This window comes from Ancylobacter sp. G4_0304 (assembly GCF_047501495.1).
Classification (GTDB): domain Bacteria; phylum Pseudomonadota; class Alphaproteobacteria; order Rhizobiales; family Xanthobacteraceae; genus Ancylobacter.
The window spans coordinates 55,843-108,588 of sequence record NZ_JAZDRM010000014.1; the positions used below are offsets into that span (position 1 = coordinate 55,843).

Sequence of the window (52,746 nt, forward strand, 5' to 3'; positions counted from 1 at the left end):
CAGGCCGGGCACGGCTCGCAACCCGGCTCGATCGCCGATGTGTGGGCTGAGGAGATCCGCCACCTGATGCCGATGCCGCGGCCGTTCGACGGCTTCGTCGAACACGCCAAGCGCGTTTCCCCGACCTGCCTCGTCCACCTCGAGCGCAATCGCTACAGCGTGCCGGCCTCCTTCGCCAACCGCCCGGTGAGCTTGCGTGTCTATCCCGACCGGATCGTTGTGGTCGCTGAGGGACAGGCCATCTGTGAGCATGGTCGGGTGTTCGCTCGCTCCCATGATCGCCAGAGCCGGACCGTCTATGACTGGCGGCATTATCTGGCCGTGGTCCAGCGCAAGCCCGGCGCATTGCGCAACGGCGCACCGTTCGCCGAGATGCCGCCGGCGTTCCGATCCTTGCAGCAGCATCTGCTCAAGCGGCCGGGCGGTGACCGCGAGATGGTGGAGATCCTGTCCCTGGTCCTCCAGCATGACGAGCAGGTCGTGCTCACGGCCGTCGAACTCGCGCTGCAAGCAGGCGTGCCGACCAAGACCCACATCCTCAATCTGCTGCACCGCCTGATCGACGGTACACCGCTGAGCACGCCGACGATCCCAGCTCCTGGCGCCCTTACGCTGACCACCGAGCCTCAAGCCAATGTCGAACGCTATGACGCCCTCCGCAGGGCCAGGGAGGCGCGCCATGCGTCATGATCCGGCCAGCGGAGCCCTCGTCATTATGCTGAGAAGCCTCAAGATGCACGGCATGGCGCAAGCCGCTGCCGAACTCATCGAACAGGGGTCTCCCGCCTTCGAGACCGCCATGCCGATCCTCTCACAGCTCCTGAAGGCAGAGACCGCCGAGCGGGAGGTGCGCTCGACCGCCTATCAGCTCAAGGCCGCCCGCTTCCCGGCCTATCGCGACCTCGCCGGCTTCGACTTCACCAGCAGCGAGGTCAATGAGGCGCTCGTGCGCCAACTCCATCGCTGCGAGTTCCTCGACGACGCGCACAACGTCGTCCTGATCGGTGGTCCCGGTACCGGCAAGACCCACATCGCCACGGCTCTCGGCGTCCACGCCGTCGAGCATCATCACAGGCGGGTCCGCTTCTTCTCTACCGTCGAGCTCGTCAACGCTCTCGAACAGGAGAAGGCCCAAGGCAAAGCGGGTCAGATCGCCGGTCGGCTCCTCCATGCCGACCTCGTCATCCTCGACGAGCTCGGCTACCTGCCGTTCAGCACCTCGGGCGGCGCCTTGCTGTTCCACCTGCTGAGCAAGCTCTATGAGCGCACCAGCGTGATCATCACCACCAATCTCAGCTTCTCCGAATGGGCTGCCGTCTTCGGCGATGCCAAGATGACCACGGCCCTGCTCGACCGGCTCACCCATCACTGCCATATCCTCGAGACCGGCAATGACAGCTTCCGCTTCAAGAGCAGCTCGGCAAAGCCACCCAAACCCACCAGGGAGAAGCCGCGAAACTTGACCGCAACCTAACCCCAAGACCACCATCAGCCCGGGTCACTTCTCACTGGAAATCCAGGGTCACTTCTCAACGGAAATCAACACAGCGACTGACAGAGGCCCTCGGCGACTTGCCGCCGGTTCAGCGAACCGCCGTCGATCTCCTCAAGCTCAAGGAAATGTCCCTGAAGGAAGCTTCCGATGTGACGGGGCTGTCGATCGCCTCGCTGAAAATGGCAACCCATCGGGCGCTCCGAACCCTTCGGACGTTGCTTTCGGATCGGAGGCATCAGTGATGGATACGGCTGATCTAATCCGCTCGCTCGCGACCAACGCTCTGCCGGTTCGGCGTCTTCGCCCACCGCTTGTCCGTGCCGTCGGCTGGCTTTTGCTCGCCGGCACGATCATGGGCCTCATGACGATCAGCCATGGAGTCCGTCCGCAGTTTGCCGAGCGCATGCAGGATGCGGTGTTCGCGATCAACATGATCTCGTCGCTCATAACCGGCGCCCTTGCGACCATCGCGACCTTTTTCGCCAGCCTGCCGGACCGGTCTCGGCGGTGGCTTCTGTTGCCCGTTCCAGCACTCGTCGTCTGGCTGTCGACCATCGGCTACCAGTGTTTTGCGGGCTGGGTTCCTGTGCCGCCCGGAGCGATCACTGTTGAGGCGGCATCTGGTTGCCTTGCAACGCTTATACTGACTAGCCTGCCTCTGTCGCTGCTGATGCTCGCAATGCTGCGTTATACGGCAGCGCTTCGGCCGATCTCCGTGATCCTGATGGGAAGTCTCGCGGTATCGGCCATCACCGCGACGGCTCTTTCGATGTTCCATCCTCTCGATGCGACCGCGATGATTCTGGGATGGAACCTCGGTACGGCCGTGCTGTTCCTGGCAGGCGCCGCAGTGTTTAGTCGAACTATATCGAGCAGAACTGGCGCGCAGAGAGAGTAATGTCACTGCCTTGCCCTTAGAGATGGTCAAACCGTTGCCGATGTTACGGGTGAGGAAATCATGCATTTTCCTACCAGAACCCGCTATGGCCCCCGTTGACCCCCAAAACACCACGGAAACCCGCCTATAGCCGCATAACGCGAAGTATAGGCATGACTATCAGAGCGCTATGACGATTTCATAGCGCTCATCTTCATCGGGCGCTGCCTGTCAAACGGCGCGGAATATTGGCTCTGACTCACTCGTGATGGAGTTGATCGTCTGGCTGGCATTGTTTCACTTGGAGAATCAATGCGGTGGGTCAGCATTTACGGGTCTCGGAGTTGGTGCCGCGCGGGTTTGTCGTCGATGAAGTGGTCGACACGGATTCCGGCATACGGATCTGCCTCCGTGCGTCCGGCGCGGGGAGTTGCTGCCCGGGATGTCGGGCGACCTCAACGCGCGCTCATAGCCGCTATGCTCGGCAGTTAGCGGATCTGCCGCTTTCCGGCAGGCCAGTTCGGCTTGTTGTTCTGGCGCGGCGCTTTCATTGCGATGCAGTACTGTGCCCTCGCCGCATCTTCACGGAGCGCTTCGATAACGGTGCTCTACTCATGGTCCCGGCGTACATCCCGGCTCGATCAGATTATCCATCATCTCAGGCTTGCTTTGGGCGGCCGGCCTGCAGCACGCTTTGCGCGAAGGCTGATGCTGCCGGCGAGCAACGACACGCTGCTCCGGGTGATCCGAAGACAAGGCCGCCCGCCTTTCATTCCGCCCGCCGTGATCGGGATCGGCGACTGGGCCTGGCGACGCAATCAGCGCTATGGAACATTGATCTGCGATCTGGAGAAACGCCAGACCATCGCCCTCTTGCCCGACCGGGAGCCGGCAACCGCTCAAGCCTGGCTGTCGCAGCAACCGCAGATCACCATTGTCGCCCGGGACCGGGGCGGCAGCTATGCCCTGGCCGCAGCCAGGGCCCTTCCAACGGCGACACAGGTCGCTGATTGGGGTGGACGGCCCCCGAACGGCATCGCTGTGCCAAGCTGAGGTCGTTGCAGATCTCAACCGAGGAGACCGTCCGTGAACGAGATTAGCCGCATTGGTATGGATACGTCCAAGCACATCTTTCCGCTCCACGGTGTTGATGCTGGCGAACGGCCAGTTCTGCTCCGGAAGCTGCGTCGCCGGGACATGATCGCGTTCTTCGAGAGGCTACCGTCGACCCGTATTGCCATCGAAGCGTGCGGCGCGTCCCATCACTGGGCTCGCCTGCTGGGCGGGTTCGGCCACGACGTCCAACTCATTGCCCCTCAGCTTGTGAAGCCCTACGTCAAGCGCGGCAAGAACGATGCGGCCGCCGCCGAAGCTCTCTGCAAGGCGATGAGCCGGCCCACCATGCGCTTCGTGCCGGTCAAGACAGCCGAGCAGCAGGCGGCGCTGATGCTGGTGGGTCTTCGCGATCGGCTGGTCCGCAACCGCACACAGATCGTCAACGCGATCCGCGGCTATGCCGCCGAGTTCGGCATCGCGGGTGCCAGCGGCATCGCACACGTGGCAGCGCTACTCGCGCGCATCGAGGCCGACGCGACGCTGCCTCCGCTCGCGCGCGAACTGTTCGCCATGCAGGCAGGCGAGTACGCGCAGGTCCAGGCGAAGGTCGCGATTATTGAGGTCAAGCTCCTGGCTTGGCACCGTGCCGACGAGCGCAGCCGGGGCTTGGCAGGGATCCCCAGCATCGGACCGATCGGGGCTACGCTGCTGACTATGGAGACGCCGGCACCGGAGGCGTTTCGGTCGGGCCGGCAGTTCGCCGCTTGGATCGGCCTCACGCCGAAGGATCACTCGACCGCGGGAAAGGCATGACCCGGCGTAATCACACGGGCAGGCGACGAGGCGTTGCGCAGCGTGCTGGTCGTCGGGCGACAGCGCTGATCCGGCGTAGGCGCGAGGGCCAGTCCCGCGACGGGCATCGGTTCGCGGCATGGTCCAGGAGCTCCTACGTCGTAAGCCGCCGAAGCTGGTGGCGGTGGCACTGGCCAACAAGCTTGCGCGCATTGCCTGGAAGCTGATGATGAAGGGCGAGAGCTACGCCGTGAGGCCTCCTCGCGTCGCGGCAGAGGTCGTTTAGAGATCGGTCCGGGCGCAGAGCGCAACAAGCGCGGCCGCCAGGGCTATCCAGGCGCTGATACTCAGAAGCCGGCCGGAGCCTTATGTCGGCATCCATGCGATGCTCCATTTCGACGAGGCAGCGGGCGCGCGCAACCTCCTTGGCCGGCTCGCGCCGCATATCGCCTCGGCCGACAACTGGAGCGAGGATCTCGATTTCTGGATCGGCGCCGCGCTCAGCTTCGAGGGGCTGAAGGCGCTTGGCGTTCCCGAGGCCCAGCTCAAGACCTTCCCGCTGCCTTTCCAGCAGGGCATGTCCAGGCGCGCAGAGCAGCTTCGCGACTTCGGACCCAACGCACCGGAAAACTGGGAGGAGGCGTTCAAGCCGGGCAACTGCCACCTCGCGCTGACCATCTATGCCGTGGATGATGCGGCGCTCGACAAGGCGCTGGCGACCGCGCGCACGGAACTCAACCGGAGCAGCGGCGTGACCTTGCTCGGCGAGCATCGCTTCGGCGCGCCGGACGGCGCGAAAAATCCGTTCGGCTTCCGGGATTCGATCTCCCAGCCCGCCGTCGAAGGCAGCGGCGTCGACCCGCGGCCCGGCGAGGAACGTGCGATCAAGGCGGGGGAGTTCATCCTTGGATACGAGTGCAAGTTCAACAGCGGCGTCGGTTGATTCAACGCCTTCCTCAGGGATGACCGCGACACGGCCGAGATCGTCGCCTGAAGCGCGCAGACGCCGTCGTCCCGCGGCAGCAAGGTATGCAGCCGGAAGGCGACCACGATGGCCTCCTCTTCCGGTGGCAGAACCGTCGACTTCGGCTCCTGCGGGCTAGTCGAGCAGATCGGCGACCGATATGCGTTTCTTCCACTTCGCAACGGTCTTAGCGTTGATCTCATAGTGCCAGGCGAGGTGCCTCGGACTCTCTTGACTATGCTGTATCGATCGACAGACCCCCCCTGTCATCGACGCGCTCCCGTGGTGAACCTGGTCCATAGCGCATCCCTCTGCTAGGGCGGTCACGATGGGTCATCACACCATGGAACCAAACTGTGCCCGATCCGCACGGCCGCTGCCCCAGGACCGGTCAGCTCGTCGCCTGCGCCCGAGACGACCGGTCCTAAGGCAGCGTTGAGCGCCCCTGGGAGCCTACTCGTCAAACAGGCCGGCAAGCTTCAGCGCGACGCCCTGGGACCCCTGAACCTTCAGGCGGCCCGTCGAGAAGGCCACGATCGGGCTCAGCTTGCCGTTGATGAGCTTGAGCAAATTGTCGGAACTCATCTTCAGCACGGTGTCGGCCTCAGCACTTCCGACCGAAACCGTGACCTTGCCCCCAGTTGCGTCGAGCAGAATCGAGTCGCCCTCGGCGAGATCGAACCTCACCTTGTAGCCAAGGGACCTGAGCGCATCGGCCTTTTCCTCGATCGCGTCGACCAGTGTCTCGGTATCCGTCATATGTTCGACTCCAGGGAGAACGGCCCGCCTCAGAAGGCGGATTCAGGAAGGTCCATCATGGCCGCCTTACCCGAGCGGATCGCGGCGAGCAATCCGGCGACCTGTGGCAGAATACGCTCGATGTAGAAACGCGCCGTGACGAGCTTCGCTTCGTAGAAGTCGCGGTCAGCGGTATCCTCGCCCGCCAGCGCTTCCGTCGAGACCGTGGCCATGCGCAGCCACATATAGCCAAGAGCCACCAGGCCGAACAGCCGCAGATAGTCGGTGGCGGCAGCGCCAGCCTCCTCCGGGTCCTTCAGCCCCTGCTGGGCGATATGCGCCGTGGCCAGTTGTAGGGCCCCGAACGCCTTGGACAGCGGCTGGGCAAGGCTGGCGAGTTCGTCGCTCTCTAGTGCCTCGTCGATGAAGGCCAGCACGGGATGGAAGAAGGAGCGCAGATAGCGGCCGGTATGCGCCGGCAATTTGCGGCCAACGAGATCGAGCGCCTGAATGCCGTTGGTGCCCTCGTAGATCATCGAGATACGGCTGTCGCGAACATATTGCTCGACGCCATGGTCGCGGATGAAGCCGTGCCCACCATAGACCTGCATGCCGATATTGGTGGCCTCGAAGCCGAGATCGGTGAACAGCGCCTTGACCACCGGCGTCATCAGCGCGGCGAAATCCTCCGCCTGCTGGCGCACCGCGGCATCAGGATGGTGGTGCATCACGTCGAGGCTGCGCGCCACCCAGCCGCCGAGCGCGCGCGCGCCCTCGTTGTAGGCCCGCATTGTCATCAGCATGCGCCGCACGTCGGGATGGACAATGATCGGGTCGGCCGCCTTTTCGGGATGCTTGGCGCCGCTGAGCGCGCGACCCTGGACGCGATCGCGGGCATAGGCGACGGCGGCCTGATAGGCGGCCTCGCCCGCGCCGAGCCCCTGGATGCCGACCGAGAGGCGCTCGCTGTTCATCATGGTGAACATGGCGCGCATGCCCTTATGGGGCTCGCCAACCAGCCAGCCAATGGCGTCGTCGAAGGAGAGCTGGCAGGTCGCCGACGCCTTGATGCCCATCTTGTGCTCGAGCGCGCTGCACACGACGCCGTTGCGCTTGCCGGGCCGGCCGTCCTCGGTCGGCAGAAATTTCGGCACCAGGAACAGACTGATGCCCTTCACGCCAGCGGGCGCGTCCGGCAGGCGGGCGAGCACGAGATGAATGATGTTCTCGGTCAGGTCATGGTCGCCGGCCGAGATGAAGATCTTGGAACCGGTGATGGCGTAGGAGTCGTCGCCCTGCGGCACGGCGCGGGTGCGCAGCAGGCCGAGATCGGTGCCGCAATGCGGCTCGGTAAGGCACATGGTCCCGGACCAGGTGCCGTCCACCAGCTTCGGCAGATAGCGCTCCTTCAGCTCCTCCGAGGCGTGGCCGATGATCGCCTTATAGGCGCCGTGGCTGAGGCCCGGATAAAGCCCGAAGGAGAGATTGGTCGAGCAGATCATCTCCTCGACCAGCTTGTTCACGCTCTCCGGCAGGCCCTGCCCGCCAAAGGCGGGATCGGCACCCATCGCGGTCCAGCCGCCTTCGCGGAAGGCGGCGTAGGCCTCGCGAAAGCCCTTCGGCGTGCGCACCACGCCGTTTTCCAGCACGCAGCCTTCCTCATCGCCGGAGGCGTTGAGCGGCATCAGGCGCTCGGTGACGAATTTCGACGCCTCTTCCAGGATCGCGTCGACGAGGTCGGGAGTGAACTCCTCGAAACCGGGGAGATTGGCATGTTCGGCGCTGTCGTGCAGCTCGTGCATGACGAAGCGCATGTCGCGAAGCGGGGCGGAATAGGTCTGCATATCCTTAATTCCTCACCGGCCGGCCGGTTTCAAGCACGCTCTCAAAACGCTCCAGCGTTGCCGTGGTGCGGACCAGCCGCATGAAACTTTCCTGCTCGAGTTCGAGGATGCGATCCTCGCCGAGCGCATCGAGGAGATCGGTCGACCCGCCGGACAATACGGTCGCGAGTTCGCCGGCGACGACGAGATCGTGCCGCGTGGCGATGCCACGGCGGGCGAAGCCTTCCGCCGCCATGGTCATCGCGCAGCGGCCCGACGGACCGGGCAGGACGACCTCGACCGGCTTCGGCGGCGCATAGCCCTCGACCAGCGCGAGTGCCTTCGCCTTGGCGTCGGCGAGCAGGCGGTAGCGGTTCATAGTGATCCCGTCGGTCGGTCGCAGGAACATGAGCTCCTTCGCCTCCTGGGCGGATTTGGCGACAGTGGCCGTCGAGACCGTTTCGAATACCTTGGCAGGCGCCGGCATCGGCCCCTTGGGCAGCTCGCCCGAACTCTGCCAGCGGCCGAGCATCTCTTTGCAGCCCCCCCAGGCGGGGATGAGCCCGACGCCGCATTCCACCAAGCCTATATAGCTCTCGGCATGCGCCTGCACCGCGTCCGAGTGCAGCAGAATCTCGCAGCCGCCGCCAAGCGCCATGCCCGACGGTGCGCTGACCACCGGGAACGGCGCATATTTGAGCTGCTGGTAAGTCTGCTGTCCGGCGTTCACCAGCTTCTCGATCTCGCCCCAGGCGGCGATGTTCGCGGCGAACAAAGCAAGGCCGAGATTGGCGCCGACCGAGAAGTTCGACCCCTCATTGTAGATCACGAGCGCCTTGTGGCGATCCTTGACCAGCTTGATGGTCTTGCCGAGCAGGATCATGATCTGCTCGTCCATGGAGTTGCCCTTGGAGGTGAACTCGAAGCACAGCACGCCGTCGCCGATGTCCCACACCGACGCGGAGCCGTTCTTGAGCAGCGGCATGTCGGCGAGCTTGACGTCCTCCAGCAGCAGCACCCCGTCCGGCCGCGCAATGTCGCGATAGACGCCGTCCGTGCCGAGCGCCTGGCGCTTGCCGTTCTCGATGCGGTAGAAGCTGCGCCCGCCGAGACTTTCGAGCAGCGCCGGCATGGGCCGTCCTTCCGCCCGCAGGCGATCGACGACATAAGTACCGCCGATGCGATCGACCAGTTCGAAGGGGCCCCACTTCCAGTTGTAGCCGAGCCGCATCGCCTCATCGATGGCGAGGATATCGTCGCTGGCTTCGCCGACGAGGCCCGCGGCATAGACCAGCGTCGCGCTCATCACCTGCCAGGCGTAATCGCCGAGACGTCCTTCGAGATCGAACACCGCGCGCGGGCTACATGCCGCGGCGAGCTCGGGGAGTTCGGCCTTGCTCGACGCACGATAGGCGCCGGTCGCGAGATCGATGGCTTCCTTCCGTTTACCGCCGCCGTCGCGGTTCAGCCGGTAGAAGCCGCCCTTGCCCTTACGACCAGTATAGCCCTCGGCGATCATGCGATCGACCAGCGGCAACTCGCGGTTGACGGCGTGGAAGGCGTCGGTTTCCGGCAACGCCGCCTTCAGGCTGGCGCTGACATGCGGCATCAGGTCGAGGCCGACGAGGTCGACGAGCCCGAAAACGCCGGTCTTGGGAATGCCGAACGGCTTGCCCATCACCGCGTCGGCCTCTTCTACGGTGAGCCCACCGTCGATCGCCGTCACAATGGCTTTCTGGATCCAGGTTACGCCGAGACGGTTGGCGATAAAGCCGGGACGATCCTTGCAACGCACGACGCTCTTGCCTAGCCGACGGTCGGCGAAGTTGGCGACCGTCGAGGCCAGCGCGGGATCGGTCGAGGTGCTGGTCACTAGCTCCATCAGCCGCATGTAGCGCGGCGGATTGAAGAAATGCGTGATCAGGAAATCGCGCGCAAACGCCTCGCCGAGTCCGTCCACTAGCGAGCCGAGGGGGATGGTCGAGGTGTTCGACGACACCGCCGTGCCCGGACGGCGCACCGTCTCGATGCGGCGATAGAGCGCCTGCTTGACGTCGAGCCGCTCGACTACCACTTCGATGATCCAGTCCGCCTCGGCGAGCCGGCCGAGATCGTCCTCGATATTGCCGGTTTCGACCAGCTTGGCGGCCTGCACGGACATGAAGGGCGCGGGATCGGTCTTGAGCATGCGCGCGACGGCGCTCTCGGCGACCACGCTCCGGTTCTTCGCGCCCTCCGGCACGATGTCCAGCAGCAGAACCGGGACACCTGCATTAGCGACCTGGGCGGCGATGCCCGAGCCCATCACGCCGGCGCCGATAACGGCGACTTTCCGGATTTCACTCATCACACGCGCTCCAGCAGGGTGGCGATGCCCTGGCCGCCGCCGATACACTGAGTGGCGAGCGCATAGCGGCCGCCCTCGCGCTCAAGCAGCGAAGCCGCCTTGCCGACGATGCGCGCGCCGGTCGCCCCGAGCGGATGGCCGAGGGCGATCGCGCCGCCATCGATGTTCAGCGTCTCGTCGCGGATGCCGAGTTCGCGCGCGCAGGCCAGCGCCTGGCTGGCAAACGCCTCGTTGAGCTCGACCACGTCGACCGCCTCGATGCCGATGCCCGCGCGGTCAAGCGCCTTGCGGGTGGCGGCAACCGGACCGATGCCCATGATCTGCGGATCGCACCCCGACACGCCGACCGCGGCGATGCGCGCCAGCGGCTTCAGCCCGTTGCGCTCGGCATAGCTCTCGCTGCACACCAGCACGGCGGCGGCACCGTCGGTGAGCGGGGACGAGGTGCCCGCCGTCACCGTTCCGTCCTGCTGGAAGGCAGGCTTCAGCCCGGCGAGGGTCTCGCCAGTGGTGTCGGCGCGGATGCAGCCATCGGCGTCGACGCTGGAACCCTTCACCTTGATCGGCACGATTTCGCCGGCGAGACGGCCGGCGGCCTGCGCGTCCGCCGCTCGGCGTTGGCTACGCACGGCGAACATCTCCTGCTCGGCGCGCGTGATCTGCCAGCGCCGTGCGACATTCTCCGCCGTGTCGCCCATTCCCATATAGGCGCCGGCGTTCCGCTCATGCAGCGCCGGGTTGGGGAGCGGGTTGAAGCCCATCATCGGCACCCGGCTCATGCTCTCGACACCGGCGCAGATGAAGACCTCGCCGGCGCCGAGCTGGATCTGCCCGGCGGCGATGTGTACCGACTGCATGGAGGAGCCGCAGAAGCGGTTGACCGTCAGGCCGCCGACGCCCAACGGCAGATCGGCGAGCAGGCCGATGAGCCGCGCGACGTTGAAGCCCTGCTCGCCCTCGGGAAAGGCGCAGCCGACGATCAGATCCTCGATGTCGTCGGCCTTGACGCCGGTTCGCGTGATGAGGGCGCGGACCACCTCCGCGGCGAGATCGTCTGGACGGACGCGGGCAAGTCCGCCCTTTTTGGCAAGCGTAAACGGCGAGCGCGCGTAGCCCGCGATGACCACATTCGTCATAATGTCCTCTCGAGAAGATCGATGAAAGACGCGCGCAGACGCGCGTTGCCGGTCGATCGCCGGCTGCTGATTATCCGGCCTGGACTTTGGGTCCCGATTCGTGGGCCGCCAGTGCAATTCCGGTCTGCCGCTCGATATCCTTCAGCTCTGCCAGCGTCTGGCTGAGAGCAACACTCTGCTCTTCGAGCTGAGCAACGCGCGAACGCACCCGCTTGAGAAGAGCGCGTAACTGCTCCTTCTGCGAGGGATCGACGTCGTAGAGATCGAGATATTCCCTGATTTCCTGCAGCGAGAAACCCAGGCGCTTGCCCCGCAGGATCAAAATCAGACGCGCGCGGTCGCGTTGCGTATAGACACGCGTGTTCCCGGCCCGGCGCGGCGCGATCAGGCCTTTGTCCTCGTAGAACCGCAAAGCCCGCGCCGTAACACCCAGGTTCTCGGCGAGCTGGGTTACGGTGTAGAACTTGTCCGTCACGAGCGACCTTCTGAGAGTGAGGTTGCGCATAATATGTGCTCCTCCAGCCAAGCGTCAACATTGGGCACCCCGCTCTACCGAAACGCTGGCTGCGGCCTTGGCGCGCAGGAGCTCCTCGGCGACCAGTTCCTTGCGCGACAGTTTGCCGATCAGGGTCTTGGGCAGCTTTTCGCGGATTTCGATGGCTCTGGGTATTTCAATCTTGGAAATCCGTTCGGCCACAAAGGCGAGCAGTTCCTCCGGCGTCGTTGCAAAACCCGGCTTGAGCGTGACGAACGCTTTCGGGCTTTCTCCGCGATAGGGGTCGGGAACGCCGATCGCGATGACCTCGGCCACCGCTTCATGCGCATGGAGCGCTTCCTCGATCACGCGCGGATAGACGTTGTAGCCGCTGCAGATGATCAGGTCCTTGATCCGGTCGACGAGGAAAAGAAAACCGTCCTCGTCGACATAGCCGATATCCCCGGTACGCAGGGCGCCATCGATCATCACGGCCCTGGTATCCTCGGGGCGCCCCCAATATCCCAGCATGACCTGCGGTCCCCGGACGCAGACTTCGCCTCTCTCGCCGGGCCCGAGCAGCACGCCCGGATTGTCGGGGTCGCGAATCTCGATGATGGTCCCCGGCAGCGCGAGGCCGGCGGAGCCGGCCCGGCCCGGGCGCCCGTCGAGCGGATTTACCGTGACAACCGGCGAGCATTCGGAGAGCCCATAGCCCTCGGACAGCCGGCAACCCGTGAGGCTTTCGAACCGCATCCGCACTTCAAGCGGCAGCGGCGCGCCGCCGGAGATGCACAGCCGAACCGAGGTGATATCGAGCTTGCGCGTGTCCGCCGCAGCGTTCAGGGCACCATAAAGGGTAGGCACCGCCGGAAACACGGTCGGCTTGCAGCGTTCCATCGTGCGCAGCAAATCATCGAGCTTGAACTGCGGCAGCAGGATCATCTGCGCGCCGATGCCGATCGCCACGTTCATCGATACCGTCATCGCGAAGACGTGGAACAGCGGCAGCACGCACAGAACCTTCTCCACGCCGGGGCGCAGCGTGCCCGGCCCGGCGAAGACGACAAGCTGGCGCGCATTGGCGATCAGACTGGCATGGGTGAGCATCGCCCCCTTGGGCACGCCCGTGGTGCCCCCGGTATATTGCAGCACCGCCAGATCGTTGAGACCGACCTGCGTTCGGGGGGCCGGCTTCCCGCGCCCGAGCGCCACAAGGGCGTCGAAGGTCATGTGACGGCCGCCGCGCCCGATGCGGGCGATTTCCCGGCGGTGAAGCAGCCGGAAGAACGCCGATTTCATTTTGGGCAGCGCCGCCGCGAGCGAACATACGATGATGCGCGACAGCCCGCTTTCTTGCGCGATGGACGCGATCGGCCGGTACATGCGCTCCAGATCCAAGGTGACCATCACTTCGGTTCTGGAATCGCGCACCTGCGTGGAAATCTCGTGGGCGGTGTAGAGCGGGTTGAAATTCACCACCACCGCGCCGAGCCGGAGCGCTGCGAAATAGAACGCCACGTAATAGGGCACATTCGGCAGGCAAAGCCCGATACGGGTCTCCCGCTTCACGCCGATCTGTTGCAGCCCGGCGGCAACCTGGTCGACCATGCGCCCAAGCTGGCGATAGGTCCACACGCGCCCGATGAAATCGAGGGCCGGGCGGTTCGCATGCTGCTCCACCGCCCAGTCCAGCAATTCGGGCAGGGTCTGTGGCCAAGCCCCTGCGATGCCCGTGGCACCCTCGGGCATCGCACCCGAGATTCCATGCGGCGCATAAAATTGTTTTCGATCCACCGCACTGGCCTGCGGCATCTCGCGGAAATCTCCCGGCACGTCGCTTCCCCATTTGGTTGTCGATTCGCCTTCTTGCGAGGCGTTCGGTCGGGTATTGATTACATGACCTTTTGGTTATCTAATATACGTATACGTCACTTTCACGCAAGATGGGTCGCTCGGATATCTCCGGCGAAAGGGAGACGAGAATGGGTACGTGGCTGCGCCTCGGGCGCACCGTCGTTTCGGCGCTGCTGGCGCCGAGGCTCGCGGTTCCCGATGGCACGTCGGTTCTGACTATGCGTGTCTGGCCGAACGATCTCGACTTCAACGCCCATATGAACAATGGCCGGTACCTCACTCTCATGGACCTCGGCCGTGTCGACCTACTGCTACGCGCGGGGCTTGGCCGCACGATTCTCGCGAAACGCTGGACCGCCGTGCTGACCGGCGCGACGATCCGCTATCGCCGCTCCCTGAAGCCGTTCCAGCGTTTTCGGCTGGAAACCTCCATCGCCGGCTGGACCGAGCATGCCGTCTTCATCGAGCAGCGTTTCATCATTGCCTCCGGTGCCCAGGCGGGCGAGGTGGCGGCGAGCGCGGCGGTTCGCGCCAGCCTGCTTCACCCCGGCTCGCCGGCCCGCAAAGTAAGGATCACGGAACTGTTCGCTGCGCTCGGCCTCGCGCCGCGCAGCCCGCCGCTGCCGGAGATCTTCGTTCAGCTTGGCGCCGGCACCGCGTCTATTCCGCCTCTGAAGGAAGACGCCATCTAAGTCCGCCAGACCGCACGACATAAAAATAGGGCGCATCAGACCGCGCCGAAGAGAGGAAACGAAATCATGCCGACGCCCCTTCTGCTGCGAGAACATCTCTCGCTGCCCGCTATCGTAGCGCCGATGTTCCTGGCATCGGGTCCCGATCTCGTCGTCGAGACCTGCCGGAACGGGTTGCTCGGTACGTTTCCCGCCCTCAATCTGCGGACAACCGAGCACTTCGCCGGCTGGATGGAGGAGATAGAAGAGAGGCTCACGCCCCATCGGCACGCTGCGCCTTTCGGCGTCAACCTTATCGTCCATCGTTCTAACACCCGGCTCGCCGCCGACCTCCGGCAAATCGAAGCTCACCACGTGCCCGTGGTGATCACCTCACTTGGTGCGGTGCGTGAAGTAGTCGAGACTGTGCACGGTTATGGTGGGCTGGTGCTACACGACGTGATTTCGCGCCGGCATGCTGAAAAAGCGGTATCGGCCGGGGTCGATGGCATCGTCGCTGTCTGCGCTGGGGCGGGCGGTCATGCCGGCCTGCTGAGCCCATTCGCACTGGTTCCCGAAATTCGACAGGTGTTCGACGGCATGATCGCCCTTGCCGGGGCTCTCTCGACGGGCGCGCACATTGCCGCCGCGCAGTTGATCGGCGCGGACCTCGCCTATATCGGCACCCGCTTCCTGGCGACGCAGGAGACGATGATCGCGGCAGGGCACAAGGCGATGATCCTGGACAGCCGCGCCGAGCACATCGTGCACACTGCCGCCGTTTCCGGCGTGCCGGCGAATTTTCTCGGCCCCAGCCTTTCCGCCGCCGGCATCGACCCGGCCCACCCGCCCTCGCCCGGAGGGCTCGATGTCGGCAGCGAGGCGAAGGCGTGGCGCGATGTCTGGTCGGCCGGTCAAGGCGTCGGCTCGATCGGTGATCTGCCGACGGCCGGCGATCTGTGTCGTCGACTGCATGCCGAATATGTCGCCGCACGGGCGAGCCTCGGTGCGACCGAAGCCATCATGTCAGGGCCGGAGTGTCCCGATAGAGCGTCCGCCGCTTATTTGCCGGCAATGTAGGCGCTCCATTTTGCAGAAGGTGTTGACTATGAAGATCCTGGTGCCCGTGAAGCGGGTGGTCGACTACAACGTCAAGATCCGCGTCAAGGCGGATGGCTCGGGCGTCGAGCTCGCCAATGTGAAGATGTCGATGAACCCCTTCGACGAGATCGCCGTCGAGGAGGCGCTCCGTCTGAAAGAGGCCGGCAAGGCGAGCGAAGTGATCGCCGTCTCCATCGGCCCGGTGAAGACCGACGAGACCATCCGCACCGCGCTGGCCATGGGCGCCGATCGCGGCATCTGGGTGAAGACCGAGGAGGCCGGTGTCGAGCCGCTCGCTGTGGCCAAGCTGCTGAAGAAGGTGATCGAGCAGGAAGGCCCGGCCCTCGTCATCCTCGGCAAGCAGGCGATCGACGACGACTGCAACCAGACCGGCCAGATGCTCGCCGCCTTGCTCGGCTGGCCGCAGGGCACCTTCGCGTCCAAGGTCGCACCCGCCGACGGCACGGTCGACGTCACCCGCGAGATCGATGGCGGCCTGCAGACGGTCAGCCTCAACCTGCCGGCGGTGGTGACCACGGATCTGCGCCTCAACGAGCCGCGCTATGCCAGCCTGCCGAACATCATGAAGGCGAAGAAGAAGCCGATCGCGGAGACCTCGCCTTCCGAGCTCGGCGTCGACGTCGCGCCGCGCCTCACCATCGTCTCGACCGCCGAGCCGACCGGCCGCAGCGCCGGCATCAAGGTGGCCTCGGCCGCCGAACTCGTGGCCAATCTCAAGAAGGCGGGAGTGCTCTGATTATGGCGACCTTGCTGCTTGCCGAGCATGACGACGCTCATCTCAACCCGGTCACCGCCCGCGCGCTGACCGCGGCCCTCGCACTTGGCGCTCCCGTGCATGTGCTGGTCGCCAGCGGCAATGCCCGCGCCGCTGCCGAAGCCGCTGCCAGGCTCGACGGCGTGGCCGAGGTGCTGCTCGCCGATTCGCCGCTCTACGCCCACCGCCTCGCCGAGCCGCTGGCGGCGCTGATCGTGGCGCTTTCAGGCGGTTACGACGCGATTCTCGCGCCTTCCACCGCGGTCGGCAAGAACGTGCTGCCGCGCGTGGCCGCCCTGCTCGACGTGATGCAGGTCTCCGACATCGTCAAGGTGCTGGCGCCCGACACATTCGAGCGGCCGATCTATGCCGGCAACGCGATCCAGACCGTGCGCTCCGGCGAGGCAAAGAAGGTCATCACCGTGCGCACCGCTTCCTTCGCCGCGACGGGCGAGGGCGGATCGGCGCCGATCCGCGGCGTCGATGCGGCCGGTGATCCCGGTTTGTCGCGCTTCGTCGGCGAGGAAATCGCGCAGAGCGACCGGCCGGAACTGGCCAGCGCCCGCCTGATCGTCTCGGGCGGCCGTGCGCTCGGCTCCTCCGAGAATTTCCACGCCGTGATCGAGCCGCTGGCCGATGCGCTGGGCGCCGCCGTTGGCGCGTCCCGCGCCGCGGTCGATGCCGGCTACGCGCCGAATGACTGGCAGGTCGGCCAGACCGGCAAGGTGGTCGCGCCCGATCTCTATGTCGCGGTCGGTATCTCCGGCGCGATCCAGCATCTGGCAGGCATGAAGGATTCCAAGGTCATCGTCGCGGTGAACAAGGATGACGAAGCGCCGATCTTCCAGGTCGCCGATTTCGGCCTCGTCGGGGATCTGTTCCAGATCGTCCCCGAACTGACGGGGATGCTCAAAACATGACGATGCCCGAACGCGAGGCGATGGATTATGACGTCGTCATCGTCGGCGCGGGCCCGGCGGGGCTTGCCGCGGCGATCCGGCTGAAGCAACTCGGGGAAGAGATTTCCGTCGTCGTTGTGGAGAAGGGCTCCGAGGTCGGCGCCCACATCCTCTCCGGCGCGGTGATCGATCCGATCGGGCTCGACTGGCTGTTCCCCGACTGGCGGGACGATGCCGATGCGCCGCTGAAGACGCCGGTTACCGACGACCGGTTCTATCTGCTCGGCCCGGCGGGTTCGCTGCGCCTGCCCAATGGGTTGATGCCGCCGCTGATGAACAATCACGGCAACTATATCGGCTCGCTTGGTAATGTCGCGCGCTGGCTGGCCGCGCAGGCCGAGGCGCTAGGCGTCGAGATCTATCCGGGCTTTGCCGCCAATGAGGTGCTGTTCGAGGACGGCGCGGTGGTAGGTGTCGCGACCGGCGATATGGGCATCGGCCGCGATGGCGAGATGACCGACCGCTACACGCGCGGCATGGAGTTGCGCGGCAAGTACACGCTGTTCGCCGAAGGCGCGCGCGGCCAACTCTCCAAGCAGCTCATCGCCCGCTACAAGCTCGACGAGGGCCGCGAGCCGCAGAAATACGGCATCGGGCTGAAGGAGCTGTGGAAGGTGGCGCCGGACAAGCACCACCCCGGCCTTGTGCAGCATTCCTTCGGCTGGCCGCTGGGCAATGCCGCGGGTGGCGGCTCGTTCCTCTACCACATGGAGGACGGGCAGGTGATGGTGGGCTTCGTGGTCCACCTCAACTACTCGAACCCTTATCTGGCGCCGTTCGAGGAGTTCCAGCGCTTCAAGACGCATCCTGCGATCCGCGGGACGTTCGAGGGCGGCAAGCGCCTCGCCTATGGCGCGCGGGCGATCACCGAGGGCGGCTGGCAGTCCGTGCCGAAGCTGGTGTTCCCCGGTGGGGCGCTGGTGGGCTGCGCGGCGGGCTTCATCAACGTGCCGCGCATCAAGGGCAGCCACAACGCCGTGCTCTCCGGCATGCAGGCGGCGGAAGAGGCGTTCAAGGCGCTGGGCGACGGCCGCCAGCACGATGTGCTGGAAGGCTATGAGGCCGGCTGGCGCTCGTCCGAGATCGGCGATGACCTCAAGAAGGTCCGCAATGTGAAGCCGCTCTGGTCGAAGCTCGGTACCTATCTCGGTATCGGGCTGGGCGGGCTCGACATGTGGGCGAACACGCTGTTCGGCGTCTCGCCCTTCGGCACGCTGAAGCACGGCAAGCCGGACTATGCCTCGCTGAAGCCGGCGGCGTCGTCCAAGAAGATCGACTACCCCAAGCCCGATGGCGTGGTGTCGTTCGACAAGCTGTCCTCGGTGTTCCTGTCCAACACCAATCATGAGGAGGACCAGCCGATCCACCTCAAGGTCGCCGACATGACGCTGCAGAAGATGTCCGAGCACGACGTCTATGCCGGACCTTCGGCGCGCTACTGCCCGGCGGGCGTATATGAATGGGTGGAAGAAGACGCGGGTGCGCGCTTTCAAATCAACGCGCAGAACTGCGTGCACTGTAAGACCTGCGATATCAAGGACCCCAACCAGAACATCACCTGGGTCGCCCCCGAGGGCGGCTGCGGGCCGAACTATCCGAACATGTAGCCAATCAACGGAAGGCCATGCGGCATATAACCGCTACGATAGCCGCAATGGCGGCAGGCGCGATCCCTATGCCGGCCAATTGTGGGGGAAGCCTGCATTTCGATACTGCAATCCATTGAATCTATAGCATTGTCAATCAGGCATATCGCCTGCTCAGAAAAACTTTCCCGATGTCGAACGGACCTACGAGGTCAGGTCGGAGACATGTGTCGTCCCGCCTCGTTTATATTGCAACTGTTGCCGCGGCATCACACATGACGCAATCATTATAAAACTAACGCATACGTCATATACATTACTAAAAGGGACATCGTAACCTCCCGCAACCGAATGAAGGCGAATGCCTCTAAGCGGACATCCCGCGCGGTTCTTGGAGGAAACGATGAAGAGACGGATATTTGCACTTCTTTCCTGTTCGACGGTCGCCTGTGCAATTGGTTACTCAGGCACCGCGCATGCTGGCTCGTTCGCCTTGCGCGAGCAAAGCACTATCGGCCTCGGCCAGGCCTTCGCGGGAGCGTCGGCAGGAGCTGCCGGCCTTGGTTCGATGTACTGGAACCCCGCGACCATGACGAACAATGGCGGCCTCCAGATCGGCGCCGATCTGGCCGTGCTGTTTCCATACTCCAACGTGACGCCGAGCGCCGGCACGAGTTCGACACTTCTCTATCTTGGGGGAGCGGGATCCAGCGGCGATATCGGTGGTGATGCAGTGTTGCCCGCCGGCTACGTCTCCTATCAAGTGAACGACAAGCTGTGGGTTGGATTTGGAACCAATACGCCCTTCGGCCTCTCAACTTCCTATCCCACGAATTACGCAGGTCAGATCTACGCACGGGATTCGACCGTGCGTTCGATCGATCTCAATCCTAACGTCGCCTATGCCGTGACGGACTGGCTGTCGGTCGGCGTTGGATTGCAGGCCATGTATTTCAAGACCGAATTGACGAGAGCCATCTCTCCCTTTCCCTATGCGCCGAGCGCCAAGCTCGAGGGAGATGATTGGGGGTTCGGTTTCACCGCCGGTGCCACCATCAAGCCTTTCGAGGGGACGCAGATCGGTATCGGTTATCGTTCCTCCGTCAGCCTCACTCTTGACGGCGACCTCGCCTTGGGCGGGCAGTTGGGACCGCTGCCTCGCGGCACCTACCCGATCGGCGCCGACATCGATCTGCCGGAACAACTCACCATCGGCATCCAGCAGGCGATCACGCCGCAACTGACCCTTGCCGGTCAGTTCGAATGGACCAATTGGAGCCGCCTCGACAACATACCTGTGGTGGGCACCACGGGCCAGACCTCGGGTAGCGAACTCACCTCGCTACCGTTCCACTATGACGACGGCTATTTCGTTTCCGCAGGCCTCGATTACGCCTGGAACGACAAGCTGACGATCCGGGGCGGTCTGGGCTACGAATGGTCTCCGATCACCCTCGACAACCGGGACCTGCGCCTGCCGGACAGCAACCGCGTGCACGCCTCGGTGGGGCTCAGCTACCGCTGGAGCGAGCAATTGACACTTGATTTCGCCTATTCGCACATTTTCGCGGTGGGTGACGGCGACATATCGCTGACGCCCGGCAATCCCCACTACGTATCCGGCCTTCCGTTCATGGCGGATGTCGACAGTCGGGTGGATATCGTCTCGTTCGGCCTAACATACCGTTTCGACACGGCCAAGGTGACAAAGCTGGTCACCAAATAGGCCTCCCAGAGCACTTTCAAACCACGCGGATTCCGGTCCGCGTGAAGAGAACGCACAAAACAAAATGCCGGAGCCTTTGCGGTGAAGCACTATTCGCCGGAAAGGCTCCCGCACGCCGCGGAGGCCGGAACGACCGCCTCCGCAGGCGATCCCTGCCAATCGAGAAAAAATCAAATGGGAGGAAAATGATATGACTCATGGCATTCGATGCGATGGTCTTAAAAAGCTTGCCGGCATAACAGCCGGGATGGCCGCGTTCACTCTTGTCATGCTCGGCTCCGACGCACGGGCCGGCGGGATCGAGGGTACGTGGCTCAGCCAGAGCGGGGACACCCAGGTGCGGATCGCGCCCTGCGGGGGCTCCCCGTGCGGCACCATCATGTGGCTCAAGGAGCCGCTCCCCGACAGCAACAACCCCGATCCGGCCAAGCGCGGCCGGGCCCTGATCGGCGTGCAGATGATTTCCGGGCTCTCCCCGGCGGAAGGCGACCGCTGGAATGGGCAACTCTACAATTTTGAGACCGGCAAGACCTATTCCGGCAGCCTGGAGCCGATCGGAAACGACAAGCTGAAGCTTTCGGGCTGCGTTCTCGGAGGCATGTTGTGTCGTAACCAGGTCTGGACGCGGGTGAAATAGACCGGAGAGCGAGCGCTATGCCCGCGAAGGCATCGACCTGCCGCTGTCGCTGGCCGATCATGGGGCATTGTGCGGCGGCGCTGCGCCCGCCGCATGTGCTGCTCGAGCGCCATGCCATGGCGGCAGATCGCCGATACTCCGCAGAACCGGCTCTCCGAACCCCTGCCCTAGAATGTCAAACGGCGTCCAATATTGGCTCTGACGCAGATTTGGTGGCGAACCCCTATGCCGGTGCGACGAGGCGGGCCTCCAGCTCCCGGTCGGGCATATGGTCTGGCGTTTCGCCAGATCGCAGATCAATGTTCCATAGCGCTGATTACGTCGCCAGGCCCAGTCGTCGATCCCGATCACGGCGGGCGGAATGAAAGGCGGGTGGCCTTGTTTTCGGATCACCCGGAGCAGCGTGTCGTTGCTCGCCGGCAGCATCAGCCTTCGCGCAAAGCGTGCTGCAGGTCGATATCGGCATCCGGTTCTATCGCAAGGACGGCGGAAAATAGCGCCGCCCTTGCCATCTGCCCCAGTACGCCGCGAGTGATTTCGCAAGGGTTATTCGGCCGCCTCGCTGGGAACGATCGTCGCAACGATGGATGCGTCGAGAGCTTCAAATGCCTTCAACCCGATAAGATCATAGAGCTCGGCGCGTGTCACTTGGCACTTAATTATGAGAATAACATATAAACGATTCCAAATGCTTAGGCTGGTACTTAAATTGAGAATTAGCAGTTAATTTGACAATAGCTCTTGGTGTTTGCCACTTAATGTGAGAATCAGGCTTACGGAGTTTTTTCACTCGTGAGCCTCTATGAGCGACCCATTTCCCGACGAAATTGATGAGGCGCTTTGGGATGAAGCGTGCCGGCGTGCGGATGCGATTCGTGGCTTTCTAAGGCGTCACCCCGCCCGCACAACGGCCGGAAATGTTGCGGGACTCGCGGCCGAACTCGGTCTTAGCCAAGCTACAGCTTACCGTATGGTCAAGCTGTTCCGTGCCGGCGGAACCGTCCTGTCGCTTGTGGACCGCAAACGCGGGCGGCCGGAGGGTCATCGCATGCTGGATGAGAAGCGTGAGGAAATTGTTCGGACGACCATCAACGCGTTCTACCTGAAGCGGACGCGACCGACGGTCTCGCAGTTGGTCCGGGACGTGCAGACGAACTGCATGTCGGCGGGGCTGAAGCCGCCACATCGCAGAACGATCGTCGCTCGCCTTGGGGACATAGACCTCCAGAAGCGTGCCAGACGACGCGGTGAACAAAAGATCGTCAAGGCGACAACGGCCGTTGCCGGAGCGTTCGGTGCCTCCCGCCCCCTTGAGGTGGTCCAGATCGACCATACCAAGGCCGATGTATTCGTTGTTGACGAGGAGACCCGGCAGCCAATCGGCCGGCCGTGGCTGACGTTGGCGATGGACATCTGCAGTCGGATGATCACCGGGTTCCATCTTACCATGGACGCACCGTCGCGGCTGTCGACCAGCCTGTGCCTCTTGCATTCCGTCTTCGACAAGTCGGCATGGTTGAGAGAACGCGAGATCAGGGAGCCGTGGCCCGTGGCCGGCCTGCCGAACACGGTACATGTCGACAACGGATCCGACTTCCGAAGTCGAGCATTCAAGAGAGGTTGTGAGGATGCCGGGATGGCAATCGAATGGCGGCCGCCGGGCGAGCCGCGCTTCGGCGGCCACATCGAGCGTCTGATCGGCACGCAGATGGGAAAGCTGCACCTGCTGCCCGGGACAACATTCAGCAACGAACAGGAGCTCGGCGAATACAACTCAAAGCGGCACGCAGCGCTGACGTTGAGGGAACTCGAACGCTACATCGCCCTCGATATCGTCGGCTCCTACCATCAGTCGATCCACAGCTCCCTGGGTCGCCCCCCGATTGCGGTCTGGCGGGAACACGAAGGCGAGATCCCGCTTCGACTGCCACAGGATCGGCTCCGCTTCTGGCTGACCTTCCTGCCTGAGCAGGAGCGTACCTTGCGGCCGACCGGGGTTCATCTGTTCGGTCTGCGCTACTGGTCGGCCGCGCTCACTGCCGACGTCGGGCGTTCTGAGCGCCGCCTGCTTGTGAAGTACGATCCGCGCGACCTGGCGCGCATCTTCGTTCGACGGCCATCAGGAAACTTTGTGGAAGCCCGTTATGCCGACGTCACCCTGCCCTCGATAACCCTGCACGAGGCGCTGACCGCCCGACGCATCCTACTGGCGAAAGGCCGCCGTGAAGTCGACACCCGCGCCATCGTCCGCACTGCGTTGGTGCAGCGAGAACTGGTAGACGCCGCGACCAGAAAGACGGCCGCGGCGCGCCGCGGCAAGGCTTCGTCAAAATCGAAGGTGGACGATCAGGGATGGGGCTCGCTCCGCGGTGTCGACTCCAGCAAACCTGTACCCTTTGTTGAGGATACGGATTGAGCTGGAGTGAATATGAACGATGAAGTCTCCCACCTGACTGCGAGCGCAGCAGCACTGCTTGCCGAAACTGACGAGCGACGCATTCGAGCGATACGATCACGCCGCTGGGTTCTCTACCCGCGTGCCAAGCAGGCGCTCGACCGGCTGAGCGGGCTCCTCAACCATCCGCGAGGCACGCGCATGCCATCGGTCGCGATCTATGGCGACAGCGGCATGGGCAAGACCATGATCATGAAGCGGTTCCGGGACGAGCACCCGCCGAGCTTCAATCAGCTGACGGGCACGCTAAAGACACCGGTCCTGGCCATGGAAATGACCAGCCGTCCCGGCGAGCGACGATTCTATTCCGAACTACTTACCCTTCTCGGCGCACCGCAGCGGCCTCGCGCCGACATCGCCCAGATGGAACAGGCGGCGTTGCGGATCATGGAAGCGATCGGCGTGCAGGTGCTGGTCATCGACGAGGTGCACAACATCCTCGCCGGATCCTACCGCGAGCAACGCATCGTCCTGAATACGCTCCGCTTCCTCAGCAATCGTCTGCAGATCTCCCTGGTCTGCTTCGGTGTCAACGAGGCGCGGGAGGCCATCAGTGGTGACGTCCAGCTTGCGCGCCGGTTCGAGCAGTTCACCTTGAGCCGGTGGGCTGCAAACGAACAGTTCGAGACCCTGGTGGCCTCGATCCTGCGCAACACTCCGCTGCGTCGACCCTCGGTGCTTACGCCGAAATCGCTGCGACGGATCCTGCAGATCACAGAGGGTATCACCGCTAGCATCTTCCACGTGATCAACAGCCTGGCCGTCGAAGCCATCGAGAGCGGCCGCGAGCACATCAACGACGAAGCCGTCGAGAACTGGGAGCCAGAGTTCGATGCCGAGGCGGCATTCGCATGATTGAGAACCCACCGACACGGCAGTTGCCGGTGTGCTTGCCGCCCCATTCTGATGAACTCCTGTCCTCCTGGATCAGTCGCCATGCCGCCTTCTACGCGGTCCCTCCGCTTCTCATGCTTCGGCATTGCCTGCCGGAGGCCTCCGCGTTGCGCGCGGCCGATCTCCATCTGAGCAGTGATCAGGAAATCCGCCTGGCCAACATATTCGGCACCGAACCGGCCGTGGTGCGTCGAATGATCTTCACAAATGTCGCGCAATCATCGCGTCGGCTCATCGCCACGCGGCCAACGCAGGTCTGCACGGGCTGCAGCCCAGGACTTGCGGAACCGGCGCCGATCCTGCGAAGCCAGCTTCTGGGGTGGCGTATTACGTGCGCTTTGTGTGGAAACCAACTCCGGGATGCCGGCGGTCGCGAACTCGCCTCCCCTTTCCTACAACATCGCCTTGCGGCCAGTTATGGCGAAGGGCTGCTCGACGATGAAGCCGAACGAGGTATCGGAACCTGGACATCACCCGCCGACATCGCTCGGCTTCTCCTGATGCGACGCGTTCCAACGCCTGTACCCCGCGAGCACGACCTCTGGCGCTTCCGGCTGCTCGGCGCAGTCATTCCCGATCTCGACCATGTCATCGCCGAGCGACAGGAGAACCTGCCTACACCTGCAAAGCCGATCCTACCGCTCCACCTGCGGCCGGCTCTGCTCGCCGGCGTTGCCATCGTCGAGCGTGCCGGACCGGAGATGCTCCGGATGCTGCGTGGGCACATGATGGGTGACAACAGGGTCCGGTTCACTGACGCCAGCGAGAACATGATAGCCCGAGGTAGTAAGTGGAGAGCTTCATCGCAGATGCACTTAATTTGAGAATCTTGCAGCAATGATTCTCACAATTAGGTGCCAATCTTGAGCCTAATCGGCGCATTCTTACAATTAAGTGCCAAGCGACATCCGGGTTGAGGCGCACCTGTCCGGATTCATAAAGACCGATCCGCGCGCCCTTTGATCCCAGTCCGCGCGATGGCGAAAGGCCACAGGCCTCGATATAGCAGGAGAAGCCAAGGCCTCGCAGCTTGCCGCGCGCCTCCGATTCTGCGCGGCGCACGTCGAAGCCGGCAACGTCGATCATGCGTACCGCTGAATCGAAGCACTTCTCGAAGTGGCCGCTGTCATAGACCATGGCGACCGGCGTGGCGTAGGGCATTGCCGTCGGTTTGATGAAGTTGCGCCGCCTGAGTTCGGCGCGATCGAAGCCGAGATCATGCGCGGCAATGTCGACAAGGCGCTCCACGACATAGCTCGCTTCCGGCCGGCCGGCGCCGCGATAGGCATCCACGGGAAGCGTATGTGTAAAGACGCCTTTGACCTCAGCATAAATTGCCGGCGTCGCGTATTGGCCGGCCAGGTTTGGCGCATAAAGATACGTAGGGATCGACGGCCCCCAAGTGGAGAGATAGGCGCCGAGATTGGCAATGGTCGAAACCTTGAGGCCGAGGAATGTACCTTCTCCATCAAGGGCGAGCGAGGCCGTGGTGACGTGATCGCGAGCATGGGCGTCGGACACGAAACTTTCCGAGCGGTCCGCCGTCCATTTCACCGCGCGCCCGCTTTTCCGCGCCGCCCAGACGATCAGAGCCTCCTCCGGGTACACGTAGCACTTGACCCCGAAGCCGCCGCCCACATCGGGGGCGACAACTCGCATCTTCTGCTCGGGGATATGGAGCACCGACTGGCAGAGCTGGGTACGGACGATGTGCGGATTCTGGCTGCTGGTGTAGAGCGTGTAGCTGTCGGCCGTCCGGTCGTACTCGGCGACGGCCGAGCGCGGTTCCATTGGGTTAGCGACAATGCGCGTGTTGACGAGATCGATGCTCACCACGTGGGTGGCAGCCGCGAACGCCGCCTCGGTCTTCTCGCGGTTGCCCAGTTCCCAATCGAAACAGAGATTGTTTACCGTTCCCTCATGAACCAGGGGCGCATCGGCATCCAACGCCCTCCCCGTCATCACGATCGCAGGCAATGGCTCGTAGTCGACCACGACCTGTTCGGCCGCCCATCTTGCCACCGATGGTGAAATGGCGATGACGAGCGCGACGATGTCGCCGACATGCCGAGCGATATGGGCAGTCATGGCATAGCGCGGCGGCTCGACCATGACGGAGCCGTCCTTGCTGGTGATCTGCCATATCGGTGGCAACGGGCCGATGCCGTCGTCCAGCATCTGGGCGCCGGTATAGACCGCAACGACGTCGCCGCTGGCCAGTGCCGGCGTGGGATCAATGCCAAGAATGCGTGCATGGGCGTGTGGAGAACGCACGAACGCAACGAAAACCTGACCTTGTAGCACGATGTCGTCTGTATACCGACCACGCCCCGAAAGGAAACGAGCGTCTTCCTTACGCAGGACGGGGTCGCCTATCTTCCTAATTCCAGAAAAATCGACGACGGACATCGAAAAATCCCTTCTAAATGCTTATTTAATTCCGAGAACTCCGCAGCCTCACACGACTAACGGTGGTAGTAGGTCGCGTCATGACCAGTTCGTAGCTCCTCTAACAAACTGTAACCGCGCCGCCTTTTTGGTCAACGTAGCTAACTGCCTATCCGTTGGGCGGTTTTTCCTGCGTGAGGCGCCTGGAGTGCCCCCTGACCCATCTGCGTACCGAGTAATCCACCAGTTGGGCAGAGAGCTTGATGGCCCCCGGCTTGCAAGAACGGCGGCTGGGTGGAGCCAAGATGCATCGGCCAGGCGGGCCAAATCTCGGGAGAAGGCGATTGGACTGGGACAATATTCGAGTCTTTTTGGCGGTGGCGCGCTCGGGCCAAATGCTTGCGGCCGCGAACAGGCTCGACATGGACCATGCCACGGTCAGGCGCCGGATCAATGCGCTGGAGAGTGCACTCGGCGCCAAGCTGCTGGACAGGCAAACCACCGGTTCCCGCCTGACCCTGGCCGGCGAAAAATTCTACGCAATGGCCGAGCGAGCAGAGATGGAGATCATGAACGGCCAGTCGTCAGTAAGCGGACTGGACGGCGCATTGAGTGGAGTCGTGCGCATCGGCGCGCCGGACGGTTTCGGCACCTATTTCCTCGCTGCCGAACTGAACGGGTTCATCGCGCAGAACCCGCATGTTACCGTCCAACTTGTCCCGCAGCCGAGGGCATTTTCTTTCAGCAAGCGCGAAGCCGACATCGTCATCGCGCTCGAGCGCCCGCCCGAACAGCAAATAGTTTCGCGGAAGCTGACCGACTACACCCTCAGCCTCTACGCTTCCAAGGGACACCTCAAGAAGTATGGTGCCGTAAAGACGCGTGGTGACATGAGTGACCGTACGCTGATCACCTACGTCCGCGACCTCTGGTACAGCCCATCGCTCGACTACTTCGCCGAAGTCGAGGACAGCGTCGTGCGGCGATACGAATGCGTGAGTGTGCTCGGTCAGGTTGAAGCGGTGCGGTCCGGCCTCGGCATTGGCATCCTGCATGACTTCCTGGCCACCCGGTATTCCGACCTTGAGCGTATCCTGCCGGAAATCTGCTTCACGCGAACCTACTGGATCGCAACCCATAACGATCTGCGGGGGATCAACCGCGTGAAGGAACTGGTGGATTACATCATCGCCCAAGTCCGCCTGCGCGGCGCGGCGCTGTTCAGACCCTACGCCTCCTGAAGGCTTGCCCGCGATGCGAGTACATTCGCCTCGCGAAGGCCGCAGCATGCGGCCTGTACGGCGCCCATGATGGCACGCGCCTTGCTTATCGATAGAGGCCAATGACGGATGTTCACCTCCAAAGAAGGTGTTATTCCGCACAGAGCTCTCCCTCTCGTTGACTCAGCGAGCGTATTGTCGTCGGCTTTTGAGCGCTTCGTCAAATAATCCCCTACGTCCTGGTTCGTATTAGCGCAAAAACGCCTAGCAGTTAAGCGCCAGAGCGCGTTGACCTGCCGCCCCTCATTGATACTCTTCTTGGGTAACGGAACATATTCGGCCTATCTATGTCTGTCTTTGAGGGAAATGCTCAAAGACAAAAGGCTGACATTTGCCCATGAGTGCAATATGGCCAATAATGAACTTATGCCGTCGCCAAATGTATCTTCGCAAACCCGGCCCGCCGCGACGCGTAGCAGTCTTGGATTGATCGGCGGTTTCCTGCTGCGGTGGGGCCTGCTTATCTTCCTCTGTGCGCTTTTTTTAATCTTTTCCATCCTAGAGCCGCGCTTCGCGACCTGGACTAACGTGCAGAACGTTATCCGGCAGGCCGCTCCCCTTGCGTTGCTCGCCTGCGGGCAATCTGTGGTGTTGATCGCCGGTGGCGTCGACGTCTCGGTGAGCGCAATCATCGCCCTGAGCAGCGTAAGCATGGTCGCCGGCGTTTGGACTGTGGGAGTCATTCCCGGCATCGTCGCCGCGGTTTTCGTCGGCGGCCTCGTCGGCGCCATCAACGGTTCCATCATCGCCTTCTGGGGAGTAAATGCTTTCGTCGTAACGCTGGCGATGATGACGATCGTGCGAGGTTTCTCGCTTTACATCACCGGCGGAATCCCGATGTACGGCAACATTCCCGAGAGCATGCTGTTTCTCGGGAACGGGGATATCGGCCCTTTTCCAACTGCGATCTTCGTGAGCGCCATCGGTTTTGCCGTTCTATATTATTTTCTGAAGCTCACACCTGCCGGTCGTCAGGTTTATGCCGTTGGTGGCAACAAGGAGGCCGCGCGGCTGGCCGGCATCAAAGTCGGCAAAATCACCATCCTTGCCTATGTCATATCCGGCCTCTTCGCCGGGGCCGCAGGCGCCGTCCTGACGTCACGCAGCGGCATCGGCGCTCCCAACATGGGCGAAGGCCGCGAACTCGATGCGATTGCAGCTGCGGTGATCGGTGGTGTTGCCTTTGGCGGCGGCGTCGGTCGAGTATTCGGTATCATACTTGGTGTATTGATACTTTCTGTTATTAAGAACGGACTCAATCTATACAATGTCTCTTCTTTCGTTCAGCTGATGGTGATCGGAACGATCATTATCGCGGCGATTGTGGTGGACAGGTATCGGCAGCGCCGGGAAGTGACCTGACGTCATCGAGCGGCGAGCGGCTCGCCATAAACGCAAACTTAGAGTTATATGAGGGACAGCGATGAGACACGGGAACAGTTTAACGCGTAATGGCCTGCTCACGGCATTCGGATTGACGGTTGCAATGGGGATCGCGGTTCCCGCAGCGATCGCACAGGATAAGCCGCTCGATCGCACCGTCTCCGTCAAGCAGTACAGGGAAATGTACGGCAAGGAGCCGGTCGGCAAGTGGGTTCTGCGCAGCGGCGAGAACCTGGATTGGTGGAAGCCGCGGGCATCCAAGAAGTATCACCTGGCGCTCGTCGTCCCGCACGTCCGCGATCCCTATTGGGTCGCTGTGGCCTATGGTGCGGCTCAGGCGGCCAAGGAACTCGGCGTGACGATGGATCTGCGGCCGGCCGGCGGATATGCGCGGCTCGACCAGATGACGGCGGATATCGAGGACCTCATCGCTCGGCGTGTTGACGGCATGGTGGTCGCTGCGGTCGACTACTCGGCGGTCGCCGTTCCTATCAAGAAGGCCTGGGACGCAGGTATTTTCACGACTAGCGCGCTTATACCGACCTCCTACGCCGAGGCACCGGGCGTCAGCGTTGACGACTACGAGACGGGCGTCATCCAGGCGCAGCTCGCTGCCCAGAAGCTGGCTCCCGACGCCAAGATCTTCATGCTGAACGGCCCCCCCGGCGTCGAGTGGAGCAAGAACCGCGCTCAGGGCTTTAAGGACACGCTTGCCAAGCTCGCGCCGAAGATGACGATCCTGGGCGAACGCTACCACGAGATGGACCGCACAATCGCCCAGCAGCTTACCGAGGACGCGCTACAGACCTGGCCGGACATGAGCCTTGTGTTCTGCACGGCAGACTTCCAGTGCAAGGGCGCCATTTCGGCGCTCAAGGCAGCTGGCAAGAAGCCGGGGCAGATCGGCGTGACCGGCGTCCACATGGACGCGGAATCGATCGCGCTGCTCAAAGAAGGCTGGTTCGCGTGGGGCCTCAGCGAAGGCGCTGCCCTCGAGGGTAAGTATGCGACCTATATGCTGGTCCACCTGCTCGAAGGCGAGAAGGTACCGAAACAGATGCTCGTGCCCATCCAGGCCTATACGCCCGAGAACATCAAGAACTTCGAGGACAGCTTGGTAGGAATTGATCTGTTCCCGCCTGAGTTCAAGGCAGACAGCGAGCTGGTGAAATAACTGCCAGGGGATGGGGCGCCGTGACACAGGTCAGGCGCCCCGGACCAGCGTGACGTGTCGGGCTCGAGCAAAGCAATGTCAGTGCCGCGCTGGATGGGTCTACCCACCCGGAACCGGCAGTTCACGCTCATACTCAAGTTCTGGAGAATGGGATGGCAATCGAGGGACCGGGCAGCACGCCTCCCCTACTTGAGATGGTCGGCATTCAGAAGTCCTTTCCGGGCGTCCATGCGCTCAGGGGGGTGGACTTCCGGTTGGAGGCATCGGAAATCCACGCTTTGCTGGGCGAGAACGGGGCGGGCAAGTCCACGCTCATCAAAATTCTCTCCGGCGCCGCGCAGATGGACGACGGCACTATCAGCCTCAATGGCGAGCCGGTCAGCATAACCTCGCCGACCCATGCCAAAGAGCTCGGCATCTGCACGGTCTATCAGGAGTTCATGCTGGTGCCGCAGCTATCCGTGGCGGAGAATATCCACCTGGGCATGCGGGTTACACGCAACGGCTTGGTCGACTGGAAGGCCATCGAGAGCAACGCCCGGGAAGTCCTCGACCGAATGGGCTTCCGCATCGATCCCCGCCGCCGTGTGGGCAGCCTTAGCGTACACGAACAGCAGATCGTGGAGATCGCCAAGGCGCTGGCGCTGAAGGCTAAAGTCCTTATCCTCGACGAGCCGACAGCGGCACTGACGGACAAGGAGACTGAGCGACTTTTCGAAATCCTGACAGCACTCAGAAACGACGGCGTCGGCATCGTCTACATCACCCACAACCTTGAAGATGTTAAACGCATCGGCGATCGGGTCACAGTGTTGCGGGACGGCCTGCGGGTGACCACCCAGGCTTTGCAGGACATCGCGGTTGACGAACTCCCCCGGCTGATGATCGGCGCCGACGTCAAGGAGCCGTTCCCCAAACTGGAAGTGGAAACAGGCGCCCCGCTCCTCAGCGTTCGCGGCTGTTCCGATCCGGGCGGCGCCTTCACCGATGTTAGCTTCGACCTGAAGGCCGGCGAGATCATTTCCTTCGCCGGATTGCTCGGGGCTGGCAGCGAGGCCTTCGTGCGCGCGCTGCTCGGACTTGAGGCATCTCCCTCGGGAACGATCGAACTTTTCGAGCAACCCTATGTGCCGCATTCGCCGTCCCAGGCGATCAAGGCCGGGCTGTTCTATCTACCCGCTGACCGCAAATCGATGGGGCTTATCATGCCGATGTCGGTCACAGACAACGCGACTTTGGCAGCCTTGGGCCGCTATGCGTCGCACGGTTTCCTTTCGCTGAAGCGGCAGGCCAAAGACGCATCAATCTACAAAGAAAAGCTCCGCATCAAGACGCCGTCGCTTACAACACCCGTAAGGAATTTGAGCGGCGGCAACCAGCAGAAGGTGATGATCGCTAGGGCTTTGAGCGCCGGCTCGCGCATCCTCATCTTCAGCGAGCCGACCCGAGGCGTCGATATCCGGGCGAGGGCGGAAATATACGGGCTGTTGAGCGAGCTCGCGAGAGGCGGCTCCGGCGTGATTTTCATTAGCCAAGAGGTCTCAGAGATCATCGGCATGAGCGATCGCGTCCTCATCTGGCGAGACGGACGGATAGCGCACGACTTGCCCCGCGACCAGTTGAGCAAGGGACGGGTCCTTAGCCTGATCACAGGCGCATGACGGGAGCGACAAATCATTGCAATAACGAGCTTAGAGAGCGCACGGACAGCACACGGAGGTTCGCCTATCTCACAGCGTTCGCGGCTGCACGCCCAACGCTAGACGGCGAGGCGATGGATCACTCATCAGAGCCTTACGCCGCGCTGATGAGGTGCGGCCGCAGCGCCATAAACCCCATGAAATACTAGCGCCAGGACGCTACGCGTTCGTTTAACGGCGGACCTGGGGTAGCGCCTCCGGAGCGGTAAACGGCAACGTCTGCTTTCAGGTAATCGCTAATCCGATCTCTACGGCCGAGATGAGGGCGCGAAGCGGACCTCAAAGTCACAGTTTCGGAACGGCCTATCTCGCTTGGTCAATGTGCAAAGAAAACAACGCTTACGATTATTCGGTCGGGGGCGACGGAGGCGGGTTGTCTGCCAGCAGCATGAACGACTGGACTTTGCGATCTCTCCGGTGCTGGACATCGGGGGCCGGATCGACCTTGGTCCGCAAAGTTGGCTTCGCCCTCGGCGCTTTCAGCAAATCCTGGGTCAGTTTCCGCGATACTCGTAACCGACCCTGTAGTAGAACCGGCCGGCTGGCATACCGTCCTTGACTATAGACTTCACGCGTGACGCGCTCACCACTGAAAAATATCGATCGGCGGCGTAGTTCTCGATTTGATTTTGCTTCATGGCGAACACGATGGCGGGCCGTCCGTGTAGCGGCTCTGGACGATACCAGTAGCCATACATTAGGCTAGGCATCCCGAGTATGCCGCGCCCGACCGAGTTCCCCGCCTTGTCTGTGTCCCCCATGGCGTAAAAAGCGAGGGCGCTGGCCACGTTATAAGTGTCCAACCCAATTAATAGAGGCTCCTGACCGGTCTCCTGCTGGACCTCTCGCGCCAGATCGGCAGCTTCACGGCCGAATTCACTCCACGCCACCGGCATCGCCGGCAAGCTCAACAAATAGCCGAAACCCGGCATTCCCATCACCAAGTGGTTCAGCAAGAGTCCGTAGACGACGAGCGTCACTGAGATGGTCGAGGTCCACAGGCGGCGAATGGCGTTGTCGACAGCAGAGGTTCGCCACGCGATGTCGAGCATCGCCACTGATGCCGCTGGAAGTGCGGCCAGCCATAGCGGGCCAATCCAATTGAGCTTCACCTCGCGAATGAGGCTGAAGGCGATGAAGACGATGAGCGGCATAAGCGTGAAGACGATGACGAAGCGTACAACGTGACGATCGTCTTCTTTCATCCGCCGGGTGCCTCTACGCTGGCACTGGGTCCATAAAGCGCTTGAAATTAGCGTCAGGCCTAGCGGGGTCAGTAATAGCGCAGCGTAGGCGACGAGCGTCGGAAGTGAAAAGCGGAAGGAGAGCGCGAAGCGCCTGCTGCTCTGGAAGGCGAAGGACGCTAACCCGTTCTCGACGTTCCAATAGATCACGGGCGAGACGAGAAGCAGCGCCACGCCAGCGGCCAGATAGGGCTGAGGTCGCTTGAGCCATCTGCGCGCCCGCGCATCGCTCAGCATGAACAGGACTGTGGCAGGCACCAGCAGGACGATGGTGTATTTCGACAGCATGCCCAGCCCGAGACAAATGCCCACTCCCAGCCAGGCGCTGCGCCGGTCATCGATTAGCGCGCGTGCCAGGAAATAGAGCGTTCCCGCCCACGCCGCGGTCAGCGGAGCGTCGGGCGTCATCAGAAAGCCCGTGGCGAAGAAGAAGGGCACAGCGGCCACGAGCAGAAGGCCGACAAAGGCCGCCGATCTGCCGAACATCCGGCGCGTGAGGGTGAAGCTGAAGCAGGCTGTCACAAACCAACACAGCCAAGCGGAAAAACGCACGCCGAATTCATTGTCGCCGAACAAGGCGGTCGTGGCCCAGATGAGCCATGCCACCATCGGCGGATGATCGAGATAGCCAATGTCGAGATGTTGAGCGTAGTTCCAGTAATAGGCTTCCTGCGGCAGTAGGTCGATCAGGCCAAGAAAAAGCAAGCGCAGCACGATGGCATATGCCGCTACGCCCACCGCCGCGATACGCCAGTGCACGGCATTGGAAACCCGCACATCGGTGGCAGGAAATACGAAGAAAGCCGAGCCGAGATAGCTGACGACGGCCGCCGTGCCGATGGCGCACAATAGAGCCGCCTGCGGCGCTATGCCGAGCATATCGACCCCTGCGGCGAGAATGCCGCCGCGAATGGCGAGCGCAAGAAGGCATATGAGGAAAAAACGTCCGTAGAGTTCGCCTGTCCGTTTTGGGAGCGTTGACTTGTCTCCCGCGAACACCCAATGCGCGTTGAAGAAATAATTCCAGACCATTGCACTGCAGAAGCTCGCGAGATTAGCCGCGGCCATCGAGGTGCCGAACAGGGTGAGCGCCTGAAACGCCAGAAGATCTACGAACACGCCGCTTAAGCCGACCGCCGCGAAGCGTGCCGGGCTGCCGGCGGATACCTGACCGCCGGCGAGAATGAGGAGGCGGTGCAGATAGGCCACCAGCGCTGCAGTACCCAACTTGGATTTACCATGCACGCGGTCCGCGAAAACGATTGGGATTTCTTCGACCGTCAAGGAGTCTCCGCCTGCGGCGATGATCTCCAGCCCGATCTTGAAGCCGGCCGCCTGCGGGTCGACCGCCATTAGCCGCTCGCGACGTACTGCGAAGAATCCGGACATGGGATCGCTAACATCCGTTAGGGGCCGGGCAAGCGCTGCGCCTAGACGCGAAAGCATCTTGCGCCACAGGGGCCACCCTGATGTTGCACCGCCTGACACGAACCGACTGCCGAGAACCATATCGCTCGACCCGTCGAGTACCGGCCGCACCAGCGCGCACAACCGATCTGGCGGGTGACTGAGGTCGCCATCCATGACTACAACGACATCCGCCCGCGCGAGGGCCGCGGCCTTCAAGACGTCGCCGGCGAGGCTGCGACGCCCGTCGCCACGAACGAGGCGTACCTGCCCTCTTTCTTCCCACGCCAATGCGCAGTCGATGGTGCCATCGGTAGAACCGCCATCGGCGATCAGTACCTCGAACTGGATACCGCTGCCGCTCTCCCGTAGGATGGCAGCCAGCAGGCTGTCGATATTCTCCGCTTCGTTTAGGGTAGGTACGATAACCGACACAAGCGCTGTACCTTGTGATGCGCGTGAGGGTTCGGGCCACTCCAGCACATCCTGGACAGGCTCAACCTTTGAGAGTGGCAACATTTGATTGCTCGATATGGGTTGGCGACGCCAAAGGCTGGGGAAGGCTGCCGCGCCGGCCGGAGCAAGCCAGGCGCCTTTCTTCCCTGCATGCAGTAGGAGGCTTAGAAAAGCGCCCCGGTGGGCCGCTACTGCGCGTCAGCGGGCCCGCTCTCCGATGCCGCTATCGGCTGCGGTTGAGCGCCCGTCGTCGCCTGCGCGACAGGCGTCGGCTTGCCGCCGTCATCGGCCCATTTGGGAGGCAGGCCGGACTGGGCGCCGACGACGTCGGCGATTCCCGGGTAGCGGCCGCAGCGCTCGCATGTCGCATATCTCGCCAATTTGCCGGTCTCGGTCGCTTGGGTTACCGACGCCCGTTTCGTCAGATCGGCGGGCTGGTCGAGCGGTACGAAGGTGAGGTGATCGCCGGGCCTGACGCGGAACCCCCGATCCACGGCGTTTGCGATCAGCACTCGCGTCCTGATGCCGTCCGGCGGGATCAGGGCGTTATCGGTGGACAGTTCGCCATGGAAGTAAAAAACGCGCAGGGCGAGGCGATTAAGGCGATGTTGAGTACTGATACGCCGTATAGGTCCGAATGATGTAGTATCTACATAAGAAACATTACGCATCCAGCTGATCCTCGCAGTAAAACGCGCTTGAGGTGTTGCACTGAGCTACCAGTAGAGGCCGTTGTAGATGAAATTCTGTCTCTAAATGTCCGAATGTGTCTGCGCGATCTTTTTTGATGTCGAAGTATGTCCGGCGCCAATTTTGACGAGCATTTGACACAGGAAAGCTGTCACTGCTTTCTACGGCATGTCCACGCCGCGCCCGAGAAACAGGTCATTCATAGCTGCACATGAGCACGCAAGCGCATCAGATACTGGTTGCCGATGACGACAGCGAAATCCGCAAGCTCCTTGCGCGCTACATGCGGGAGCAGGGTTTCCGCGTTCTGCTCGCGTCAAGCTGTGCAGAAGTTCACGAGAGAATCATGGGTCATCAGATCGATCTCATCATTCTTGACGTGATGCTGCCCGACGGATCCGGGCTGGACCTGTGTCGGGACTTGCGGGTGGCGCGATCGAACATACCGATCATACTGCTTACCGCGCTGCAAGAGGATGTTGATCGCATCATCGGGCTTGAAATCGGAGCCGACGACTACCTCGGCAAACCTTTCAACCCGCGCGAACTCGCGGCGCGTATCCGCGCTGTTCTGCGCCGTGGCGTAAATTCCCGCCCGAAATCCAAGGGGATGGGAGGCTACCGGTTCGACGATTTTGTCGTCGATCCTTCTGTTCGTACGGTAACTGACGCCAATGGAGCGATTGTTCCGCTTACTGGAGCCGAGTTCGATCTCTTGGTCATATTTTTGGGCCGACCGGGCCGGGTGCTGACCCGTGAACAATTGCTCGACCTGACTGGCCGGCGAGACGGCGACGTGCTGGATCGGTCGATCGATGTTCTCGTCAGCCGGTTGCGGCGCAAGCTGTCGGGTGATGGTGCAGCACAGATTTTCAAGGCGATTCGCAATGGCGGGTATCAGCTCGCCGCCCGTGTCAGCGCTTTGGACGAGTGAAATGAAAACGCTTCGTGCTAAATTTGCCTTGCTGCTCGTAGCCTCGATCGTGGCTGTAGTTGCGTTGATCACGCTCGCGGTAATGTATTTCTTCGCTCTGCCAAAGGAGATGGAAGCCGATCTGCTCATCAGGCAGCTCGTAACGATGGAGCGCCTCGCCGGGGCACGGCCCGAGGCTCTGTCGTCGCATCCTCATGGCGGCGAACCCGACCCTGAGCAAGCCGAGCTCATGCGCGCTGCCGCGCAGAGGCTGGGAGAGTCGCTTGATGTCCTGGTGACCCAAACGGCCGACAACAGGCAGTTTAGCACCGTCTCACTGCGGGTCGGCCCTGAGCGCTGGATCATTGTGGATTTTGATCCGCCTTCCGACCCCGAATTGTGGTTGTGGCTTTTGCTCATCACCGTCGGGGTTGGATCAATTGCCGTGTTTGCGGCCAATCGCATGAGCATGCCACTGGCGCTGCTTGAAAGCGCAGTGGCATCTGTGAGCCCCGACGGAATCATTCCCACCCTCACCGAGCGGGGTCCAGCAGAGGTGCGCGCTACCGCGGCGGCGATCAACTCGCTTTCCACCCGCCTGAAACAGGCAATCGAGAGCCGGATGCGACTGGTTGCCGCCGCCGGCCACGACCTCAGAACTCCACTCACACGTATGCGCCTGCGCGCCGAGTTCGTCGCCGACGACGAGGAACGGGCCTTGTGGCTCAAGGACATTGATGAACTTCAGGGGATCGCTCACAGCGCCATCCAGCTGGTGCATGAGGAAACGTCGAAGACCCCGCTGGAGATCATCCGGCTGGACGAAGTAGTCCGAAGCGTCGCTTCCGAGTTGCAGGAACAGGGCTTTGACCTCGAAGTGGTGAGCATCTGCGAGGTATATGTGAAGGCAGGCCGATTGCCCTTGAGCCGTGCGCTGCGCAATCTCTTCATAAATGCCTCGACCCACGGTGTACGTGGGATTGTAACCGTAACGTGCGGCGCGACGGCGCAAGTCACCATTTCCGATCAGGGGCCCGGCGTCGCGCCGGACATACTGGACCAGGTATTCGAGCCATTCTTCCGCGCTGACAGGGCACGCAGTCAGAAAATTCCGGGTGCCGGGCTTGGCCTGACAATCTCCCGCGAAATCGTCCAAAAGATCGGCGGTGACGTCAGGATTGCCAACCAACCGGGCGGCGGACTGGTTCAGGTAGTCGAGCTCGCAACGGTTGCTCGCGGCTCCGGAAGGTAAAACGGCTGGAGAGACAAATGAGGCATCGCGCTGCAAAGACGCCAAAGGCGGGTCACGAGGCCGGATAGGGCGTCACGCAGTTTGTCCTTGCACCGGTACGGGCAACTACCCCTCTTCTAGAAGGTCGTTTGGCTGCGTGAAAGTCGCCTTCAAGCGAAGTCCCGATCCGGATATCCCTAATATCAAGGTTGGGATGATTTTAGACAACGCCGATATCACCTGCTGACAGGCGGTACATTGGCGAGATGTGCAGGAACGTCCCGTCTTGGCTGGGTGTCAACGTCAGCTTCTGGCTGCAAAGGTGCCGACGTGCCCCAGCTCGCGAATGTCGGCTTTTGGGCCGCGGCCGTTACCAAATCAACGGCCGAGATGAGGGCGCAAAGCGGACGTCGCTGAAGGGCAGTTGAGGGCCGGCATTGGTCAGAAGCTGACAATGCAGACGGCCGCACTGCGCTAAAAAGGGGTCGGAACAAGAGCTGTGCAAAATCGTACGCTAAGGACGAAGCGTGAACCGAGTTTGGTTGTGTCTCGCGATTTCCGCGGCAGTGCGTCTGATCCCAGTGGATAACGGTGCCAGCAGGATCGCTGCTGTTTCCACACCCGGTCAGTTCGGCAACATTCAGCGGTAGTTGGTGCTGTATGCGGAGTTGAGCAGTGGCCAGGCGCACGATTCTCAAAGCTCAGGATCGACGGCAGCTTTTCGACATTCCGGCTGATGAGGACAGCCTGATCCGACACTATTCATTGTCCGCCGCTGATCGCCTCGAGATTGATCTGCGCAGACGCGAGCATAATAGGCTCGGCTTTGCTGTTCAGCTTTGCGTTATGAGACATCCGGGCCGGGTGCTGGCGGCCGGCGAAATTCCGCCGCGTGCGATGCTGAAATATGTCGCCGACCAGATCGGTGCCGATCCCCCTGTGTTCCCAACCTATGCCCGGCGGGAAGAGACACGTCGCGATCACATTGCGCGCCTGATGAGCTATCTCGGCGTCAGAAGCGCGACATCTCAGGATCGCCGCGCGGGGCTGTTATCGGCAATTGAGGCGGCCGCGATGTCCGACAGCGGCGCTTCGATTGTAAACGCCATTGTCGCCACGCTGCGAGAACGCGGAGTACTGTTGCCGGCGGCGGAGATCATCGAGCGAATGGGGTTTGCGGCTCGCGCCATAGCTCGCCGCCGCGCCGAGGGTGCGCTTATCGAAGGTCTGGCACCAGAGAAACTGCAGGCGCTCGACAAGCTGCTCGAGGTTGATGCGGCGATCGGTCAGACCCGCTTCCATTGGTTGCGGTCGGCGCCTGAAGCGCCCGCGGCTTCGAATCTGGTTGGACTCACTGAACGGATTGCCTTCCTGCGCACGTTCGGAATTGATCCCGGCTTCCGGGCGCGCGTGGCTTCCGGGCGGTGGGACCAAATGGTCCGCGAGGGCAAGGCCACGCCAGCGTGGCTGGCCAACGACTTCAATGCAAGTCGTCGTCACGCCCTGATCGTCGCGCAGGTCATCAAACTCGGTGAGAAGCTGACCGACGATGCCGTGACCATGTTCATCAAGCTGATCGGGCGGCTGTTCTCGCAGGCTAACAGCCGTAAGAAACGGCGGCATATGGACCACCGGACAGACACCTCCAAGGCCCTGCGCATGTTCCTCGATACGATAACAGCGCTGCAGTCGGCCAACGATCGGGGTCAGGACGCACTCGAAGTACTCGACCAGAAGGTCGGTTGGCACCGGCTGCTGCGGATGAAACCGGAGCTTGCAGCAATCGTCGAGGAAAATGAGGTATCCCCGCTGATGCTGGCGGCCGAGCAGTATAAGGGCGTCCTCAAATACGCGACGGCGTTCCTAACGACCTTTACGTTCCGTTCGGCGCGCCGCCACGATTCCCTGCTCACAGCCGTTGCCATGCTCCCAAGGCTTCATTCGGAGGGACGCCGTGCACTGCCCGAGCGTGTTCCGACCAGCCATCTCAGTCCAACCGATCGAAAACTGATCTTTGGGCAGCAGAAGCCTGATCGCCGGCTCTATGAGATAGCCACGCTCGCCGCATTGCGCGAGCGCCTTCGCTCAGCGGATATATGGGTAGAGGGCAGCCGCTCGTTCCGCCCGATCGACGAGCACCTCATGCCGCGATCTACGTTCACCACGATGAAGGAAGAGGATCGGCTTGGCCTTGGTGTGGGCGGTGGCGGCGCCGTCTGGCTGAACGAAGTAATGCAGGTGCTGGATTTCAATCTGAAGCGCCTGGCTTATCGCGCTCGCGCTCGTAACCTCGAGGGGGTTCGTCTGGAAGCGGGAACGCTGATCGTGACGCCGACCGTCGGCGACGTTCCTGCGGCAGCCGAAGAACTGAACGCGGAGATCAGCGAGATGTATCCGCTGGTCGAAGTTCCTGATCTCCTCAGGGAAGTGCATGAGTGGACGGGCTTTGCCGATCATTTCACACATGTCCGCACAGGCGACACCCCACGGAATGTCTCTGCCATGCTGGCCGGCATCCTGGCCGATGCAACCAATCTCGGTCCGAAGCGGATGGCCGGCGCATCCAAGGGCATCAGCGCCCATCAGATTGGCTGGATGCGCACCTTCCATGCCCGATCAGAAACCTATCGCGCCGCCCAGGCCTGCATCACCGACGCCCATACGGGTCACCCGCATTCCCGCCTGTGGGGCAACGGAACGACCGCGTCGTCCGACGGACAGTTCTTCCGTGCGAGCGACCGAGCGGCAAAACGCGGCGATGTCAATCTGCACTATGGCAGCGAACCGGGATCGAAATTCTACAGCCACTTGTCGGATCAGTACGGCTATTTCAGCATCCTGCCCATTAGCCCCACGGAAAGCGAAGCGGCCTACGTGCTCGATGGCCTATTTGACCAGGATACGCTCCTGGATATCCAGGAGCATTTTACTGACACTGGTGGCGCGAGCGATCACGTCTTCGGGCTGTTCGCCTTGATCGGCAAGCGCTTCGCCCCTCGGTTGCGCAACCTCAAAGATCGAAAGTTCCACACGTTCGAGAAGGGCGATGCCTACCCGGCGCTGACGAGCCACATCGGAGCACCGATCAACACCGCGTTGATCCTTGATCATTGGGATGACCTGCTGCATCTGGCAGCGTCGATCACGACGCGCGCCGTCGTTCCCTCGACGGTTCTGAAGAAGCTCTCGGCGTCTCCAAAGGAAAGCCAGTTGGCCAAGGCGCTGCGGGAACTCGGCCGGATCGAGCGATCACTGTTCATGATCGAATGGTATTCGAGCCCGGCCTTGCGCCGGCGGTGTCAAGCCGGCCTCAATAAGGGCGAGGCAGCGCACAAGCTCAAACGCGCGGTGTTCTTCCACGAGCGCGGAGAAATCCGTGACCGGTCATTCGAGAGCCAGGCATTCCGCGCATCTGGCCTCAATCTCGTCGTCAGCGCTATCGTCCATTGGAACACGGTCTATCTTGACCGCGCTGCCAACCACCTGCGGATGGCGCGTCGGACTATCCCAGATGACCTTCTCAAACATATTTCGCCGCTCAGTTGGGAACACATCAACCTCACAGGCATCTACCCTTGGGATTCTGAGCACCAGATGCCCGAAGGCTTCAGGTCGCTCAGGCTGCCAGCACTAATCCGACGGGCGGCATGATGTTCATGCTCCGTTCGCCCTTAGCGTACGATTTTGAGCAGCTCTTGTTCTGATCCCAAAAAGACGTCTCTCTTCGATGGCCAAAAAGCGGGCGTTGAATTATGCCCTGCCGCATCCGCCCTGGCGGTGCCAACGTCCGCCGGCAGCCGCAAACCACCTAGCTCTACCGCGTGAGCTTACCTAGCATCTATTCCTTGTTTTTCTAAAGACATCGCCGTCTCTACTGAACGCTCTCTATACGCAACACGGGTCAGCGAAGGGGCACGGCAGCGTAACGTGTCGGCAAAGCTGACAACGGCCTCGCTCTCCACGAGTTAAGTCAATTCGGTCTTTATAGCTGGCTAGCAACTGACTGGATCGCCTCGCGAGTAGTATCGATAATGATATCAGCCTCCTCCTTGGTCAGGCAAAGCGGCGGTGCGAAGCCGATTATGTCGCCCAGCGGCATGGCGCGGGCAATGACGCCGCGCTCCAGCAGAGCCGCCGCAACGCGCGGCCCGATCTTCTCGCCGGCATCGAAGAACACCCGGTCGTCCCGGTCGCGCACCAGTTCCACCGCCGCCAGCAGCCCCTCGCCGCGCACGTCACCGACGAAGCGATGCCCGCCGACCGCGTCCTGTAGCGCGGCCTTGAAATAGGTCCCGACCTCGCGCGCGTTGGCCACCAGATCGAGCTCGTCGACGAGTTCGAGATTGGCGATACCGGCGGCAGTGCAGAGCGGATGCGAGGAATAGGTCCAGCCGTGCCCAATCGGGCCGAATTCATCGGAGCCCTGCTCCAGCACGCGCCAAAATCCTTCCGACACGATCACGCCGGAGAGCGGCGCATAGGCCGAGGTCAGGCCCTTGGCGATGGTGATGAGATCGGGCTCGATGCCGTAATGCTGCGAGCCGAACATGCTGCCGAGCCGGCCAAAGCCGGTGACGACCTCGTCGGCGATCAGCAGGATGTCGTACTTCTTCAGCACCGCCTGAATCCTGGGCCAGTACCCGGCCGGCGGCGGCACGATGCCCCCAGTTCCAAGCACCGGCTCACCGATGAAGGCGGCAATGGTCTCCGGCCCCTCGGCTAGGATGAGCTGCTCGAGCCTGTCGGCGCAATCCTGCGAAAACGCCTCCTCGCTCATGCTGCGGTCGGCACGGCGGTAATAATACGGCGCTTCGGTATGCAGCACCGGCGCCTTCGGCAGGTCGAAGAGATTATGGAAGGCGGCCAGTCCGGTGAGGCTGCCGGTCATCACGCCCGAGCCGTGATAGCCGCGCCAGCGCGAGATGATCTTCTTCTTTTGCGCCCGGCCAAGAACGTTGTTGTAGTACCAGACCAGCTTGAGGTTGGTCTCGTTGGCATCCGATCCCGACAGGCCGAAGAACACCCGGCTCATGCCCGCCGGTGCGCGGTCGATCACCATCCGGGCGAGGGCGATCGAGGGCTCCGAGCCGTGGCCGGCATAGGCGTGATAATAGCAGAGCCTGGCCGCCTGCTCGGCGATCGCGTCGGTGATCTTCTTGCGGCCATAGCCGACATTGACGCAGTACAGACCGCCGAACGCGTCCAGGCTGCGCTTGCCGTCGCGATCGAAAATGTAGACGCCCTCGCCGCCTGTGATGATGCGGTTCGGCGTCTCGCCGCGAGCATGCTGGCCCATGTGCGTGGACGGATGGAAGAAATGGTCGCGGTCCCAGCTGTCGAGTTCATTGTCGGCGCGGGCGGGATGGTCGAGCATGGGAATCTCCTTTTAACGTCTGGATCCAACGGGTTGGCGGCGGCGCGCCTTCAGGTCAGGTCCAGGCAGACGTACTTAAGGTCGGTAAAGGCCTCGAGGCCGTGGCGCGAGCCTTCCCGGCCGAGGCCGGACTGCTTCATGCCGCCAAAGGGCACGGGAGCGCCGGTGATCTTGACGCGATTGACCGCGACCATGCCGTAGTCCAGCGCCTCCGCCATCCGCGCGGCTCGCGCCGCGTCGCGCGTCACGACATAGCCAATGAGCCCATATTCGGTGTCGTTGGCGCGGGAGATGACTTCCGCCTCGGTATCGAACGGACACAGCGCAGCGACCGGCGCGAAGGTCTCTTCCCGCATGATGAGCGCGTCGTCGGGCACATCGGCGAGCACCGTGGGGGTGAGGAAAAGCGGTCCGGGTATGTCGCGTTCGCGCGTCAGCCGGCGGGCGCCGCGTTCCAGCGCATCGTCGATCTGCGCGCGCGCCTTTCGCAGGGCGGCGGCATGCATCAGCGGGCCGATCTCGACCGTCTCGTCGAGCCCATGGCCGACGCGCAGCCTGTCGACGCGCTCGGAAAACGCCTGGCAGAAGCGCTGATAGATCGGCCGCTGCACATAGATGCGATTGGCGGCGAGGCAATCCTGTCCGGAGGTCGCGAACTTCGCGGCGAGAGCGATCTCCACCGCGCGGTCGATGTCCGCATCGTCGAAGATGACCAGCGGCGCGTGGCCGCCGAGTTCCATGACCAGACGCTTCATGCTCGACATCGCATTGCGGGCGACGATCCGGCCGATCTCGGTGGAGCCGGTAAAGCTGACGGCACGCACGCGCACGTCCGCGCAGAACGTCTCGGCGATCGGCGCGGCATCGCCGGTGACGATGTTGAACACTCCCTTGGGAAAGCCGGCGCGCTCCGCAAGCTCTGCGAGGGCAAGCGCCGATAGCGGCGTGAGCGAGGACGGATGCGACACCACCGTGCAGCCTGCCGCCAGCGCCGCCGCTGCCTTGCGCGTCAGCATGGCGGAGGGAAAATTCCAGGGCGTGAGCAGCGCGGCGACGCCGACGGGCACGCGCCTCAGCGACATCTGCGCATCGGAAAGATGGCTGGTGATGCCCTCGACGTTCACCCGCAACGCTTCTTCGGCGTAATAGGCGATGAAGGAGGCGGCATAGTCGATCTCGCCGCGCGATTCCGTGATCGGCTTTCCCTGCTCCAGCGTCATCAGCACAGCGAGATCCTCGCGCGCCGATAGAACCAGCGCGTGCCAGCGACGCAGCAAGGCGGCACGACCCTCCGGCAGCATGGCGCTCCAGCCTGCAAATGCGCGGTGCGCGGCATCGATCGCCTGCTCGGCCTCGGGGGCACCGAGGGCTGCGACACTCGCCACCAGCGAGCCGTCGGCCGGATCGGTCACATCGAAGGTGCGGCCGTCATGGGCGGTTGTCCAGCGCCCGCCGATATAGGATGCGTGCTTAAGCAGGCCACGATCCGACAGCCGTGACAGGGCCGGATGAGAATTGGCGGTGCCGTGCTCCGGGACGAGGCTGGCGGTGCGGGCTCTCGCAGTCATGGCAGCTCCTGTCTCAACGCGACAAGCCTAAGAGGCTTGCGGGCGAGAGGGCTTCCGAACACCCGGCTGCGCACCGAGGAGGTCTCGTAAATTCGCCGCCGCGCCGAGAGATTATCGGTCCCGGTTTTCACCGGCGGACCGGGCATGGCTACCTCAGCACAGAGGCGAGGAATTCGCGCGTGCGCGGCTGCTCGGGCGCGCTGAACAGTTGCTCGGGGCTGCCCTGCTCGCAGATGCGGCCCTTGTCGAAGAAGCAGACGCGGTCGGAAACCTCGCGCGCGAAGCGCATCTCATGGGTCACCAGCAGCATGGTCAGGTCATGCTCATGCGCGAGATCACCGATGACGGCGAGAACCTCGCCGACCAGCTGCGGGTCGAGCGCGGAGGTCGGCTCGTCGAACAGCAGCACGCGGGGCCGCATCGCAAGGGCGCGGGCGATGGCGACGCGCTGCTGCTGGCCGCCGGAGAGCTGGCTGGGGTATTGGTCCTTTTTGTCCGCGAGACCGACCATCGCCAGCAGGTCGATGGCACGGCATTCCGCCTCGCCGCGCGGCAGGCCGAGCACCCGCAACGGCGCCTCCACGACGTTGCGCATCACCGTCATGTGGGGGAACAGGTTGAAGCTCTGGAACACCATGCCGACATGGCTGCGGATCTGCCGCAGATGGCGGTCCGATGCCTTGAACGGGCCGGTGCCGTTCGGCTCGTGATACGACATGCCAGCAAGCGTCAGCCGCCCCTCCTGGAACGGTTCGAGCGTCATCAGGATGCGCAGCACGGTCGACTTGCCGGAGCCGGACGGGCCGATCAGCGTCACCTTCTCGCCCGGCGCGACCTTGAAGTTGAAGTCGTCGAGAACGGTGAGCGCGCCGAAACGCTTCTTCACGTCGGTGAATTCGATCAGCGGAGGCTTGGTGGCTTCGGTCATCGCAGCGGGATCCCTGCCTTCGGAAGTACCTTCTGCAGCCAGTGAAGCCCGGCCGAACAGATGAGTGTCAGGATGAGGAAGATCGCGCCCACCAGCGTCAGCGGCACCAGATAGTCGAAGGTGCGCTCGCCGATCATGTTGGCGAGGCCCATCATCTCCAGCACGGTGACGACCGACAGCACGGGCGTTTCCTTGATCACGGCGACGAGGTAGTTGCCCATCGTCGGCAGGATGCGCGGCACGATCTGCGGGACGACGATGTCGCGATAGATTTCCCGGCGCGTGAGATTGAGCGCTGTCGCCGCTTCCCACTGCCCGCGCGGCACGGCCTCGATACCGCCGCGATAAACCTCGGAGGTGTAGGCCGAATACTGCAGCCCGATCGCGAGCGCGCCGGTCAGAAAAGCCGGCAGCGTCAGCCCATATTCCGGCAGCACGTAATAGAGGAAGAACAGCTGCACCAGCAGCGGCGTGTCGCGCAGGAATTCGACGACCACCGCCGTGGTCCATGACACCAGCTTGAAACGGCTCCGCCGCATCAAGGCGAAGACCAGGCCGAGCACGAGCGCAATGGCAAAGCCGGCGGCCGCCGCCTGCAGGGTCACCGTGAGGCCGATCAGGATGATGGGCAGGATCGACCACGCGAAAATCAGCGGCGTCGAGGTATCCCATTCAAAGCCGTACATCATGCCGCCGCCCTCACGAGTGAGCCGCGCGGGGGAACGCCGGACCACGGCGCACCAGCCGCTCGATCAGGCGCATCACCAGCATCAGCACCAGCGACATCGCGAAATAACCGACCAGCGTCAGCGTGTAGATCGTGGTGCTGTCGAGGGTCAGGTTGCGGGCCGACTGGGCGCGGAAGGTCAGGTCGGCGATCGAGATCAGCGACACCAGCGAGGACAGCTTGAGCGTCTCGATGGCGAGATTGCCGAAGGCCGGCATCATCTCGACCAGCGCCTGCGGCAGCTTGATGTGGATCAGCGTCTGCATTCGCCCGAAATTGAGGGCGCGTGCCGCCTCATATTGCTGCACCGAGACGGAGGAGAGCGCGCCGCGCACGATCTCCGAGCCATAGGCGCCCGCGTGCAAAGCGAGCACGAGGATACCGGTCGCCACCGGCTCGAAGGTGACGCCGACCAGCGGCAGTGCGTAATAGAACCAGAACAGCTGCACCAGCAGCGAGGTGCCGCGAAACACCTCGGTGTAGCAGAGCGCGACCACCGACAGGATGCGGCCGCCTTCGACCCGCGCGATCCCCGCTATGAACGCCAGCGCCGCGCCGATCGCGATCGCGGGGAGCGTTATCTGTGCCGTCACCAGTGCACCGCGCGCCAGCGAGGGCAGATAGTTCATCCACTCCATCGGTCAACTCCTGACGTGCCGCGCTTCAAACGGTTGCCAGCCGCGCAGCCTTCCGCCGGCATCCTGCAGGCGGAAGGCCAACGCGTCATGGGTTCACTTGCCGGCGCAGAGGTCGGCGACGTGGCGATCCGCGGCGGCCTTGATGCTCTCATCCGAGAGGCCGTAGCCCGCCAGGATCTTCTTGTAGTCATCGGTCTTGCGGAACTCGACGAGCGCGGCATTGAAGGCGGCGTACAGTTCCTTGTCCTCCGGCCGGAAGGCGAAGCCGCCGAAATTGCGCACCGGCTTGCCGGCAACGACGGGGTCGGTAAAGGGTTTCACCTGCTCGACATTGGCCTGGCCCTTGGCGAGCGAAGCGACGGTGAGCTCGGTGGCGGCATAGGCATCCGCGCGGCTCTGCACGGTGGCGAGTGCATCGGCATTGGCGGTGATGAAGATCACCTGGTCGTCCTTCACGCCGACCGCCCGCAGGAAGTCGATGTTGTTGGCGCCGGAGACCACGGCGACCTTGAGCGAGGGGTCCTTGGCGATGTCGGCATAGGTGGTGAGTTTCTTCGGGTTGCCCGTCTTTACCAGCAGCCCCTCGCCATAGGACGAGTTCGGCTCGGTGAACGCGACCTGCTTGCAGCGCTCCGGGGAAATGTTCTGCTCGGCGGCGACGAAGTCGAAGCGCTTGGCCTTGAGTCCGGGGATCAGCGTGCCGAACGGGGTCACCGTCCAGTTGACCTCGGTGATGCCCATCTTCTTGAGCACCGCATTGGCGACATCGGGGCCGATGCCGGCCGAGGTGCCGTCATCCTTCATGTAGGAATAGGGCACTTCATTGGCGGTCGCGGCGCGAATGTAGCCCTGGTCCTTCACATCCTTCAGCGTGGTGGCGCCTGCGGCCGAGAGGCCCGCGGCGAAGGCGAGGGCGGAAAGCCCGACGATCTTCAGAAACGGCATCTGCTATTCTCCTCTGGTTGATGATCTCCGCATGCCGATTGTTCGGATCTCGGTGCCATGCACCGGCGGCAGTCTTGGGCCGTTTGACCGGCCGAAATCGTCAGAGCCTCTCCTTCACCACGGCGAGAACTGCGAGGCAGTCGCCAGCCTTGATCAGGCCGGGCACATGGCGGGCGGCAAGCATGCCGTCGAGCGCGGCACGGTACTCGGCGGGCGCGCCGCCGGTGCGGCCGATGGGATAGACACGCGCGATGACGTCGCCGGCGCGCACCGGCTGGCCGAGATCGATCTGGAAGGCGATCAGGCCGTCATCCTGCGCGAAGGCGAAGCAGTCGGACGACGGCATGTCGAGCCAGCGCGTCGCCTGACGTTCCGGCTCGCATTTGAGGATGCCGGCATGTTTCAGCACATTGGTCGCACCGCGTCGTGCGATGCCGATGCTGTGGGCGCTCGCCGTGCCGGCGCCGCCGAGCTCGGTGGTGATGAACACCTTGCCCAACTCCTCGACGGTGGTGTCGAGCATGCCGACCGCATCGATCTCCAGCATCTTCATCGAATAAGGAGCCGAAAAGGCCGCGACAGCCGCGAAGCAGCGGGCTTCCTGGTCCTTGTCCGGCAGCTCATGGGCAGCGGCGTAGGGCAGGAAGTCCAGCGTCTTGCCGCCCGAATGGAAGTCGAGCACGACATCGGCGAGCGGCACCAGATGCCGGGTCACATAGTCGGCTATCTTCTCCGTCACCGTGCCGTCCGGACGCCCCGGGAAGCTCCGGTTGAGATTTCCCCGGTCGATCGGCGAGGTGCGCGTGCCGGCGCGGAAGGCCGGATAGTTCAGCGCCGGAATGATGATGACGCGGCCGCTGACGGCTTCCGGCGCGAGCGTGCGCGCCAGCTCGAACAGCGCGGCCGGACCCTCATATTCATCGCCATGGTTGCCGCCCGTCAGCAGCGCCGTCGGTCCGTCGCCATTGGCGATGACGCAGATCGGGATCATCACCGAACCCCAGGCGCTGTCGTCGCGGCTATGGGGCAGGCGCAGATGGCCGTGCTGGACGCCGCGTGCGTCAAGGTCGAGCGTGGGCGTCACCGGCGAAGGGCGAGGCGAGGGGACCAGCATCGCGCTCACCGCTTCACGAACAGCTGGCGCGGCACCTGTGACAGGCATTCGACGCCGGTTTGCGTGATGACGATGCTCTCGGTGATTTCGATGCCCATATCCTCGAGCCAGAGGCCGGTCATGAAATGGAACGTCATGCCGGGCTTGAGCTCGGTCCGGTCGCCGGGGCGCAGGCTCATGGTCCGCTCGCCCCAGTCGGGGGGATAGCTGAGGCCGATCGGATAGCCGGTGCGGTTGTCCTTGATGATGCCGTAGCTCTTCAGCACCGCGAAGAAGGCGTTGGCGATGTCCTCGCAGGTGTTGCCGGGCTTTGCGGCGGCAAGCCCGGCTTCCATGCCTTCGAGCGTCGCCTTTTCGGCATCGAGAAAGGCCTGTGTCGGCTCGCCGAGAAAGACGGTGCGCGAGAGCGGGCAGTGGTAGCGCTTATAGGCGCCGGCGATCTCAAAAAACGTTCCCTCGCCGGACCGCAACGGCCGGTCGTCCCAGGTGAGGTGCGGCGCCGAGGCATCGGCCCCCGACGGCAGCAGCGGCACGATGGCCGGATAGTCGCCGCCGAATTCGGCCGTGCCGCGAATGCCGGCATCGTAGATTTCTGCGACGAGATCGCATTTGCGCATGCCCGGCTCGATCACGTCGACGATGCGCTTGTGCATCAGTTCGACGATGCGGCCGGCCTTCTTCATGTAGTCGAGCTCGGTCGGGCTCTTGATCGCGCGCTGCCAGTTCACCAGCCCGGCGGCATCCTTGAAGCGGGCATTGGGAAGGTGGCTCTGCAATGAGGCGAAGGCGGCGGCGGAGAAGTAGTAATTGTCCATCTCCACCGCGATGGAGAGCCTGTCCCAGCCATGCCCGGTGATGATCTGCGACAGCAGATCCATCGGATGGCGTTCGGTCGACTGAACGTAGTGGTCGGGGTAGCCGATGATGTTGTCGTTGGCGAGATAGGCCGTGCGCCGCGCGCCATTGGCGTCCTGCTTGCGCCCGTACCAGATCGGCTCCCCGGTCGGCGGCACCAGCACGCACTGGTGCACATAGAACGACCAGCCATCATAGCCGGTCAGCCAGTGCATGTTGGAGGGATCGGTGACGATGAGGAGTTCGATGCCAGCCTTTTCCATCGCCGTGCGGGTCTTGGCGAGGCGTTCGGCATATTCCTCGAGCGAGAAATTCAGGGTCGCGGTCACGGGACGTCTCCGGCTTGGGCTTTGGTGTCGATCGCGCGGCCAGCTGCGGCCTTGAGGGCGCGCGCAAGGGCGAGATTGGCGATGGCGGTGTCCTGCACTCCGGTGCCGGTCAGGTCGGCGAAGGTGATCTCATCGGCGCGGGTCCGGCCCGGCGCCTTTCCGGCGATCACCTCGCCCAGCTCGGCGAAACTCGCGTCTGCGGCAACGAGGCCGGCACGGATTGCGTGGTTGAGTTCGCCCAGCCGCCGGGTCTGCGTCAGCCGGTCCGCGACATAGGTCGCTTTCGCGAAAAGCGCCGGGTCGATCTCGTTCTTGTGCTCGCTATCCGAACCCATGGCGGTGATGTGCTGGCCGGGCTCCAGCCACTCCGCCAGCAGGATGGGGTGCTCGGCGGGCGTCGTGGTGACGATGATATCGGCGCCGCGCACCGCTGTGCGGGGGTCCTGTACGGCGGTGACCGGCATACCGAGGCTCAGCGAAAGCTCGCTTGCAGCAATTGCGGCCTTATCGGGATCGCGCGCCCATATGCGCGCCTCGCGGATCGGCCGCACCAGAGTGAGCGCCTGCAGTTGCAGCTTCGCCTGCGCGCCCGCGCCGAATATGGCCGCCACGGAGGCATCGCTACGGGAGAGGTGGCGCGCGGCAACGGCGCCGGCCGCTGCGGTCCGGACATCCGTGAGATAGCCATTGTCGAGCAGAAGCGCCTCGACCAGGCCGGTGGTCGCGCTGAACAGGATCATCAGCCCGTTGAGGCTCGGCAGGCCAAGCGCCGGATTGTTGAAGAAGCCCGGACTTGCCTTGATCGCGAAGCCGGCCAGCCCCGGGACATAGGCTGTCTTCACGTCGACCTCGCCGCGATGTTCCGGGATGTCGAGGCGCAGGATCGGCGGCATCGCGACGGCCCTCATTGCCAATGCCTCGAACGCCTCCTCGACGCACGCGACGGCGCTGTCGTCCAGCTGGACGATGCGGCGCAGGTCGGCCTCGGTCAGAACCAGCATCCGGCTCATGCGGCAGCTCCATTCACGATGCGCCGATGCGCGCCGGCGTCGATGTTGCCGCCCGAAATCACGACCGCGGTCGGTCCCTGCGGCTGGACCTTGCCGCAGAGCAGCGCGGCAATGCCGACCGCCCCGGCACCCTCGACGACTTCGCCCTCTTCACGGTCGGCGTGGCGAATGCCGGCGGCGATCTCGTCCTCGGTGAGCAGCACGATGTCGTCGAGGAGGTCGCGGCACAGCGCGAAGGTGAAACGGTTGGCGAGGCCGATGCCGCCGCCCAGCGAGTCCGCGAGCGTATCTTCTTCCTCGACGTCGACCGGGTGGCCGGCGGCGATCGACGCTGCCATAGCGGCCCCGCGCTCCATCGAAATTCCAACGATGCGAACCGAAGGGCGCAGCGCCCTGACCGCCACGGCAATGCCGCCGGCCAGCCCGCCGCCGGACAACGGCACCAGCACCAGCGCGAGATTTGGCAGGTCCTCGACCAGTTCCAGCCCGATCGTGCCCTGTCCGGCGATCACATCGGGATGGTCAAATGGCGGGATCGGCGTCAGCCCGCGCTCGGCGACGAGGCGCTCCACCTCGGCCTGGGCGTCGTCCTGCGAGCGGCCGACGATGACGACCTCAGCGCCGAGCGCACGCACCGCCTCGACCTTGTTGGAGGGCACCAGCGCGGACATGCAGACCACCGCCGGAATGCCGGCCTCGCGCGCCGCATAGGCCACCGCCCGTCCATGATTGCCGGTCGAGGCGGTGATGAGGCCGCGCCGGCGGGCATCCGTGTCGAGAGCCAGCAGAGCATTCACCGCGCCGCGCAGCTTGAAGGCGCCGACCGGCTGACGTGTTTCAAGCTTGAGATGGATCGGCTGGCCGCAGCGCCGCGTCAGCGCGAGTGGGGCGATGAGCGGGGGGCGCGCGACATGCCCACGGATCCGCGCAGCGGCCGCCTCGATCTCAGCCAGGGTGACCGGGAGCGTGCTGGCGGTTGGACTGAATGAACCGATGTCGGCGAGATGCGCCATGTCTCATTGCTCCCT

The 52,746-nt window shown here is 63.1% G+C and carries 41 protein-coding genes and 4 pseudogenes (1 of these 45 only partly in view); 24 read left to right on the plus strand and 21 right to left on the minus strand.

The annotated features are described in order from the left end of the window. The 7 genes and pseudogenes from istA to VRZ77_RS10110 all read left to right on the plus strand — a co-directional run. Positions 1–690: the end of an IS21 family transposase gene (gene istA, locus VRZ77_RS10080; protein WP_244450770.1), read on the plus strand. Its footprint begins 840 nt before the window's first position; the window shows 690 of its 1,530 coding nt (coding positions 841–1,530); the start codon falls outside the window, past its left edge; it ends in the stop codon at positions 688–690. Next, the gene (gene istB, locus VRZ77_RS10085; RefSeq protein ID WP_244376040.1) at positions 680–1,474 is read left to right on the plus strand and encodes an IS21-like element helper ATPase IstB; all 795 of its coding nucleotides are present in this window, start codon (positions 680–682) and stop codon (positions 1,472–1,474) included. The genes istA and istB overlap by 11 nt, the downstream gene beginning before the upstream one ends. Before the next feature lie 77 nt (positions 1,475–1,551). Next, on the plus strand, positions 1,552–1,737 hold the full coding sequence (locus VRZ77_RS10090; protein ID WP_414592561.1) for an RNA polymerase sigma factor: 186 nt from the start codon (positions 1,552–1,554) through the stop codon (positions 1,735–1,737). Beyond that, complete coding sequence (locus tag VRZ77_RS10095; protein WP_414592519.1) at positions 1,737–2,393, plus strand: NrsF family protein; 657 nt, start codon at positions 1,737–1,739, stop codon at positions 2,391–2,393. Before VRZ77_RS10090 ends, VRZ77_RS10095 begins: the two co-directional genes overlap by 1 nt. Positions 2,394–2,689: 296 nt before the next feature. Continuing rightward, positions 2,690–3,383: pseudogene (locus VRZ77_RS10100) on the plus strand (ISL3 family transposase); the annotation flags it as partial. A 75-nt stretch (positions 3,384–3,458) separates the two neighbouring features. Then, a pseudogene (locus VRZ77_RS10105) lies at positions 3,459–4,506 on the plus strand (IS110 family transposase). A 99-nt stretch (positions 4,507–4,605) separates the two neighbouring features. After that, the gene (locus VRZ77_RS10110; RefSeq protein WP_414592520.1) at positions 4,606–5,163 is read left to right on the plus strand and encodes a hypothetical protein; all 558 of its coding nucleotides are present in this window, start codon (positions 4,606–4,608) and stop codon (positions 5,161–5,163) included. On the opposite strand, the pseudogene VRZ77_RS10115 reads toward VRZ77_RS10110, so the two are convergent. The 7 genes and pseudogenes from VRZ77_RS10115 to VRZ77_RS10145 form a co-directional block, all read right to left on the minus strand. After that, positions 5,160–5,484, minus strand: a pseudogene (locus VRZ77_RS10115) (IS481 family transposase); the annotation flags it as partial. The gene VRZ77_RS10110 and the pseudogene VRZ77_RS10115 overlap by 4 nt on opposite strands. 153 nt (positions 5,485–5,637) lie before the next feature. Further along, positions 5,638–5,943: an SCP2 sterol-binding domain-containing protein gene (locus VRZ77_RS10120; protein WP_414592521.1), complete on the minus strand. Its 306-nt coding sequence runs from the start codon at positions 5,941–5,943 to the stop codon at positions 5,638–5,640. 29 nt (positions 5,944–5,972) lie between these two features. Continuing rightward, positions 5,973–7,766: an acyl-CoA dehydrogenase C-terminal domain-containing protein gene (locus VRZ77_RS10125; protein ID WP_414592522.1), complete on the minus strand. Its 1,794-nt coding sequence runs from the start codon at positions 7,764–7,766 to the stop codon at positions 5,973–5,975. Between the two features lie 4 nt (positions 7,767–7,770). Then, positions 7,771–10,092 (minus strand): 3-hydroxyacyl-CoA dehydrogenase NAD-binding domain-containing protein, encoded by a 2,322-nt coding sequence (locus VRZ77_RS10130; RefSeq protein WP_414592523.1) that lies wholly within the window; start codon positions 10,090–10,092, stop codon positions 7,771–7,773. Next, the gene (locus VRZ77_RS10135; RefSeq protein WP_414592524.1) at positions 10,092–11,228 is read right to left on the minus strand and encodes a thiolase family protein; all 1,137 of its coding nucleotides are present in this window, start codon (positions 11,226–11,228) and stop codon (positions 10,092–10,094) included. The genes VRZ77_RS10130 and VRZ77_RS10135 overlap by 1 nt, the downstream gene beginning before the upstream one ends. A gap of 70 nt (positions 11,229–11,298) precedes the next feature. Continuing rightward, entirely contained in the window at positions 11,299–11,703 is a 405-nt protein-coding gene (locus VRZ77_RS10140; protein ID WP_414592525.1) for a MerR family transcriptional regulator, read from the minus strand. Between the two features lie 54 nt (positions 11,704–11,757). Beyond that, positions 11,758–13,518 (minus strand): long-chain-fatty-acid--CoA ligase, encoded by a 1,761-nt coding sequence (locus tag VRZ77_RS10145; protein WP_414592526.1) that lies wholly within the window; start codon positions 13,516–13,518, stop codon positions 11,758–11,760. Between the two features lie 170 nt (positions 13,519–13,688). On the opposite strand from VRZ77_RS10145, the gene VRZ77_RS10150 reads away from it, so the two are divergent. The 7 genes from VRZ77_RS10150 to VRZ77_RS10180 all read left to right on the plus strand — a co-directional run bounded on the left by VRZ77_RS10150 (position 13,689) and on the right by VRZ77_RS10180 (position 21,015). Then, positions 13,689–14,252, plus strand: coding sequence for an acyl-CoA thioesterase (locus VRZ77_RS10150; RefSeq protein ID WP_414592527.1), 564 nt, complete (start codon positions 13,689–13,691; stop codon positions 14,250–14,252). Between the two features lie 66 nt (positions 14,253–14,318). Next, on the plus strand, positions 14,319–15,311 hold the full coding sequence (locus tag VRZ77_RS10155; protein ID WP_414592528.1) for an NAD(P)H-dependent flavin oxidoreductase: 993 nt from the start codon (positions 14,319–14,321) through the stop codon (positions 15,309–15,311). Between the two features lie 28 nt (positions 15,312–15,339). After that, positions 15,340–16,089 carry an electron transfer flavoprotein subunit beta/FixA family protein gene (locus VRZ77_RS10160; protein WP_414592529.1) on the plus strand — a complete coding sequence of 250 codons (750 nt, stop codon included), beginning with the start codon at positions 15,340–15,342 and terminating at the stop codon, positions 16,087–16,089. Between the two features lie 2 nt (positions 16,090–16,091). Then, positions 16,092–17,027 (plus strand): electron transfer flavoprotein subunit alpha/FixB family protein, encoded by a 936-nt coding sequence (locus VRZ77_RS10165; protein WP_414592530.1) that lies wholly within the window; start codon positions 16,092–16,094, stop codon positions 17,025–17,027. Further along, entirely contained in the window at positions 17,024–18,673 is a 1,650-nt protein-coding gene (locus VRZ77_RS10170) for an electron transfer flavoprotein-ubiquinone oxidoreductase (protein ID WP_414592531.1), read from the plus strand. Before VRZ77_RS10165 ends, VRZ77_RS10170 begins: the two co-directional genes overlap by 4 nt. Before the next feature lie 382 nt (positions 18,674–19,055). After that, on the plus strand, positions 19,056–20,378 hold the full coding sequence (locus VRZ77_RS10175) for an OmpP1/FadL family transporter (RefSeq protein WP_414592532.1): 1,323 nt from the start codon (positions 19,056–19,058) through the stop codon (positions 20,376–20,378). Between the two features lie 190 nt (positions 20,379–20,568). After that, positions 20,569–21,015 (plus strand): DUF2147 domain-containing protein, encoded by a 447-nt coding sequence (locus VRZ77_RS10180; protein WP_414592533.1) that lies wholly within the window; start codon positions 20,569–20,571, stop codon positions 21,013–21,015. Positions 21,016–21,282: 267 nt separating this feature from the next. Here the strand turns inward: VRZ77_RS10180 and VRZ77_RS10185 are convergent. Next, positions 21,283–21,471: pseudogene (locus VRZ77_RS10185) on the minus strand (ISL3 family transposase); the annotation flags it as partial. A 346-nt stretch (positions 21,472–21,817) separates the two neighbouring features. Between VRZ77_RS10185 and VRZ77_RS10190 the strand changes: the two are divergent. Genes VRZ77_RS10190 through VRZ77_RS10200 form a run of 3 tightly spaced genes read left to right on the plus strand, consistent with a single transcriptional unit; the run spans position 21,818 to position 25,188 of the window. Further along, on the plus strand, positions 21,818–23,431 hold the full coding sequence (locus tag VRZ77_RS10190; protein WP_414592534.1) for a Mu transposase C-terminal domain-containing protein: 1,614 nt from the start codon (positions 21,818–21,820) through the stop codon (positions 23,429–23,431). A gap of 12 nt (positions 23,432–23,443) precedes the next feature. Further along, on the plus strand, positions 23,444–24,325 hold the full coding sequence (locus tag VRZ77_RS10195; protein WP_414592535.1) for a TniB family NTP-binding protein: 882 nt from the start codon (positions 23,444–23,446) through the stop codon (positions 24,323–24,325). Next, entirely contained in the window at positions 24,322–25,188 is an 867-nt protein-coding gene (locus VRZ77_RS10200) for a TniQ family protein (protein WP_414592536.1), read from the plus strand. Before VRZ77_RS10195 ends, VRZ77_RS10200 begins: the two co-directional genes overlap by 4 nt. Here the strand turns inward: VRZ77_RS10200 and VRZ77_RS10205 are convergent. After that, positions 25,115–26,773 carry a xanthine dehydrogenase family protein molybdopterin-binding subunit gene (locus VRZ77_RS10205; RefSeq protein WP_414592537.1) on the minus strand — a complete coding sequence of 553 codons (1,659 nt, stop codon included), beginning with the start codon at positions 26,771–26,773 and terminating at the stop codon, positions 25,115–25,117. The two genes, VRZ77_RS10200 and VRZ77_RS10205, sit on opposite strands and share 74 nt — an antisense overlap. A gap of 323 nt (positions 26,774–27,096) precedes the next feature. Here VRZ77_RS10205 and VRZ77_RS10210 point away from each other — a divergent pair, with 323 nt between their 5' ends. From VRZ77_RS10210 to VRZ77_RS10225, 4 genes are all read left to right on the plus strand, one after another. Further along, complete coding sequence (locus tag VRZ77_RS10210) at positions 27,097–27,993, plus strand: LysR family transcriptional regulator (protein ID WP_414592538.1); 897 nt, start codon at positions 27,097–27,099, stop codon at positions 27,991–27,993. Between the two features lie 387 nt (positions 27,994–28,380). Next, complete coding sequence (locus VRZ77_RS10215) at positions 28,381–29,394, plus strand: ABC transporter permease (protein ID WP_414592539.1); 1,014 nt, start codon at positions 28,381–28,383, stop codon at positions 29,392–29,394. A gap of 124 nt (positions 29,395–29,518) precedes the next feature. After that, entirely contained in the window at positions 29,519–30,589 is a 1,071-nt protein-coding gene (locus VRZ77_RS10220) for a sugar ABC transporter substrate-binding protein (protein ID WP_414592540.1), read from the plus strand. Between the two features lie 152 nt (positions 30,590–30,741). Beyond that, positions 30,742–32,250, plus strand: coding sequence for a sugar ABC transporter ATP-binding protein (locus VRZ77_RS10225; protein WP_414592541.1), 1,509 nt, complete (start codon positions 30,742–30,744; stop codon positions 32,248–32,250). A 533-nt stretch (positions 32,251–32,783) separates the two neighbouring features. Here VRZ77_RS10225 and VRZ77_RS10230 read toward each other — a convergent pair. Together VRZ77_RS10230 and VRZ77_RS10235 are read right to left on the minus strand one after the other, a co-directional pair. Continuing rightward, positions 32,784–35,375, minus strand: a complete 2,592-nt coding sequence (locus tag VRZ77_RS10230; RefSeq protein ID WP_414592542.1) for a glycosyltransferase family 39 protein — start codon at positions 35,373–35,375, stop codon at positions 32,784–32,786. Positions 35,376–35,584: 209 nt separating this feature from the next. Continuing rightward, positions 35,585–36,067, minus strand: coding sequence for a hypothetical protein (locus tag VRZ77_RS10235; RefSeq protein WP_414592543.1), 483 nt, complete (start codon positions 36,065–36,067; stop codon positions 35,585–35,587). Between the two features lie 230 nt (positions 36,068–36,297). On the opposite strand from VRZ77_RS10235, the gene VRZ77_RS10240 reads away from it, so the two are divergent. The 3 genes from VRZ77_RS10240 (at position 36,298) to VRZ77_RS10250 (ending at position 41,881) form a co-directional block, all read left to right on the plus strand. Then, positions 36,298–37,020 (plus strand): response regulator, encoded by a 723-nt coding sequence (locus tag VRZ77_RS10240; RefSeq protein ID WP_414592544.1) that lies wholly within the window; start codon positions 36,298–36,300, stop codon positions 37,018–37,020. A gap of 1 nt (position 37,021) precedes the next feature. Continuing rightward, positions 37,022–38,251, plus strand: coding sequence for an ATP-binding protein (locus VRZ77_RS10245; protein ID WP_414592545.1), 1,230 nt, complete (start codon positions 37,022–37,024; stop codon positions 38,249–38,251). Positions 38,252–38,905: 654 nt separating this feature from the next. Beyond that, on the plus strand, positions 38,906–41,881 hold the full coding sequence (locus tag VRZ77_RS10250) for a Tn3 family transposase (protein WP_414592546.1): 2,976 nt from the start codon (positions 38,906–38,908) through the stop codon (positions 41,879–41,881). Between the two features lie 331 nt (positions 41,882–42,212). On the opposite strand, the gene VRZ77_RS10255 is transcribed toward VRZ77_RS10250, so the two are convergent. From VRZ77_RS10255 to eutB, 10 genes are all read right to left on the minus strand, one after another. After that, a complete protein-coding gene (locus tag VRZ77_RS10255; protein WP_414592547.1) occupies positions 42,213–43,604 on the minus strand; it encodes an aspartate aminotransferase family protein in 1,392 nt (463 codons plus the stop codon). Between the two features lie 50 nt (positions 43,605–43,654). Further along, complete coding sequence (locus VRZ77_RS10260) at positions 43,655–45,172, minus strand: NAD-dependent succinate-semialdehyde dehydrogenase (protein ID WP_414592548.1); 1,518 nt, start codon at positions 45,170–45,172, stop codon at positions 43,655–43,657. Positions 45,173–45,320: 148 nt separating this feature from the next. Next, on the minus strand, positions 45,321–46,100 hold the full coding sequence (gene ehuA / locus VRZ77_RS10265; RefSeq protein ID WP_414592549.1) for an ectoine/hydroxyectoine ABC transporter ATP-binding protein EhuA: 780 nt from the start codon (positions 46,098–46,100) through the stop codon (positions 45,321–45,323). Further along, entirely contained in the window at positions 46,097–46,789 is a 693-nt protein-coding gene (gene ehuD / locus VRZ77_RS10270; RefSeq protein ID WP_414592550.1) for an ectoine/hydroxyectoine ABC transporter permease subunit EhuD, read from the minus strand. Before ehuD ends, ehuA begins: the two co-directional genes overlap by 4 nt. Before the next feature lie 10 nt (positions 46,790–46,799). Then, positions 46,800–47,465, minus strand: coding sequence for an ectoine/hydroxyectoine ABC transporter permease subunit EhuC (gene ehuC / locus VRZ77_RS10275; protein ID WP_414592551.1), 666 nt, complete (start codon positions 47,463–47,465; stop codon positions 46,800–46,802). A gap of 93 nt (positions 47,466–47,558) precedes the next feature. Next, on the minus strand, positions 47,559–48,410 hold the full coding sequence (gene ehuB / locus VRZ77_RS10280; RefSeq protein ID WP_414592552.1) for an ectoine/hydroxyectoine ABC transporter substrate-binding protein EhuB: 852 nt from the start codon (positions 48,408–48,410) through the stop codon (positions 47,559–47,561). A 100-nt stretch (positions 48,411–48,510) separates the two neighbouring features. Beyond that, entirely contained in the window at positions 48,511–49,524 is a 1,014-nt protein-coding gene (gene doeB / locus VRZ77_RS10285; protein ID WP_414592553.1) for a N(2)-acetyl-L-2,4-diaminobutanoate deacetylase DoeB, read from the minus strand. 5 nt (positions 49,525–49,529) lie between these two features. Further along, the gene (gene doeA, locus VRZ77_RS10290; protein WP_414592554.1) at positions 49,530–50,708 is read right to left on the minus strand and encodes an ectoine hydrolase DoeA; all 1,179 of its coding nucleotides are present in this window, start codon (positions 50,706–50,708) and stop codon (positions 49,530–49,532) included. Further along, complete coding sequence (gene eutC / locus VRZ77_RS10295) at positions 50,705–51,718, minus strand: ectoine utilization protein EutC (protein WP_414592555.1); 1,014 nt, start codon at positions 51,716–51,718, stop codon at positions 50,705–50,707. The genes doeA and eutC overlap by 4 nt, the downstream gene beginning before the upstream one ends. Then, a complete protein-coding gene (gene eutB, locus VRZ77_RS10300) occupies positions 51,715–52,731 on the minus strand; it encodes a hydroxyectoine utilization dehydratase EutB (protein WP_414592556.1) in 1,017 nt (338 codons plus the stop codon). Before eutB ends, eutC begins: the two co-directional genes overlap by 4 nt. Between the last annotated feature and the right edge of the window lie 15 nt (positions 52,732–52,746).

Excerpts from the sequence above, each read along its gene's own strand:
- istB (WP_244376040.1), top strand. The coding sequence starts at position 680 with ATGCGTCATGATCCGGCCAGCGGAGCCCTCGTCATTATGCTGAGAAGC.
- VRZ77_RS10095 (WP_414592519.1), top strand. The coding sequence starts at position 1,737 with ATGGATACGGCTGATCTAATCCGCTCGCTCGCGACCAACGCTCTGCCG.
- VRZ77_RS10110 (WP_414592520.1), top strand. The coding sequence starts at position 4,606 with ATGCTCCATTTCGACGAGGCAGCGGGCGCGCGCAACCTCCTTGGCCGG.
- VRZ77_RS10120 (WP_414592521.1), bottom strand. The coding sequence starts at position 5,943 with ATGACGGATACCGAGACACTGGTCGACGCGATCGAGGAAAAGGCCGAT.
- VRZ77_RS10125 (WP_414592522.1), bottom strand. The coding sequence starts at position 7,766 with ATGCAGACCTATTCCGCCCCGCTTCGCGACATGCGCTTCGTCATGCAC.
- VRZ77_RS10130 (WP_414592523.1), bottom strand. The coding sequence starts at position 10,092 with ATGAGTGAAATCCGGAAAGTCGCCGTTATCGGCGCCGGCGTGATGGGC.
- VRZ77_RS10135 (WP_414592524.1), bottom strand. The coding sequence starts at position 11,228 with ATGACGAATGTGGTCATCGCGGGCTACGCGCGCTCGCCGTTTACGCTT.
- VRZ77_RS10145 (WP_414592526.1), bottom strand. The coding sequence starts at position 13,518 with ATGCCGCAGGCCAGTGCGGTGGATCGAAAACAATTTTATGCGCCGCAT.
- VRZ77_RS10150 (WP_414592527.1), top strand. The coding sequence starts at position 13,689 with ATGGGTACGTGGCTGCGCCTCGGGCGCACCGTCGTTTCGGCGCTGCTG.
- VRZ77_RS10155 (WP_414592528.1), top strand. The coding sequence starts at position 14,319 with ATGCCGACGCCCCTTCTGCTGCGAGAACATCTCTCGCTGCCCGCTATC.
- VRZ77_RS10160 (WP_414592529.1), top strand. The coding sequence starts at position 15,340 with ATGAAGATCCTGGTGCCCGTGAAGCGGGTGGTCGACTACAACGTCAAG.
- VRZ77_RS10165 (WP_414592530.1), top strand. The coding sequence starts at position 16,092 with ATGGCGACCTTGCTGCTTGCCGAGCATGACGACGCTCATCTCAACCCG.
- VRZ77_RS10170 (WP_414592531.1), top strand. The coding sequence starts at position 17,024 with ATGACGATGCCCGAACGCGAGGCGATGGATTATGACGTCGTCATCGTC.
- VRZ77_RS10175 (WP_414592532.1), top strand. The coding sequence starts at position 19,056 with ATGAAGAGACGGATATTTGCACTTCTTTCCTGTTCGACGGTCGCCTGT.
- VRZ77_RS10180 (WP_414592533.1), top strand. The coding sequence starts at position 20,569 with ATGACTCATGGCATTCGATGCGATGGTCTTAAAAAGCTTGCCGGCATA.
- VRZ77_RS10190 (WP_414592534.1), top strand. The coding sequence starts at position 21,818 with ATGAGCGACCCATTTCCCGACGAAATTGATGAGGCGCTTTGGGATGAA.
- VRZ77_RS10195 (WP_414592535.1), top strand. The coding sequence starts at position 23,444 with ATGAACGATGAAGTCTCCCACCTGACTGCGAGCGCAGCAGCACTGCTT.
- VRZ77_RS10200 (WP_414592536.1), top strand. The coding sequence starts at position 24,322 with ATGATTGAGAACCCACCGACACGGCAGTTGCCGGTGTGCTTGCCGCCC.
- VRZ77_RS10205 (WP_414592537.1), bottom strand. The coding sequence starts at position 26,773 with ATGTCCGTCGTCGATTTTTCTGGAATTAGGAAGATAGGCGACCCCGTC.
- VRZ77_RS10215 (WP_414592539.1), top strand. The coding sequence starts at position 28,381 with ATGGCCAATAATGAACTTATGCCGTCGCCAAATGTATCTTCGCAAACC.
- VRZ77_RS10220 (WP_414592540.1), top strand. The coding sequence starts at position 29,519 with ATGGGGATCGCGGTTCCCGCAGCGATCGCACAGGATAAGCCGCTCGAT.
- VRZ77_RS10225 (WP_414592541.1), top strand. The coding sequence starts at position 30,742 with ATGGCAATCGAGGGACCGGGCAGCACGCCTCCCCTACTTGAGATGGTC.
- VRZ77_RS10235 (WP_414592543.1), bottom strand. The coding sequence starts at position 36,067 with ATGCGTAATGTTTCTTATGTAGATACTACATCATTCGGACCTATACGG.
- VRZ77_RS10240 (WP_414592544.1), top strand. The coding sequence starts at position 36,298 with ATGAGCACGCAAGCGCATCAGATACTGGTTGCCGATGACGACAGCGAA.
- VRZ77_RS10245 (WP_414592545.1), top strand. The coding sequence starts at position 37,022 with ATGAAAACGCTTCGTGCTAAATTTGCCTTGCTGCTCGTAGCCTCGATC.
- VRZ77_RS10255 (WP_414592547.1), bottom strand. The coding sequence starts at position 43,604 with ATGCTCGACCATCCCGCCCGCGCCGACAATGAACTCGACAGCTGGGAC.
- VRZ77_RS10260 (WP_414592548.1), bottom strand. The coding sequence starts at position 45,172 with ATGACTGCGAGAGCCCGCACCGCCAGCCTCGTCCCGGAGCACGGCACC.
- ehuA (WP_414592549.1), bottom strand. The coding sequence starts at position 46,100 with ATGACCGAAGCCACCAAGCCTCCGCTGATCGAATTCACCGACGTGAAG.
- ehuD (WP_414592550.1), bottom strand. The coding sequence starts at position 46,789 with ATGATGTACGGCTTTGAATGGGATACCTCGACGCCGCTGATTTTCGCG.
- ehuC (WP_414592551.1), bottom strand. The coding sequence starts at position 47,465 with ATGGAGTGGATGAACTATCTGCCCTCGCTGGCGCGCGGTGCACTGGTG.
- ehuB (WP_414592552.1), bottom strand. The coding sequence starts at position 48,410 with ATGCCGTTTCTGAAGATCGTCGGGCTTTCCGCCCTCGCCTTCGCCGCG.
- doeB (WP_414592553.1), bottom strand. The coding sequence starts at position 49,524 with ATGCTGGTCCCCTCGCCTCGCCCTTCGCCGGTGACGCCCACGCTCGAC.
- eutC (WP_414592555.1), bottom strand. The coding sequence starts at position 51,718 with ATGAGCCGGATGCTGGTTCTGACCGAGGCCGACCTGCGCCGCATCGTC.
- eutB (WP_414592556.1), bottom strand. The coding sequence starts at position 52,731 with ATGGCGCATCTCGCCGACATCGGTTCATTCAGTCCAACCGCCAGCACG.